Origin of the sequence: Muricoccus vinaceus (assembly GCF_042433125.1) — a bacterium.
GTDB lineage: Bacteria > Pseudomonadota > Alphaproteobacteria > Acetobacterales > Acetobacteraceae > Roseomonas > Roseomonas vinacea.
Map to the genome: position 1 here is coordinate 1 of NZ_JBHLVZ010000032.1, position 42,892 is coordinate 42,892.

Sequence of the window (42,892 nt, forward strand, 5' to 3'; positions counted from 1 at the left end):
CGGCCGACCGCCCTTCGGCTTCGGCCGCTCTCGCGGCAACAGCGGTTCCACCACCGCCCAGAGGTCATCAGGAACGAGGAGGGCCATCCTTCCTCAACGCCTCAACCCAGGTTCTGTCCCGATCTTTGAGCGCAGAGGGGCGGGTCGAGCGGAGTGCCCGCCGCTTGGGTTGTAAGCCTTAACTGCGCCTAGCTTTAGCCGCTTCTTTGGTGACATCGAAGCCGTTAGGCTTGGATGGCTTCTGCGAGATGCCCACAGAAATGTCCCCGGTAAATGTGGATAAGTTGTTCATGGCAAACAGGCGGCTCGATGCATGCTGTGCTAGTCTGTGACATGCTCAGGAGCCGCCGAGCGCCATGACAACGAGGCCGGTTGATGCAATTCCAGGTTAGAGGTGGAGGGGGCGGGGCGGCAGATCTTAAGGCAACCATCGAGGCAAGCTCGTGATCAACCGCCCCAGAAGCTGTGCGACTTCCTACCGCACCTGCGAGCGGCCAGCGATCAACCGATAGACCGCCAGGACGATGATGGCTCCAACGACGGCTCCGATAAAGCCTGCTCCCTCGTCAGCACGGTACCAGCCAAGGGCTTGACCGAGATAGGTGGCGACGAAGGCTCCGACGATCCCAAGGATGATGGTGATGATAAAGCCACCTGGATCCCGGCCGGGCATGAGGAACTTGGCAACGATACCCGCCAATAAACCGATGATGAGGGTTCCGATAATTCCCATTCGAATTCACTCCAGAAGGTTACCGCAGCCGAGCGCCTAGCCTCGCCATAGGTTTCGGCAGTCCGGGCCCCAATGCGTCGTGGCAGGCGTTTCCGCTTCCGCTGTGGCGATCCGGCTGAAGGTGGCCTGGACGCTCCGGACCCTTCTGAGCCTCGGCAGCCAGCGGAATGGCAGCTTTTGGACGAAGGTTGCCAGCAACCGACCTGCCTGCGTTCAGGCTCCGTTTCTATCTAACCAGCCGCAGTGTTCCGGCAGAGGGGACTTCGGAGGCAGATTTCTGCAGGTTCAACAACTGTGTCGTCAGCGCCAGCACCCGCAGCGTTAGATTCTCGCCGTCGTCATACTCGGCCACGCACCGTCGCTGTCCCTGGTACTCAGCCGAGAGGCGTGGTCGCGCTGGCTGCTTGGGCCAAAGGCGGAAGAGGCGAGGCGTGGCCCCGGCGTTCATATTGATGCGATAGGCAATCCTGGCCTCTTCGCGTCGCTGTACCTCACCGAGGTAGCGCAGCACCTCATCGACCGAACGCAGGTACCAGGACACTCCTGGTGTCGCTGCCTCGCTGGCGCCCGAGGGCCGGTCCGCCACTTCGTCCGCCGTGCAGGGCGACCCTATCCTGTGACATGGGTGAGGCCTGAGGGGCGTCGTTGTCGAGAGCCGGTGCGGTGTAGTGGCCTGCTGCCCCAGCGCGGCCATCTCCGAGCACGCAAACGACGAGTTGGGGCAGGGCGCGATAGAGCTGCCAACCTGCGCCATCCCGGCGCATCGTCATGCCGGGCTGCCGAGCCGTGGTGAGGTTCTCCGGCGAGATGGACCTCAGCACGTGTCAACCGTGGCCCCACAGGCACAAGGCGTGTGTAGCCATTGAACTGCAGGGGACCATGGCTGGTGATTTGGTCCACCATGGCCTGGAAAGGATCGCACGGTGGGCGCGCCGCCAGCCCCTCCCGGGCACAGGCCGCACGCGCCCCTGGGTCTCCATCCTGCCGTCGCCGCGGGTCGTTCACCGCGCTCTGTCCCCCCCGGCCCCTCATCGAAGCGTGAAACCAGCAAGTGAAGCAGCTGCGTTGGACTGCGTTGCATGAACCACCTTGCAGGCGCAGTAGTCCCCGCACTGGTCCGCATTCACATGATACGGACATACTCCGGCCGTCCGAGTTCGAGCATACGGTTGAGTGCGCGGACGGCGATGGCCAATTCTGTCACGCGGCGCCTGTCGGTACGCGGGCGCAGTCCACCGCCGATCACCCGCTTGAAGCGCGCGATATCCGCCTCGACCAGGGCACGCCACAGTCATAGCCTGATGCCTTTTGCCAGCTCATGCGCCCACTTTCCGCGATGGCCCGAAGGTGCTGGTCCCGCTTGGTCGGCGCCGTCTCGGCCGTGGCGCTCGGCACGGCACTGAACCGTGGTGGCACGATCACACCAGCATCGGGGTGCCGCGCCGCCACCTCACAGTAGACGCCGTCCTGGTCGTAGGCGCCGTCGGCGGTGAACGAGGCGATCGGGTCCGTGACCTGGTCGAGTAAGGGACCGACCTGCGAGGCGTCATCAACGTCGGACGATGTCAACTCGGCCGCGACGATCTGCCCGGTGTCGGCGTCCACACCGATGTGCAGCTTGCGCCACGACCGGCGTGCCCTGCTCCCGCGCTTCCCGACGAGCCACTCGCCCGGGCCACATAGCCGCAGCTCCGTGCTGTCCACCAGTAGGTGTATGGGACGCGTCTCAGGGCGAACTCGCGGTATCTCCAGTGTCTCAGCCCGGCGGCTGAGGGTTGAGTGGTCCGGCACGGCCAGATCCAGCCCGAGCAGGGCGATGATCGAACCGATCAGGCTTTCGGTCTGACGCAAGGCCAGGCGGAAGACGGCTCGAAGCGTCAAGGCCGTGGAGATGGCCAGCTCCGAATACCGCGGCTGTCCGCCCCATGCGGTCCGGGATGAGACCTTCCAAGCCGAGACCGCCGCCGCCGTGAACCACACCGTCAGACTGCCACGTCCGCGCAGGGCCGCATCGTACTCCGCCCAATTCGTGGCCCGGAACCGCTGCTTCGGAATGTGCTGGCGATGGTCGGCGCTGGCCTTGAACGGCAAGCTGCGCTCTCCTGGAGGATGACGGGCCGTCGACCCCTGGGCTTCTAACCTGCCCAGACCGCTAGACCGACCCATGCACCAGAGTAGCATCTGGTGAAGGTGGCTCACCTCGGCACCTGCCATCCTGAAGCGAAGTGTTCGCACTCAGGGTTCTGGAAGCGACCTGGCGTTCTGGGGAACACGGTTGCTGCCGCACCGTTCCTGTCTATCACCTCCACCGCTGATCTCACCGAGTGCCGTCGAGTGCCCGGCGGATCTGATGTTCCTCAAGGTCGAGCTCATCGCCCAGCGCACGATGGGCTTCGGCATCCATGGTTTCGGCCTGTTCGGCCAGCTTCTCGCGCGCCGCGCCAATCGCCACGAGCCGCAGACGCTGCTGGGCCTCCAGCTGAACGCTCTTGGTTTCGGGATCTTGTCCCTCGATGCTCGCCCGTTCAGCCCGGACCTCGTATTCCTGCACCAGCTCGGCTGCCGCCTCCGTGTGCTCGGTAATCTCGGTGCTGTCCAGGTGTTGGCGCACCGCCTCCAACGCGGCCGTCGCGATCTCCGCACGTGCCAGGGCCGTCTCGGGCTCGGGGAGGGCGCTCTCCTCCTCGACGACGCCGAGCCGCCTGACCACCCAGCCCAAGGTCGTTCCCTGGATCACCAGCGTGACAAAGATCGAGCAGAAGGCGAGGAACAGGATGATGTCTCGCCCTGGGAAAGGCTCCGGCAGGGCGAGAGCCGCGGCCAAGCTGACCACGCCTCGCATCCCTGTCCAGGAAACGACAACCGAGTGGCTCCAGGGCGGCATGGGATCGCGCTCCCGCAGTTCCGGTGACAGGGCGCGCGGCAGCCAGGCTGAGCCAAAGACCCAGATGAAGCGACTCACGATAAGGGTTACCGACATGGCCGCTGCCAGCCAGGCGAGTTGGCGAAGATCGTCATCGGCGAGGCGCGCGACGATGCCGCGCAGCTGCAGCCCAATCAGGATGAAGACAAGGCTCGTAAGGACGAACTCCACGAAGCCCCACACCGCTACAAGCTCGATGCGTGTCCGCGCGGTGAACTCGGCATGCTGCTGCCGCCCAAGTACAAGGCCGCAGACAACAGCCGCGAGCACGCCGGAGGCATGGATCGCTTCGGCGGCCATATAGGCGGCGAAGCCGGCCAGGATGGTGATTGTGAGGTCGAGCAGCGTGTCCTCGAGGTGGGTGAAGATCCACATCGCGGCGCGGCCGACGAGCCAGCCCACCATCGCGCCTCCGACGGCCACGCCGATGAACTGCAGCGCTCCTTCACCGTAGCTCACCGTGCCGACGCCGACCGCGGCGACCGCGAACTTGTACAACACGAGCGATGAAGCGTCATTGATCAGGCTCTCGCCTTCCAACACCGTCACGATCTGCTTGGGCAACTTGAACCGACCCAGAATCGAGGCAGCGGCAACGGCATCCGGCGGCGCCACGATGGCGCCGAGGGTGATCGCGGCCCACCAGGGCAGGGATGGCACGAACAGCTTGGCAGCAATGGCCACGAGCCCGGCCGTGAAAAACACAGCCCCGACCGCCAGCAACAAGATCGGGCGGAGATGGTTGCGGAAGGCGGGCCAGTCTGTCCGGTAGGCGCTGACCTGCAGGAGCGGCGGCAGGAAGAGAGCCAGCACGAGCTCAGGATCGAGCACCAGAGGCGGCAAACCCGGGGCGAAGGCCAGCCCCATGCCTCCGAGCACGAGAGTGACGGCAATGGGAAAATCCAGCCGTCTCGCGAGAACCGCAAGGGCCACGCATGCCGCAAGAAGGGCAAGGAGAAGCTCGAAAACATGCATAGGATCAGCGTCCGGTGGAATGTGACGGGCCCAGGTCGGCTTTCATGGGTCAGGTCAAGGCACCAGCCGCCGCAGAGGGCAGCTGGTACTGTCTGGCCAAAGCAAGCAACGCTTTATTGGGCCAGCCTCTTGAGCCATGGTCCTGGCCTGAACCCGTGTCGCGCTTGCAACGTACCGCACGCTGTTTCGGCTGCGACGTGCTCGTCAGCCAGAACCCTACCGACCACGTCCATACCGCTTCTTGCGTGACCATCTGCCCGGCTTCTGCCTGCAGCGATGACCTTCAATCTTGACTGGTTGTCATCTCGACCACATTGCACTCGCGGAAGCTGGCCAACGCCACCTCCATCAGATCGTCATCCACCTCTGCCCTCACCACGATCCGACCCTGGCGTAAACCGTCTGGTGTCTCCCCCGCTTCGGCATCGTCAGCGTCCGCGCCCGAGACCACGGTGCCCGACGAGTTTCCCTCTCCCTCGGCCATGGCTTGGACGCGGTTGCGGTTGAGATTATGATCCTGGACAAGGTGCTCGACGACCATCTCCGCGTCGCGGCGGGTGTCAAAGTAGCCTGTGATTGTTTGCGGCATGGCCGGTCCTCCTGCTCTCCCTCTCAAGCGCGTGAGAGTTGCTTTGGATGCCCAGGGCGGCATCTTTCGTATCAGGAGCTCGGTCAGGCTGTGGCTGACGAAGGGCTTACAGCGAGCACTGGCGCTCTACAGCTGGAGCCGCGGTCGTTCCAGTGTCAGGACTCATTGATCCAGAAGGGCACGGTGGCTGCGAGACAGGTGGCGGACATGAAGGTGTGGGCGCAGCGGTCGTAGCGCATGGCGATGCACCATTAGTCCTTGAGGCGGTCGAACATGTTCTCGATGCGGTGCCGCTCGCGGTAGAGGGCCTTGTCGTAGGGGAGCGGCACCTTGCGGCTCTCGCTTGACGGAATGCAGGGCTGGATGCCGCGCTCGACCAGGGCCTCGCGGAAGCGGTTGCTGTCATAGCCCTTGTCGACCAGCAGTTCCTTGGCGCGTGGCAGGCGGGGCAGCATCAAGGCCGCGCCCCTGTGGTCACTCATCTGACCTTCGGACAGCAGCAGGATCACAGGGCGCCCCTGTCCGTCACGGTGTGGCGTGGAGCTTGGAGTTCAGGCCGCCCTTGGTGCGCCCGATACGGCGGCGAACAGCCCCTTTTTGAGCAGGCTGGCCGCCGTCGTAGGGACGCAAGTGCTGCGGCGTCAGCCAACGGCAGAAGGCCTCCCAGCGCAGAGCCTGTGCCTCCTCCCGGCGCCCGAGCGCGTCCAGTGCCGCGATGCGCAGGTCAGCATGCCGGACCTCCTCGCTCTCGTGCCGGTCGGGTGCCCGATCCAGCCAGGCGAGCGCCTCGGCAGGGCGGTTGTGAGCGATCAGGCGCTCGGCAATGTCGCCGGCGAAGTTCTCGGCCCGGCCCCCCTCCTGGATAGCAGCAATGAAGGCGTCCACGTCACCTTCAAGGTCGGCCAAGTCGCGCAGGCGGAAGGCAACCTGGCCACGTCCTTGCCAACTCTCGAACGCGTCCGGCTTGCGGGAACGTGGCATTGCATGAAGGCGTGCCTGCAGCAGCCGGCGCAGTTCTGCCTGACCCTCGGTGCCGAGCGCCGGGCCGGCTGCCTTCAATAGCCGATCGGTCTCGCCATACCCGTCGGCGTCCCAGAGCGTCAGCACCTCGCCGGCAAGCAACACCGGATCTCGGTCTGGTAGCAACGCCCAGAGTCGTCCGAGTTCGGCGCCGGCATGCCGAAACACCTCGCCCAACGTACCGCTGCCGTCGTCGCTGCGCTCGAACACGTTGTCGGCGAGGCCGAGCAGCAGCCGCATCTGCGCTACCGCCGCGCGGGTCCGTTGCGGCGAGGGGCCCGGCGAGCGTGTCGCGGAGGCTGTCGAGCTCGCGGGCAAGGGGGCGCACCTTGTCCCACTCGATGAACCCCCGCGAGCGCACCAATGGTGCGCAGCCGCTTCTCCACCTCAGCGGCAAGCCGGCCGCTGCCGTCCGTCCCGGCGAGTGCGAGGCGCAGCGTGCGAGCCAGCGCAGCATCACCTTTGGCTGCGCCATCAGCAGCTCGGCCAGACGCGACGCGCCTAGCTGCGCCAGCGCCTCGGCACTGAGTGCGCGCGAGCGCAGCGTCGTCTTCTTGGGTTTGGAACGGGCAGGGGATGGCACCGCCGCGGGCCCATCGGCCGCTGATGCAAGGGGCAGGCGTGAGCGGGAGATCCCCGCCGCCGTGCCCCTACCGGTCGTGCTAGGCTTGGCGCGTCTCATCGCCGAGCTCCCCTTCGACAGCGGTCAACAGGACCGGCAACTCGTCAACCACCGTCGGCCTCAGCCGTGGCAGCTCCAAGCTGAAGTACTGGTGCGATACCAGGTCCCGCAGCCCGGCCCAGCCGCGCCAATCCACACTGGGATGACGGCCGAGTAGATCGGGTGGGAGCAGCTTCACCGCCTCGCCGATCTCTGCCAGTGTGTTCTTCAGAGCCCGGTAGGTGCGGCGATCCGTCTCGGCCAGCATGGCGAAGGCGGCTTCATCCAGCTCACCCGCGAAGGCGAGCGCATCCTTGGCGGCGGCGCGGACATTTTCCAACCGCTCGCGCGTGCCGCGCCGGCCCGAGCTTACCACGCCCGCACGGCCTCGCGTTCCGCGGCCTCGCGCACCCCCGGGCGCAACGCCCCGCGCTCCACCAGGTCGGCTGGGGCGCCCAGCATTTCCGAAAGCTCGGCGCGCAGCGACGACAGCCCGACCAGCGACAGCCGCGTCGCCGGGTCGAGGTCGGCAAGCAAGTCGATGTCACTGCCCGGACGGGCGTCACCCCGGGCAACGGAGCCGAAGACGGACAGCGAGGCGAGGCCGCGGACCCGCAGCTCGTCGGCACGACCACGGAGGATACGGAGCACGACGGCGAGGGGAGGGGGAGCGCCTTCCTGCTCCGCCAGGAAGCGCTCGACGAGAGAGCCGACCAGACCCTGCACTGTCTCGCCACGGGATGCGGCCGCGACTTTCAGCCGGTCGCGAGTGGCGGAGGGCAGACGGACAGACAGGAAGGCAGCGGGACTAATAGAGGCCGGGGTCGACATGGCGGCGCCTTCGCGCACATGTGCACAATATAGAGCTGATCAACGACCCTATCTAGAGCAGACCCTTTGAGGTTGAGCAGAAAGCGGGTTCGCCTCGCGCGCTACAATATGGGCCTTTTGAAAGCATCGCCCTTGCCCAGGACGCCGTTGCAAAAGGGTTGGGCGCTGCCATGGTCTTCCGCACCCTATACCAGATGTCCGTCAGAGGCGGGGGTGGCCCGCTCGAACTGTGCAGGATGATCGAGGGTTGCGCCGGGTGGGCCGACGCCTTGCCTCAGCACAGGAGACGGGCCGTGGGAGAGCATATCACCTTTGTCGGGCTGGACGTGCATAAGACGACGATCGCCGTCTGTGTGGCGGAGGCTGGTCGCGATGGCGAGGTCCGGTTTGTGGGGGAGATCCGCAGTTGCCATCGGGTCCACACGCGTAGATGAGGAGGCGTATGCTCCCCATCGATCGCCCCCTGCGACTGGCTACCCATAGCGGCACTTTCCACGCCGACGACTGCCTGGCCTACGTCGTCCTGACCGGGGCCCTCGGGCTCGGTGTGGATGACGGCACGCACGAGCTCGTCCGCACCCGCGACCGCGCTGCCCTGGACGCTGCCGACATCGTCTGGGACGTCGGTGGCACCGCCAACGAAGCCCGCTGGCGCTTCGACCACCACCAGCCTGGCGCCCCTAAAGCGCCAAATGGCGACCCGCTGAGCTCGGCAGGATTGATGTGGCGCGCCGACAATCTGGGCAGTGGCCTGAGCCTGGGGCAGCTCTACGTCCGCAACACCCTTGCGCGGTCGGGTTTCCATGAGGTCGCCAGCGACGTGGTGGCCCGCATCGCCGAGAATGTCCGGTACAAGTTCGTGCGCCACATCGACCTGGTGGACAACGGCGTCGAGCGCGCTGCTCCGACCGATCTCACCGCAATGGTGGATGCCTTCAACAGCGCCTGGGATGAGCCGAGCCAATCCGACCCCGCAGCCTTTGAGGCGCGGCAGCTCGCCGGGTTCCTGCGGGCCAGCCAGATGGTCGCCGTGGCATTGGAGCAGCACGTCGAGAAGGAACGCGGCGCCGCCTTTGCTTACCAGGCCGTGGCGAAGGCCTGGGAGGATTGCCGCTCCGGGAGCAGTGGCCTCCACCCCGATGTGCTGGAGTTGCCGCGCGGTATGCCCTGGCAGCGAACAGCCTTTGAGCTGGCCATGCCCATCCTCTACGTGATGAGCCCAGAGCCGGACGGCCGCTGGAAGCTGCAGGCGATGCCGGCCGAGAAGGGCAGCCTCAGGAACCGCCTCGACATGCCCGAGGCGTGGCGCGGTCTGCAGGATGCCGCCTTGGAAGAGGCATGCGGCATTCCCGGGGCGGTGTTCGCCCACCGCAGCGGCCACTTGGCCATCGCCACAACCCGGGAGGCAGCGCTGGCCATGGCCCGAGCCTGCCTGGCCAACAGACCGTCCCCTGCCGAGGCGCTGCGCAAAGCCTGGAAGCGGTAGGAGCCGCACCGCGTGGTGCGTCCTCTTTACCGCGTCGACGCCGAACGGGTGAGGGCCACACTCAGCAGGGCGGGGCAGGGTGTCAAGCCGGTAGGGCCGCCTGGCGGACAGAAAGCCCAGCAAATCCGGGCAAAATCGCCCCCCCCCCCCCACTGGACGCTCACACACGATAATCATCCATCGTTGTGCGTGAAGGGCAGGGAAGGGGGGGCTTGCCACAATCGCTGCATACATCGGCCCACAAGTTCTTCTCGGACGCTCAAGAATGGCCCGCCATAGTCAGCAGGGCCTTGTCCCCGGCCTTCGCTACGGTTCGTGACCTGCGCGGTCAGTCGAGCTTCGCGCCAGAGGCCTCCACCAGCTGTCGCCAAATCGGCGTCTCGTGCTTGATCTTATCAGCGAGCGCGCTCGGCGTAGTGGATGGTTCGGCGGTGAAGCCGACCTCACGCATCCGCTCGCCCAGCCTGGGGTCGTTGCCCGCCTGCAGAGCAGCGGCATGCAACTGCCTGATCAGCTCAGGGGCGGTGGCTGCGGGAGCCATCAGCGCCTCCCAGGCGCGGATGTCGAGCGCGCCAAGGCCGAGGTCCGCGAAATTCAACATGCCGGGAATGGCGGGAAGCAGGGCGACCGGACGGGCGCTTCCCACGGCTAGGGCCGTCACCTCGCCCTGGTTGATGAGCGGCATCAGCGCCGGCGTCAGCTCGAACATCATGTCGATGGTGCCGGCCTGCAGGTCCGCGACGGCCGGAGCGGCCCCGCGATAGGTGACGTGAAGCGCGCGGACGCCGCTGGCCTTCTGCACGGCCGCCATGGTGAGGTGCGCGGTGCTACCCACGCCGGCGGTGCCGAAACGCAGTCCTTCCGGATTGTCACGCGCCCAGGTTATCAGCGTGCGGAAGTCGGGCCAGCCATGCCGTGCCGCGGCCTGCTTGTTAACGGCGCAGACGACGGTGCCGGCGCTGAGCTGGCAGATGGGAGCGAAGTCGCTGTCGGGATCGAAGGGGAGGCGGCTATAGAGCGCCTTGTAGGCGCAAAGCGTGGTCATGCCGATCACACCCAGGGTCGTGCCATCCGGGCGGGCCTTGGCGACATAGTCGGCACCGACGATGCCCGCGCCACCGGAGCGGTTGTCCACCACGACCTGCTGGCCCAACAGGGGTTCCATCCGTTCCGAGAAAAGCCGCCCCACTAGGTCTACGGCACCACCGGCCGGGTAGGGAACGACAAGCCGAATGGACCGACCACTCGAGACCTGTTGAGCCCGCGCGAAGCGGAGATTGTGGACGCTCGCCCCCAGCGCCCCACCCAGGCCGGCCATGACTGCCCGTCGGCGCGCTATCGTGAAAGATGGGTCTGCGGGCATCGCGCCGTCCTAGTGGCCACTATGGCCCGGCAGTTGGAACGGCAATGGCCCCGGAGCGTTCCATTTTCCCACCTGGGCTGTCTGTCGACCCTGCGCATCTACTCGTAACCACGCAGGTTCATCGCTGGGCGTCCGCAGTATCTGGGATCACTCCGGGCCAACCCGACTCTCCAGCAGCCCTCTTACACGATAATCATCCAACGTCGTGCCTGGAGAATAGGGGAGAGTGTTTACCACAATTGCTCCCTGTGGCCAGGATCGATGAGGAGCGGACGTTGGGCTACCAATCGTCAGGATAGGCCGCTTAGCGCCCATCTCGGCCAGCTGAATCCCTTCTCAGCTTCTCCTGAGCGGACGTCACCTCTCAGTGATTAGTCAGTCCATATCGCGCAACGGAGTTGAGGAAGGTCCGGAACGCCGAGGATATCTGGCGCCCGCTGGGATAGTACAGGCACCAGCTCGGTAAGGCCGGGCACCAATCCTCCAGCACCGTAACCAAGCCGCCTAACGCGATGGCAGGCTGCACATGCTCCTTGGGCAGGCGCACCAGGCCTACACCGTCCAGCCCGGCGCGCAGCGCCACGCGAGGATCGTTCACCGTCAGCGACCCCTCCGGCGTGATGGTCACCTCATGGCCATTCCTCGCGAACTACCAGGGGAAGATGCTGCCGCCGGGAAAGCGATGTCGCACGCAGTCATGGCGCAACAAGTCCTCTGGCTCTCCGGGCGTCCCGCACCGAAGCAGGCACTCCGGCGCCTCGAGCACAGGGTAGCGCATCGGCCCACCGAGCGGAACCGCGACCATGTCCTGTACCAAGTCCTCGCCAAAGCGCACGCCGGCATCAAACCCGTGCTCCACGATGTCCACGCACGCGGCGTTACTGACCAGTTCTGGCGACACGTCGGGATTGGCCATGAGGAACGGGTGCGAGAGAGAGAGGCCAGCCGGAACTCCAACGCGGGGATCGGCGCATTGATGCGAACCGTTCCGGTGGGCTGGTCGCGGAAGTTTTTGACCACGTCCATCGCCTTCGCGATGTCGGCGAGAGCAGGCTGAAGACGTTCGAGTAGCCGTTGCCCGGCCTTAGTGGGAGAGACGCTACGAGTCGTGCGGTGCAGCAGCCGAATCCCCATGCGCTCCTCCGCCGCCTTCCGGAAGCTCCGCGCCCGGGCGATGGTCGCGAAAGCCTCCGATTTAACGAGGTTCCGCGGCCTCGTCGTTGAGCGCTCCTTCACGCACCACGAGGAGAAAGCCACCTTATCGAACAATCCGGCCCAGGACGAAACGCGGCCACTTCCGCCTTATCGAACCGGGGTCCCATCATGGATCGGAAAGCTGCCATGCTGCTGTCGGCCAGGCCACGCCATAGTGGAGGAGATCAGGCGTGCCGCGTTGACGTTCGCTCATGAGGGTAAAGCAGACCCACGGACATGAGCCGGGACAGCGGCGTCCCCCGCCCTGCGACGGGTATCCCGAGCCAACCCCCCCTTCTAGCACGCACATAGACACGACAACGATGTAGCATCCTACCTTATGGGCAGGGCAGGGCAGGGCAGGGCAGGGCAGGGCAGCGGTGCTTGCCATAATCACCTGCTACAGCCGGGTTGACCCTTTCGAAGAACCACCCTGTTACCGTAGATCAATAAGGCGGCGTCGGCAGTCACTTGGCCGACCACCGGGAGCAAGCACATGAACTTCCAGACCTGGATTGCCGAGATCGAAGCCGTGGTGACCTTCGACGTCGATGCGGAGTTGTGGCGGAAGTATTTCGACGCCGGCCTGACGCCTCTTCAGGCGATTGAGCAGAACCGCATTGATGAGGAAGTTTGACACCATCCCGGCGAAGGGCTGGCCAGGACAGCCCGGCGGAGGACCGGGGTAGACCCTTTCAGCGGAGCGGGTAGTCGGTGTTGATCCCGATAGTCGCTCAGAACCCTGTCGGCTTTGGGGCAACGTTCAAGTTCAGGTCCTGATACGGGTCAGAAACAGGGTTCCGGCACCTGCCGCACAGTTCAACAGCCGTAGTCGCCCGCCTCTCTGGCCTGGTCTCAATAGGACAGAAGGAAACTGAGCAAAATTTGGATGAACGGGCCTCCAGCGGAGATGAACAACAGCAAAAGAATTCCCAGGGTCAGGAACACCAGTAGGAGCGCCCGCCCGAGGCAACCTGCCCTAGCCACCGGAACTGGCATAGCTTCCATGTCATAGGGCGGTGCCTCCGGCTCTCCTCGATCTCGGGACGGCCGCGCGATCATGCCTCGCAAGCGCCTCGCCAACACGTCGCGCTCCCCGCTCGCGGGTAGCGAGGAAGTAGGGCCCCATGGGTTGAACCTTCGCTTCGTGACGGGTGCGGTCGGCAGCGGCGCGACCTCGACCGCTGGCGGCTGGACCGACGCCTGCACGCGCGGCCGGGGCCGTGGAGAGGGCGTGCTTCGGACAAGCTCACTGACGCCGAACTGAGCGCCGCATTGCGGGCATTTGGGGGATGTTAGCCACTGCCCGGGCCTGTGATTGGTGCAGAAGTAGCGGACCTGCGCCTCGTGACATGCATCGCACTCGCCCGGGCCTGCCTGTGTGGTCCCACAATTCGGGCATCGCAGGACAACAAGGGTCATCGCCGAGCCTCCAGACTTCCTGGCTCACCCGCGAGGCCATCCGCTGACGGCTCGGGATAGATCGCGTCGATCAGCGCCGTGGGGATGTGCATGCGGTGGACCTGCGGCGCGGAGTGCTCAACGAAGCGCGCGAGCGTCGGTACGCGCTCGCGCGGGCCGAAGGTCTCGCGGGGCAGCCGGCGCGACAGCGCCACGGTCGTCAGCACGGGATGCGCCCGGTAGGCGGAAGGGATAGCGTAGCGCTCTTCAACATGATCGTGCCCGCGCACCATGTGCGTGACCGGCCGCCCGAGCCGGGCGCTGAGCTCGCAGAAGGCGGCAAAGTCCTGGTAGCCGAACTGGCTTCCGCGCGAGAAGCGGTTTGGAAGCTTCCGGCGCGCCGTGGGGTGCGCCCGGGCCCAGGTGAAATCCGAGAGACAGGTTAGGTCGTTCCAGTTGCCGCTTTCGGCCAACCGCTCATGCAGGTCTGCCAGTGGGAAGCCTGCATGGGCGACCAGGAGGCCATCCGGGAAGAAAAGCGCGCGCGGTGCGGTCGCGAAGAACCGGACCGCAGCCTTCCCCGCACGCTCGATCCATTCGTGGCTGAGATGAGCGTTCAGCAGATCGGCGAAGTCGGCGGGCGAGACGCTCGAGGCAAAGCGGATGCCGTCATAGGACAGCGCCTCGTCATGGTTGCCGGCAATCACGCAGGTCCGCTCCGGCCCCTCGAGGATCAGCTCGAACACACGCAGGAGGACCTCCAGGCCGTAACCCTCGTCGTCGAACAGGTCGCCGAGGAAGACGATCCGCGGCCGCTCCGCGCCTGATCCGGGCGTCTCGCGCGCGATGGCCGCCAGAGCCGCTTCCAGCGCCAGGAGGTCGCCATGCAGGTCGCCAATGATCCAGAGCGGGACGGCGGCATCCACGGTCTTCACCTGAATGGCCCGGTCGCCCGGTCCAGCCCTGTCGTTGTCGAAGAGCAAGCCGGGCCCTCCGGCGCGGTCGAGCAGGCCCTCCATGGCTTCCACCGTCCCGCGCATCCGGGCGCGTAGCGCGGCGGGGTCTACTGCCTTCCGGATCGCGTCCCAGTCGAGATCATGCAAGTCTCGCGGCTCCGGGATCGGAACCTCGGCCGATGCAGCGGGGACGGGCTCCGGTGTGTGTGGCGGCCCCATCGCGGCATCGAGCGTAGCCAGTAGCGCCGTGCTCTCGACGGCTGCCGAGGGCTCGGACGGCGGGGGCGCTTCCGCGGCGGGCCCCGGTGCCACCGGCTCCAGTCCCAACTCGCCAGGAACCTGCTCGACGGGAACCGGCGTAGCAGAAGGCTCCGGCCGGTCGCTCATCCGCCAGCGCGCAGGGTCAACGGCAGCTTCGCCACTCCCTTCGCCTCACGGCCCACCGCGAGCACGTCACCCTGGTTCAGAGACCGGGGCGCGGTCAGCGCACGTCCGTTCACGAGGGTCTCGTTTGCGGTCGGGCCGACCGGCGCCAGCATCCACTGCCCGGCGGGCCCGCGCTCAATCACGCATTGGCGGTTGTCCCAGAACTCGGCATCCGGCCCGAACTGTCGCATCAGGACCTTTCCTAATTCTGTGCGAACCCTGATCCGGAGTGACCGGCCGTCGCCACCCTGGAGCTCGATTCCTTCGGAGATGAGCGGCTTACGGGCAGGAGAGGCGGCCGGTGCAGGAGATGCGGAAGCCAGAGCCGGCATCGGCGCTGCGGGCTTGCGGTTCCGGCCACTCAACACAGCACGCAGTTCCTCCGCGCTGGGCCGGACCGTCGGATCGGGGGACAGGCAGCGATGGAGGATCGCGCTGACCTCGGCGTTGCCGGCTGGCACCGGCATTGAGCCGACCAGGGCAGGCGGCTTGGCCTCATAGGCCTGGACGCGTCGCGCATACTCTCCAGGGTCGTCGGACCAGTAGGGGTGCTGCCCGGCCAGCAGCTCGTAAAGCATCAGCCCGCAGGTGAAGATGTCCGACGCCGGCACCGGGATGCCACCGCGCACGAGGTGCTCCGGCGAGCGATAGTTGTCCGTGCCGACATAGCCCTGGAAGCCGTGCCAGGGGGCCCGCCGGTCCGCGAGCAGGGAGAAATCCATGTCGATCAGCTTCAGCTGGTAGCCGGAGCCGATCGTCGGATCCTTGATAAGGTAGGCGTTGGCCGGCTTCAGATCGGCGTGGACGATGTTGGAACCGTGGAGCGCCGCAATTCCGGCCAGGAGGACCTTGGCCCAGGTGACGTGCTGCGCCCAGACAACAGCGTCGCTTGTTGGCGCCCTACCGGTCCGGCGGTGCCCTTCCCGCTCCTCGTCGAGGACCTGTTGCAGATCCGCACCATTCTCCACGAACTCATAAGCCTGGAAGTAGCAGCGGCCGCCCCACTGCTCCTCGAAGGCATCGAGCTGACGGACCGCGAAATGCGCGGCCTTGCCGCCCAGGACACGAGCGGAGAGCTCCCGCTGATACCCGACAAAGCCCTTGTACCAGACAACCGTGGGAGCCGGCGACTTGTACTGTTTGAAGAAGACCTTCTGACCCGTGGGAGCCTGTGCGGCATAGGAGATGGCCATCATCCCCGGCCCGAACACCTTGGTGATCCGGTAGCCGTGGATGACGTCGCCTGCTTTGAGCTTCTTCGCCATAATGGGCGCTCAGGCTCTGTTGGGGCTCAAAGCGCCACGGTCTCGGCCGACCGGGACACGCTGGCTGCGAGCTGCTTGAGCGTATTACGGAAGTTGACGGGATCGGCTGTGAACTTCTGCAAAGCCTCCTGCGGGCTCAGCGCCTCGTATTCCACGACTTCCCATTCGGACTTGTCGATCTGGCTCAGGCGGTCATAGCCCTCGAAATTCGGTGCGAAGAGGCTGAGGATGATGCGGTTGGCCATGACCACGTTTGCGACGTCTTGCAGCGATCCGCCCTTCGCCTCGGGAATGCCCATCGTCTCCTTGAACGAAGCGTCGGTGAACACGACGACGACCCGGGCGGCGTCGCTCCGATAGCGCCACTTGGCAGGGTCGATGGCCTGCGAGCCCTTCGGAAGCGCCTCCATGGTGGCAATTTTGTAGAGCGCGTCGAGGAGCGATTCCGGCTCGTCGCCACCGCCCACTGCCGCCAGCCCCCCAAGTTGCGCCTTCAGGGCCGACGCCTCGCGCACGAAGGGGTTGTCGACGATCCATGGCAGCCCCTCCTGCACCGAGCTTTCCAGGTCGCGGTAGCCAACGACCTTGGCGCGCCAATCCTTCACGGGTGCCGCGTTGTTGGCGTCCCCCCGGCTCAGAGAATCGACGAAGGCCTCGATATTGGCGCGCAGCGCATCGATACAGGGTGCCATGCTACCGCTGACATCGACGACGAAGACGATGTCGGCGACGCCCTTTGTCCTGGCACGAATCTGTGGGGCCTGGAGGTTCATTGCGGGCTCCGCGATGCCGGGGGCGGTCTCCGGGGCGGGCGCCGTTTCGGGGAGGGTGACGTCCACGGTCGTGGGTGCCTCAGGCATCCCTCCGCCTCCGGAGCCCGTCTCGGCCGCCGGCGCCGTTGCAGGTTCCAGCCCGGGTTCCATCCCGGTGGCGGACGGGGTGGGCGAGTGCTCAGTGCCGCTCATTCATCTACTCCGTGAACAAGGCCGAACGACAAGCGGCCGATCTGTATCGGCGGGTAACGGAATGGACAGGTGGAAGTTCACCCACCTGCCTGCTCGGCGTTCCGTGTTCAAGCTTAGGGCTTGAGGGGGGCGAAGAAGCCTTCTGAGCTGCCGCAGGCAAGTGCCTGTGATGTCCCGGCACAAGGAGCGTTTCCTGGGACCACCTATCGCTCTCAGGGCCGCCCGCGCACGATAACCATTGATTATCGTGCGTGAGGGGCGGGGAGCGGGCGGTTGCCATGAAACGGCGCTGGCTGGCACACTCGGGAGGGCTGGAACGGCGCCGCGGGGGCGTTCGCCGGATCGGCTGAAGCGGGATGGGGGAGTGGGGACTCTGACAGGGACAGCGGCGGTATCGCCAGCCAATGCGGGGTTTTCCTTGCCTCAGCGGGCGAGGAGCACGGCATGACCGAGCGCCCCGGGTCAAGCCCGCCGGCCGTTCCCTCGTCGGTGGTGCGGCTGGCCGCGGGCGCGCTGCCGGCGGAGGCGCTGGCGGTGCTGGCGGGTCCGGTGGGCGAGGCGGTGGCGCGAGCCGCGGGCTATGCCGGGCAGGCGCTGTCGGAGAACACCAGGCGGGCCTACGCGTCCGACTGGCGCGCCTTCTGTTCGTGGTGCGAGCTGGGTGGGGTGGTGGCCCTGCCGGCGGCGCCGGTGGTGATTGCCGGCCACTTGGCGAGCCTTGCCGCGACGCTGGGCCGGAGCGGCCTGCGTCGGCGGCTGGCGGCCATCGCCCACCACCACCGCCAGGCCGGTCACCTCTGGGAGACGCGCCAGCCGGCGATCAGCGCCACCATGCGCGGCATCCTGGCGACTCATGGCAAGCCCGCGCGCCCGGCCGCGGCGCTCACCTCGGCCGAGGTCAAGCGCTTGCTGGCGAGCTGCGGGACGGACGTGGCGGGGGTGCGGGACAAGGCGCTGCTGCTGGTCGGCTTCGCCGGCGCGCTCAGGCGCTCCGAGCTGGTCGCGATCGACCGCGAGCACCTGCGCTTCACCTCCGAAGGCATGACGGTGCTGATCCCGCGCTCCAAGCGCGACCAGGAGGGGGAGGGGGCCTCGATTGGCGTCCCGCGTGGGCTGAACCCGCTGTCCTGCCCGGTGCGGGCGGTGGAGGCTTGGCTGAAGCGCTCTCGCATCGAGTGGGGGCCGGTGTTCCGGCGCGTGAGCGCGGGCGGGGGGCTGGAGGACCGGCTGACCCCGCAGGGGGTGTGGCGGATCCTGCGGCGAAGGGCCGAGATGGCCAACTTGGTGGTGCATGAGAGCGAGCGGCTGTCCCCGCACGGGCTCCGGGCCGGGTTCATCACGGAGGCCTACCTGAAGGGCGCGCTGGACGAGCAGGTGATGCACCACACGCGGCAGCGGAGCATCGCCACCACCCAGGGCTACCGCAGGCGGGCCAAGATCACGCAGGACAGCCCGGCCAGGCTGCTAGACCTCTGAGCGGGGGCGGGGTGGGGCCTGAGCGCGGAAGGGGGAGGGGGACTGTCCTCGTGGAGGAGGCGGAACCCGACTCACAGGACCCCTCCTGGCGGCCAGAGCGGACGTACACGGACTGGCTGCGCAACACGCTGGCGGTGAGCGGGCCGGCGGAGGAGGTGGCGCGGTTCACCGCCGCGGCGGCAGGCGCGGGCGTGATCCCCTGGCAGCTGGACCTCGCCGCGCTGGAGGAGGAGTTCCTGCTGCTGATGGCAGCCCCGGAGGATGGAACCCCGGCCATCAGCCTCGCGGGCGCCAAGCTGCTGGTCAGGCGGCTCGGGGAGGCGGTGGCGCTGAACCACCAGCGTGCCCTCTCCCGCATCGACACCGACCGCAGCTGCCCGCTCGACCTGCACCGGCTGCTGCCGGTACCCGCGGCCATCTTGAGGCTCGGCCCGGAGGAGGCGGCGAGCCGGGACTGGCTTGCCGCCCACTGGGGCACCACCCGCCCGCTGCGGCATGTCGAGGCGCTGCCCGGCAAGCTGGACGGGCGCAGGAAGAAGATGGGCGAGTTCCGGGTAGGCTTCTGGTCGGCGGACTGGTCGCCCTGGCAGGCGGTGCTGCGCCTCCGCCGGAACTGGCCAGAGCTCTCCTTTGTGCTTGAGCCGGATTACGCGCTGGGCAGGGCGAGAGCCCCAGAGGGAAGCAGCAGTGAGGAGCGGGCCGCAGCCTCTGTGAGTCGCGGGCGGGCCCGCCGTGGGTGAGGCGCTCGACCTGGAGGAGACCGCTCGCGGGGAAGGGCAGGGGAGGGACGCCCACGAACCCGGCCGGAACCAGACCAGCCCGCACCTGCGGGTGGAGGGCTTTGAGGGGCCGCTCGACTTCCTGTTGGAGATGGTCCGCCGCCAGCGGGTGGACCTCGGCCCGCTCTCCATCCTGCGGCTGACCGACCAACTGGTGGAGGCCATCGAGAACAGCGGCGGCGGCATCCGGCTGGAGCGGCGGGCCGACTGGCTGGTCATGGCGAGCCAGCTCCTGCTGCTCAAGGCGCAACTCCTCGCCCCTGCCAGCCCGGAGGCGGCGGAGGAGGCGGGAGCTGAGGCCAGGCGGCGCCTGGAGCAGCTGGACGAGCTCGCCCGCATGCGGGCCGGCGTCGAGTGGCTTGCCGCGCGGCCAGAGCTTGGGAGGGAGGTGTTCGCGAGAGGGCAAGGTGCCCCAGCCCCACCAAGGCCGCAGGCGGAGCTGTACGTCGCCTTCCTGGAGGCGACCCTCGCCATGCTGGAGGACAGGGAAGGGCAGGGGGCTGAGGCACCCCCAACCTACCGCCCCGCACCGCCCGACCTCTGGCGTGTCTCGGACGCGATGCTGCGCATAGCCGAACTTCTCCAAGAACACCCTGGTGGTTTGCCACTGGAACGGTGCGTGCCTGTGGTCACTCCCATGGCTTCCGACCGGCCGCTACGCCTCCGGGCAGCCGTCGCAAGCACCCTTGTTGCGGGTCTGGAACTCGCCCGCGAACGGGCGCTCAACGTCCGCCAGGACGAGCCCTTCGGCTCCATCACGGTAGAAACGGCCCAACCTTGAGCAGGATGGATCGGGCAGTTTTGAACCACACTCGTATCGGTCAGGCCCAGGCCAAGCTAAGGTTTGCCCGGTGCAAGTGCTACTCGTGAACTCCGGCAGGAACATACCACCTCATGACCATTACCGGGTCGCATGACACCGTCCTGATCGTCCTGTCTGTGCTCATCGCAATCGCGGCTTCCTTTACCGCCCTGGACTTGGCGAGCCGTGTCCGCGCATCGGTGGGCTGGGCCCGCCACGTTTGGCTTGCAACAGCCGCCCTGGCCATGGGTGGTGGGATCTGGGCCATGCACTTCGTGGCCATGCTCGCCTTCAGCATGCCGGGCATGGAGCTGGGATATGACCTCAGCTTGACGCTCCTGTCGCTGGTCGTGCCGATTGGAGCCACTGGCCTGAGCTTCGCGGTCGTGAGCAGGCCTCGCCCAGCGCCTGTGTTGGTCCTCGCAAGCGGGCTCTTCATGGGGTTGGCTATTGTCGCGATGCACTATCTTGGTATGGCCGCCATGAAGATGCCGGCGGACCTCCGCTATGCCTGGCCATGGGTTGCAGCCTCGGTTCTGATCGCCATTGGCGCCGCCACGGTCGCGCTCTGGCTCGCGATGCGAACCAGCCGCCTCGTGACCAAGATGGGCGCCGCGGTTGCCATGGGGTTCGCGATCGCGGGTATGCACTACGCGAGCATGCAGGGAGCCGTGTTCACGGCCCACTCCCATGCCGAAATGGGTCACGGCTCCACCAGCCTGGGTCAGCTGACCCTGGCGCTCGCCGTGGCGGCATCGACCTTCCTTATTCTTTTTCTCACCTTGGCTGCGGCCATGGTCGACCGCCGCTTTGCCGTGCTGTCCGAGCGTGAGGCGGTGGCGCTGCGCCGGAGCGAGGAGCGCTTTCGCTCCCTCTATCAGCTCACGCCGCTCCCCTTGCACTCTCTCGACCGGGAGGGCCGGATCGAGAACGTCACAGAGGCATGGCTTGAACTGCTGGGATACGGGCGCGAGGAGGTTATCGGCCGTCCCTTGGTCAACTTCATAGCCGAGGCGTCCGCCCGCCAGTTCCTGCAAACCGACTGGCCCAGGCTCTTTCACAACGGCGAATTGAGGGACGTCGAGTACCAGGTCGTCAGCAAGGCTGGCGAGTTTCTGGATGTTGTCGCCTCCGCTCGCGTTGAATGGCACGAGCAGGGCACACCCGCTCGGGTGCTGGGCGGCCTGACCAACATCACCGAGCGTAAGCGGGCCGAAGAGGCCCTGCGGCAGTCGCAAAAGATCGAAGCAATGGGACAGCTCACCGGGGGCGTGGCCCACGACTTCAACAACCTGCTCGCCGTGGTCATGGGCAACCTGGAACTCCTCCGCAAACGTGTTCCCGAGGATCCCAGGTCGGCCGCTCTTATCGAAAACGCCCTCCAGGGTGTCCAGCGCGGCGCTGTCCTAACCCAGCGCCTCCTGTCATTCGCCCGAAAGCAGGAGCTCAAGCCAGAGCCTGTCGATGTGCCGGAGCTTGTGCGCGGCATGGCCGAGCTGCTCCAGCGCTCCATCGGGCCCATGGTGCAGATCGACACCCATTTTCCTCTTTCTTTGTCCCGCGCGCATGTGGACGCGAACCAGTTGGAGCTCGCTCTGCTCAACCTGGCGGTGAATGCCAGGGATGCCATGCCGGGAGGCGGACGGCTCACCATCTCCGCCGCGGAGCAGGTACTGCTGCCCGACGCCTCGGAGGGACTAAGGCCGGGCAAGTATGTGCTGCTGTCCGTGGCCGATACCGGCGTGGGCATGGATGCGGCCACCCTGGCCCGGGCCACGGAGCCGTTCTTCACCACCAAGGGGATTGGCAAGGGAACGGGGCTCGGTCTGCCCATGGCGCAGGGACTGGCCGCGCAGTCTGGGGGACGTCTCCTGCTCCGGAGCGAACCAGGGCAGGGCACCACGGTGGAGCTCTGGCTCCCGGCAGGGGAGGGGACGGTTGAGGCAGGCTCCGCCGCCTCAGCGACGAAGTTGGCAGCTGCACCAGGGAGCACGGTGCCGCTCACGATCCTGGCTGTTGACGACGATCCCCTGGTGCTCGCCAACACGAGCGCCATGCTGGAGGACCTCGGGCACATAGTGCTGCAGGCAGCCTCGGCGGACGAGGCGCTCACCATCTTGAGGGCAGGCCAACGGGTCGATCTTGTGGTTACCGATCAGGTTATGCCCGGCATAACAGGCACCCAGCTGGCTAGCACGCTCCGGTCCGAGCAGCCGCATATCCCGGTTCTTCTTGTCAGCGGCTACGCGGATCTCCCGTCCGAGAGCGACGATAGCCTGCTCAGACTCGGCAAGCCTTTCAACCAAGCTGCACTGGCGCAGGCGGTCAGTGCCACCTGTGGTCAGGCAGCGGGTGCAAAGATTATCCCTTTGCGGGAGCGAAGCACCTCAAGCTCAGGAGGGACGATACTCTCCTGAAGGCGCTCGGGCTGTGCCAGCACGATACGGCGCGCCAGAGCTGAGCCTGTTTACGGTGTTGTTGACGCGAGCAAGGCCGCCGTCAGTACGGCCTCATCTTGCTTTGTCCCGCTGGCTTGCAAACTGGAAGCAGCGCGTGGCTGCATCAGTTCGGCAACCTCCTGGTACACTTGCGAGAGGGGAAGGCTACGGCCCTGTCTCTCAAAGACACCCGGGTTTGGGCGAGCGGCCGCACCAACCACTGCGACGCTCGACGCCGTCGGATTGCGCCTGAGCTCCGTCAAGAAGCGGCGTGCCCCTTGCGGGCCCAGCATGTGAACGAGGTAGAGATCCGTTGGTGTGACCGGACGCTCGAGCTCGCGTTCCAGTGCAGCCCGCTGCTGCCCGATCCGCTCGGATGCCATAACGGCTGCGAGCTGAGGATCATCGCGCATCCGCAGGATTCTCGCGAGAACACGTGGGTCGCGTGCCGTGATGTTACCCTGCCGATCCGTCCTGAGCGCCGCGGCATAACCGCCAAGGTCGTGTCGCGCGCCAAAGTCACGCACCACCTCCAGCCATGTGCTTCGGGTGAATTGCATCAGGCCACGGGCGGACGAAAGCGGGTTCTTCGCAGTCGGGTTGAACTGGCTCTCTCGCCCCGCGATGGCGTGCAGGACAGCCGGGTCAACATCGCTGAGCCGCCCAGCATGTGCAAGCGCGACAACAGCGGCGTTGCGGTCGGCGCTGCGCGTGACAGCGCGTGGCACCGGGTACGGAGTGCGGGATGACGTGCGTGCGCGGCGCTCGTCCGGTAGCCGCCCAACCGCGCGCGCGCGGACTGCTGGCGTTGCAGGGCGCTGGCGAACATGAGCAACGTCCGCACGGGCTACTTCCTGGCGTTTCGCCGCGACAGGCGTGGAAACCGCCAGAACAACCAGGAGCGAGCTCAACCCCATCATACCTCGTTGGAGCCAAGTGAAGCACCGAGCAGGCGTCATCGCGCCGCCGCTTGTAGCAGCGGTGAGTTGAACTGCAGACAACTTGAGGTTCCCTTCCGTAAGGTCGGAGCTCGGCTGTGCAGAACGGAGCAGCAGAGCAGGGTCGCGGAAGAACGAACATCGTGTAACCGCAGTTTCACTCAACGGCACAGGGTTACGGCTGCTTTCACCTCGCGGAGAAGAACTCGAGTGTGGAACACGTCCCCCGACACGGAGCAGGGCATCTTGTCCGGGAATAAAGTACCGTCATCACCACCTTAGGACGCCACGCTTCTTCCTGCACAACTCATGGTGGGCGCCCCCGCGTCGCGTGTTGGCGCGCTGCGGCGTTGGTGCATGGATGCGGGTGAGCAGACAGGACTGGCCCCATCCGGTCCGAGGTGTCAGGTGGGGCGCGTCGAGACTGGCTTTGCAACCTGGATCATGCGGTTGAGCACCCGAGCGGCTATGGCGGCTTCGCCTTGCTGGGCAGGCAAGAGGCGGGCGCGCAGCTTCGGGCCGATGATCGTCTTGTATCGGCCGACCGCGGTCTCCGCGAGACTGCGGCGGCCGTAGCCGGTCTCTCTCTGCCAAGCCATGCGTCCCTTCTCGGCGATGAGCTGGATGTGGCGATCGCGTTGGCTTGGCGCATCGGTATTCTTCGTGCTCGGCACCGCCGAAGATCGCGGCGGGATGACGACGACCGGCCGCAGATCGGGCTGGTGACTGGCGATAGCCCGGTAAACCGGCTCGCCATCGTACGCACCGTCCGCTGTCACGGAGGCGATTTCGCTCTCGATCGGCTCAAGCATCGCTGGCAACTGACCGGCATCATCGGCGGCGTTGTCGGTTAGCAGGCAGGTGACGATTTCACCAGTGCCGGCGTCCACGGCAAGGTGCAGCTTGCGCCAGGATCGGTGCGTCCGCCCGTGCTTCTCTTCATCCCACTCGCCCTGGCCGTAAAGCTTCAAGCCGGTGCTGTCGATCAGCAGGTGCAGCGGGCCGTGTGGGACGGCCTTCGGCTGCCGCCCGACGAACATGCGGCTGCGTCGGCTCAAGGTCGTGTGGTCCGGGACGCGCAGCGCTTGCCCGAGCAGCCGCAGCACGCTCGTGGCGAAACCCTCGGCCTGGCGCAGGGCGAGATGGGAGACGAGCCGCAGCACAAGTACCAACTCAATCGCTGCGTCCGAGTACCGGGCCTGGCCGCCAGGGGTGGTCCGTCGCGGCGCCTGCCACTCCGCAATTGCGGCCTCATCAAGCCAGAGCGTCAGGTCGCCACGCCGCTTCAGGCCAGCCTCGTAGACCGGCCAGTTCTGGACCCGATAGCGAGCCTTGGGAATGCGATGGCGGCGGGCGGCACTATGCTTGAAGGGCATGTCCAGGAGCGTAATGGCCTAGCTTTCGCTGGACTACCCTGCTTGGCTCCGTGCACCAACGCCCATCGAAGCCCGCTCTGATGAGGATGCGCCGTAGCCCGCGACAGCCGTCGGTGAACGCCGTCAGCACCGTGCCCGCGGTGCGCCCGACCGCGTCGAGGCTGCGGCGGATCAGCGCCGCGGGATCCGTGTCGGTCTTGGCGACAGCACCGAAGACCTGTCGCCTTCCGTTCGTCGTCTCGACATTGCCGATCCGGACCTCCAGGTGCCGCTCGCCCTCCTCGCAGCTCCGGACGAAGGTCGAGTCCAAGGTCACCACGATCGCCTCGGCAGCAGCTGCCGGCTCGGCTGTCGCCGGCACCGGCAGGCTCCCGGCGACCTTGAGGGTATGCCGGCGCAAGGTCTCGGGATCAGTGCCTGCGTCCACCGGGAACAACTGCGCCGGCACCTCGGCGGCGGTCCGGTAGGTCATCAGGGCGGAAAACTGCGCCCGCAGCCGATCCAACTCCGGGGTCGAGCGGGCGTGCGATGGCCATCCCACGCCGGTTTCGGTTACGCCGCATCCGCCGCAGCGAAAGCGAGGCAGCCAGACCCTGACCTGGCCGAATAGCGTCGCAATCCCGTGCTGGCGGTAGTCCTTCACCCGGCACACGCCACCGCAGCCGCGGCACCCCGGACGGCGCGCGGCATGAACCCGGGCCTGCGCCGCGACGATCTCCCGCTGGACACCGGCAAGCAGCCGTTTGCCCTCGGCCAAGGTCAGGCCCAGGCTGGCCAGATCGGTGAGGTCGTCCGGCTTGGCGATCCGCATGACGTCGGTGCTGTATTCTTCGCCCTCGGCCCCGATGCTCACCAGCTTCACGATCCAGGCCACGCTGTCTCTACCTCGACGGGAAAACAGGCCTGAAACTAACCCTCTCGGCCTCGCACCCCCAATCTCGCGGCAGTCCCAATGGTACCGTCGATCTGACAGAACTTTGAGCTAAAACCCTTACTCAAGCGGCTTGACGCACCCGCAACATACCATTACGGCCAGGTCATAATTCCATAACAAGCGCAAATCGGGTGAGCAGCAAACCACTAAAATGGAGTCGGAAATTGTGGGTTGAACGACAGCTACGATTAAAAGCACGATCGAGTTTGCTACCGGCAATTATTTCGTTGTTGGCGAACAGATTCAATCCGATTGCAAACGGCCGCTATCAGCACGCAAGGAGGTGGGCGTGAAGAAAGGCAAGCTTCTTAAAGGATTGATGAGGGTTGGCACCCCTGGAATTCTTGTTACCGCGTATTTCTTTTTGAAATCTCGAGCTCAGGTCAGCACTCGTGCAGAAGTTGATATGAGCTCTAACATCACCTTGGGACGGAGCTGCGTCGTCGGCTCTTTTAGCAAAATTAAAGCGAGTGAGGGGCCTTTAGTAATAGGTGACAGAGGCGGCATTGCAAATGGCTGCTTCATTTCAGCTGGAGAAAAGGGCATTTTTATCGGTGACAACTTTATATGCGGCCCAAATGTTAACATTGTGGGGCAAGCCTATGTTTACAGAGAGAAAAATAAGCATCTTGAAGACCAGGGCATAGTGTCCCGGGGTATAAAAATTGGCAACAACGTTTGGATTGGTTCAGGATCTACGATTACAGACGGCGCAGTTATTGGCGACAACACGATTATTGTTGCCGGAAGTCTCGTAAATCGAAAGTACCCGAACGATGTTATTTTGCAGGGATCGCCCGCGAAGATAATCCTCCGTCGGTAAACACGGCGATCTGCTCGCATTTTGCAACCGGAATCCTAAAGGACAAAACAATGCGTGAACGGATTTTAAAGATCGTTACTCGTGTGATTGGAGAAGTGAATGATGAGATGCAGTACGAAAATCTGAACAATCCAAATGAAAATACGATTATTTTCGATGGTGATAATGGCATCGACTCATTGTCCCTAGTCCTTCTCGTGAGTACCGTTGAGGCTGAGATAAACAAGGAGTTCTCTTCGAATATCCTGGTTGCTAGTGAAAAAGCAATGTCAATGCGTAACAGCCCGTTCAGAACAGTCGATTCTCTTACGACCTTCATCGAAGCGGAACTGACTGCATCATGAAAAAAAGGGTTATGATTATAACTGGCACTCGAAAGGGTATCGGCCGGTACTTGGTTGACTATTACCTTGAGAGAGGGTGGCAAGTCGTTGGGTGCAGTCGCACTGACATGGAGCAGAGCGTCACCGGATACCGGCATTTTTGCTTGGATGTAGCAGATGAGCGGGCGGTTCAAGCGATGATGAAAACTGTGATGTCAGAATTCGGTCAGGTCGATGCGCTGATCAACAATGCCGGCATCGCCTCTATGAACCACATGCTGCTAACACCTTTGTCTACGGTGAAAAACGTTTTCAGCACAAATGTCTTTGGAACCTTTAATTTCTGCAGGGAAGCCGCAAAGGTGATGCTTCGTGCGAAGCGGGGGCGGATTGTCAACTTTGCCACCGTCGCTACGCCGCTACGCCTTGAAGGCGAAGCCGCCTATGCGGCCTCCAAGGCAGCAGTAGAGTCTTTTACACGCATTATGGCGAAGGAGGTGGCAGCTTACGGTATCACCGTCAATGCGGTCGGACCTACACCGGTAGCAACCGATCTCATCAAGGGAGTTTCCAAGGCAAAGATGCAGGCATTGCTCAACACGCAAGCCATAAAGCGCTTGGGAACCTTCGAGGATGTGGCCAATGGAGTAGACTTCTTTTTGAAGGAAGAAAGCGACTTCGTCACCGGTCAGGTCCTCTTTCTTGGTGGCGTATCATAGATGCTTAACGTGACACACCTTGATCGACTTTTTGATAAGTTCCGCATCTATGCGGATCGCCGCGCTGTCGTGGAAGGAGATTATCAGTACAGCTACTCAGCTCTTGCTCAAGCCGTCGAGGAAGCGACCGAGGCGCTTGACCACCATGCGGTTCAAGCAGGTGCGGTCGTTGGGTTGCAGGCTGAGTTCTCCTTTGCAGCAATCGCAATGGCCTTGGCTCTATTCCGCCGACGGGCCGTTGCGGTCTTCATTTCGCCTAATCTTCCAAACCCACTGCCGCTGCTGGAGGAGACTAGCGCAGAGGGCATTTTTTCGTGGGATGCCGACGGCGCGAGATTTTTTCGTCCTTTGAAGGAGCATGCTCCACACCTCCTTCTCAGAAAGCTTCGGCAGGAGGGGAGATCCGGCTTCGTTGTTTTTACCAGCGGCAGCGGGGGCAAGCCGAAGGCGGTCCTTCATGATCTTGAACGCTTCTTGGAGCGATACTCGGGCGCGTTAAAACCTTATACTACTATGGCGTTCCTTCTGTTCGACCATATCGCCGGCATTGATACCATGTTTTACACGCTACACGCTGGTGGTGACCTAGTTCTAGTTAAGAACCGACGCCCGGGAGAAATCATAAATCTGATTGAACGCTGGTCAGTCGCCGTGCTGCCAGTATCTCCCTCTTTTCTCAAGTTAATGTGCATGGGTGAAATCCCGCATGGCGTCGATCTGACCTCGCTGAAAATTATTACGTTTGGATCAGAGCCCATTGACTTGGCAACTTTAACCAGCGTTCAGCAAATTTTCCCTAATGTGAAGATCAGCCAAAAGTATGGTGCGTCCGAGTTCGGCGCTCCTCGCGCTCAAACTCGCGGCGATGACAGCCGCTGGATCAAGCTTCAGTCGCGGACGGTCCATACTCGTATCGTGGACAGCGTACTTTGGTTGAAGTCACCTACTACGATGCTCGGGTATCTTAACTCTGACAACTCAGTTCTTCACGACGGATGGTTTTGCACTGGCGATCTCGTTGAAATTGAGGGGGACTGGATCCGCGTTCTGGGGCGCCAGTCGGACATCATAAACGTCGGTGGCGAGAAAGTTTTTCCTGCCGAAGTGGAAGCCGTTGTTCAGGAACTTGAGGATGTCATCGAAGTCGCGGTGTCCGGGGAGCCTCACCCGATGCTCGGCGAGATCGTAACGGCCTCCGTCCGCATTGCTGCTGGTGGTGTTGATGACACCACGCTGCGCAAGCTTGTCCGCCAACACTGTTTGGGTAGGTTGGAAAGGTACAAGGTTCCCGTGAAGATCACCTCGACTACTAAGTCATTGGTAAATGATCGACAGAAGGTGGTTCGCTAGCAGCGTGCATGCGCTCAGACATATCCGTCCGCCGAGTGGCGCCTGTTCTGAGGGGGGATGTTCGCTGACCTTTGTGACGTTCGTAAGGGCGACGCTGATGGCGGTGGCGCGATTGAGATCATCACCGGGTTGAAGCGGCTGCGTCGCTGGCGCGCTGAGGACAAGCTGTTCGTGCCAGCTGAAGCAGCGGAGCCACTGGCACGGACACCCGATGCTGCTTTCTGCGCGAGCCCATTAAGCGCCAAACAGATCGGCACTCAGCTACGGCTCAAGCGGCTTGAACAAGTTGTTCAAGCCCAGCTAGCGAGTTTCTTACCTTGAGCGCGGGGCAACAAGCTTTCGTTCCTGATACCAGGCGATGGTGTTGCGCACCCCCTCGGGGTGCGCCCACTGCGACCTGTAGCCGAGCCGCTGCTTCGCCTTGGTGAGATCGAATGCGCGGTCGTGGGTGAAGAAGCCGACCCGGCGCCGTGACAGCGGCGGCCGGACCTTGAAGGGACGGCACAGCACCTCGGCCACCACGCCCGCCGCCCAGACGGGGGCAAGGGGAACACGCAGCCGTGGTGGCTGAACTCCGCCTTCGCGCGCGATCAGCTCCACAAGCTCCCGAAGGCGCATCGGCTCCGCGGAGGCGATGTTGAAGGCCTCCCCGTGCACCGCTCGTGCGGGCGCGACGGCCCCGAGGAGAAACGCATCCACGTTGTCCTCCACATGGCCCAGATGCGTCCAGGCCTGGCCGGAACCCACCATGACGAAGCGGCCATCCAGGATGGTCTTGAACAGCTTCAGCATGCGTCGGTCACCCGGGCCGTACACCATGGCGGGCCGGATAGCCGTGATCGCCATCTGCGAGGGGCTCGTGCGCCTCGCGAGATCGAGGATCGCGACCTCGCCGGCCAACTTGGTGCGATGGTACAGATCCATGGGATTGAGGGCGGTCGCCTCCGTCGCCGGCACCTCCTTCACGTGGCCATGAACCCCAACCGTGCTGCAATGAACGAAGCGCTCGGCCCCCATGCGCAGGGCGGTCTCGGCCAGGCGAAGCGCGCCCCGGTGGTCGACCTTGTCGTACATGTCCTCGCTCTGCTCAGTCTCCTGGAACATCGCGGCAATGTTGAACACCACCTGCGCACCGCGCAGCATCTCGTCCCAATTGTTATCCGCCGACAGATCGAGCACGGCCGCGCGCAGGCCCTCGCGGCGGAGTTCCTCCGCCTCCGACGGAAGGAGAACCGTTCCCGTCACGTCGATGCCATAGCTCACCAGTCGGCGAAACAAAGCACCGCCAATGAAGCCCGCCGCACCCGTCACGAGGCAGCGTTTTCCCCGGAGGGCCTCGTATTCAACCGGCAGAGGCATCACGTCGTGGCTCATCATAGGTTATCCTTCGTGGTGGGGACGAACGGGTTTTCTGCCGCAATAACGGCAAGACTCGTCTTAAGCTTCCCCTTCCAGAAAACACGGCGCAGACGTGCAGCGGTTTCGACCCGCGTGAACCCCGCGGCCTCAGCAAGCGTCCTGAGTTGCTGGGTCGTGTAGAAGCGCACTTCGTCACGAAGGATGTAGCGATGGACAAGGTCCCAGAGAACCGTTGCCGGCGAGCCGTCGGCCGCTCTGTCGAGAAGAAGGATCCGCCCTCCGGGTCGTAGCATCTCTCGCATACGGCGAAGCGCGGATTGCGGATCTGAGAAGTAGTGCAGGCAGTTGGCGCAGACCACGAGGTCGAAATGCCCGGTGGTGAGTTCCGCATGTGCCAATGACCCCGGGTCCTCCCAGTTCGCCTGATGGTAGCGCAGCTTCGTCAATCCCTCGTCTTGGGCAAGCTTGCGAGCCTCCCGGATCATCCCGCCAGAAAGATCAACGCCGACGCCATCGAGCGCCGCGTCGTTCCGTGCCAGTTGCCGAAGCAGGAATCCGGTCCCGCAGCCCGCGTCGAGAACGCGCTCGACCGGCTGCCCTCGGGCAGTAAGCTCAACGAGCAGCAACGAGTGGGCCTTGTACCAAGAGGCACTATAGTTTGTCTCGTATTCCTGTGCGACAGCGTCGAACAGACTTTCAACCGAACGGGCCGTTCGCAAAACCATCGACACTACTCCCTTGTGTGCCACACTGAATCGGTGCGGCTACGGCAAACTTCTGTCGCGATGCCATCCGGTTCACGTCTTTATTGAGGGAACCTCGTCTACGCTGACGCAGTTCACCTCTCGCGGTAGCGCCTACCAAAAACGGCTGACGATGAAGTCGTTTATCTCTTGCCGCACTCGGCTGATTGTCAGGCACTGTCGATGAGATGTGCTTTGGTAGGCCGTTTGCCGGCATCCTTGGTCAAAGGCTTACGAGGGGCGACGAGACAGCAGCTGTGCTCTCTCAGTCGCGCCACAGCTGCTGCTTGGAAGAAGGCGCACGTGCCGAAAGCGCTGTGATCCGTCACACCGGTCTCACCATCGAACCGTAGTGTTTGGTCACCTCGTTCAAGGGCTCCGTATCCCTAACCTCTAAGTGTCGGATTGGTATGTGCCGGTTTCACGGTCTGAGCACGGTCAAAACGAGCGGCAAAATCAGCCAGGAAGATGTCCTTGTGGTCGGCGACCGTCTTAGCGCCACGGTAGCCCCCATAGGCCAGAGCCGGGTCGTGACTATCAATCCAGTAGAGCGGGCTATCCGCAACATAGGATCCGCCCCAGCCACGCGCGGTTGGATCGTCGAAATTTCTGCCAGGGTCGATGAGGTAGAGAACCGAAAAGGTATCACCCATCTTCAAGCCGTTGGTTCGTCTCCAACCATCAAAGGCGCCGTAGAGATCTGTGCTGTTGGCCATGAAGAGCCGCCCAAGTGCGCCGTGGCCACGCGCGTTTGGCCGGGGCCAAGCTCTGTCAGGATTGTTGTGGCCACTTGGTGGAGCATAGATGCCTCGTCCGCTACCGGCTCCGTTGATCCACCACAATCTGCCCTTCCACATCGTCAGCAAATAGCGGTGCGCGTTGGGATCCTGACCGTCTCTGCCGCTCGAGATGAGTCGGATGTTCGGAACAATGCCGGGTTCATCGTGGACCGCTTGGGCCAGGTCGCCGTGGCTTCCCCAGGTGAGTACCCAGAGCGGCCTTGTTGGGCTGGCTGCCCTGGCGGCTGCGATGATGGCTCGTGATGAGTTGGTGGGCTTGGAAACACCCGCCTCCGGCTGCGGAGCAGGATGGCCTGCACGAACGATGCTGCGTAGGTAAGCGGGGGTGGGATAACTTGCCGAATGGGTAAGGAGTGTGGAGTAGTCCTTCTCATAAGCTGTGATCACCGAATGGATCGCGGATATCCTGCCAAAGCCCAATCGTGCGGCAGCGGAGCCCAAGCCGACGATGTTCAGGTCGTCGGCATAGAGGAGCAGATGGATCAGGCTCTGCATGTCGTCTTTGTCGGACCCACCGGCATCGGTCGTGACGAAGACGCGTGGCTTTGCAGCATTAATATGGGCTGGCCAACCAGCCTCGGCTGACATCGCAGGGCTGACCGCGCGCTCGGCTGCGAGAGCTACACTGCCGCCTAGAACAAAGCGGCGGGTATAAGCAGCATTGCTGCGGACCCACATTCTGCCGGCATTCACGGTTCAGATCCTTCCTCTTGAGCGCTCGACGCCGGCTCTGCTCATTCTGATCCTCCTGTGGTGCCTCAGCCTAGCCCGCCGGCTGTTCCATGTATTGTTTGAGGTTGTGTTGCAAACTTTGCGGCGGGCCGCAGATGGCCTGGATAGCGGATCTGTCAGAGCTCGCGCCAGGAGTGCGCGGATTGGCGAGCTGGGGCAGGCGTGGATAGGCTCCTGACGGTTGATGGGCCGGCTGGGAGCCTGGGATGGAGTGCGTGGACTGCGGATCGGCCGAGGTGACTGAGCGGCGGGACCGTACGGCCCAGGGTTACCGGCGCTTCCGGTGCCGCGCTTGCGGCCGAGGGTGCAACGAGCGCAGCTCGGGGGTGCTGAACCGGGCGCAGTACCCGAGCGACGTCATCGCCCTCGTGGTGCTCTGGCGCCTGCGCTACCGGCTGACCCTGCGCGATATCAGCGAGATGTTCCTCCAGCGCGGGATTGTAGTCAGCTACGAAGCTGTGCGGGAGTGGGAGGCCAAGCTCGCGCCGGTTCTCGCGGGTGAACTGCGCCAGTGTCGGCGAGCAAAGGGCGGCCCCGGGCGTCGCTCCTGGCACGTTGACGAAACATATTTGAAGGTCCGTGGACGCTGGTGCTACTTGTATCGGGCGATCGACAGGAACGGTGACCTCATGGACACCATGCTGAGTGAGCACCGCGACATGGCGGCGGCCCAAGCCTTCTTTCGCTCGGCGAAGTCGGTCACCGGCCAAGTCCCCGACCAAGTGACCACGGACGGACACGGCTCCTACCCACGAGCCATCCGATCAACGCTCGGCCGGCGGGTTGTCCATCGCACCAGCGCTTACAAGAACAACAGACTGGAACAAGATCATCGGGGCGTGAAAGGCCGCATTCGATGTATGCGCGGCTTCAAGAGCTTCGGTTCAGCGGAGCGGTTCTGTCGAAGCTATGACGAACTCCGCAACTTCCTTCGCCTCCAGACCCGCCACAGCCAGCACATCCCCGCCAACCGCCGACGCCTGCTTCATCTCCGTCGTGCCACTGCTGCGCTCGCAATCCTCGAGGCAGCGTAGGCCGAACGGGCTTGCATCTCACGTTGTCAGGCTTGGCGCGAGATCTGACAGAGCCCCCAAAGTTCACCGGGAGTTTTGGCGGAAGGGCTTGCTAACGATTTTACATCCTGTGGCGTGGCATCGTGAGCTGCTGAGCAGATGACCGGCGGCACCAAGGCACAGCGAGACGGCGGCGGGCACTCGGGTGAGGCTGAGCCGTTTGTAGAAAGGCCAGAGCAGGAGCCCTGGCGGCTGCACCGGCTCCTGGCCGGGCTCCATGGATTGCTGGGCTGCCCCTTACTTGCGATCGAGGCGGCACTGGCTTGGTTCGCCGCCTGCCCGCGCGGGTCACGTCGAGAATCATGGGCTTTGGCTACGGGGTACGCCTTTCGGCAGTGACCCGGCGGCGCCGACATCCGCAAGGCACGTCCCTCCGCGAGCCGCCGCGTCCGCACCGGGCGGTTGGGCCCAACGCATTCTTTGGAGGCTGCAGACATCGGGCGTTCGCCGTTGACCGAGGCACGAAGGTGCCATGGTTTCATACGTAGTATCCCTAGGTGGTGAATGGGAGCGCTAAGGATCACTTGCACAATGCAAACTAGGGAGAAGCGACATGCACGTGCTTTTCAGAACGCTCGCCCGGCTATTCGATCCTCTCTGGTCCATCACCAGGACAAGGCCGTGGCTTTCCGTCGCGATCCTGGGTGGTGCGGCAGCGATCTGCTATTTTCTTGAGATCCCGTATCTTCGTACCTTCCTGGCCCTGGCAGCTGCATCGGTCCTGATCGTCAAGGCCGAAGCGGATCGGCGCGAGCATATGGTCACCGCCAATTTAGCCTCTGATCCGGCGCGGTAGACCTAGTCAGCTCCCGCCAGCAGCCGCTTCTGTCGCTGAGCCCAGACAATTGGCGTTGTCCAGACACGCGCCGGGAATGCTCGCGTTGACACCGAAAAAGCCAGTGTCGCGTTCAGCGCTTTCTGCAATCAAACTGCCTGCATCGAGGAGCCTGCCTATGCAACGCTTTCACCTGCTAACTTCAGCAGCCCTCCTGGCTGCGTCATTCGCTACGGTTAAACCAACGCTCGCGGCAGATCCGACGCAGATCCAGATCTGCCCGTCGCGGGAAAAGATCGAGGAAATTATACAGAGTGGTGGCAGTTTAACGCCGGATGGTTGCCGTCTGGCGAGGATTACGCGAGTGAACTCGCCTGCGGGCGCAATCTGCCAACTTGATTTGGGGCAAGGTGGGCAGGGCATAATCGGCTCACTACGGGACGCAGTCTCTGACACACAATGGTGGACGTCTTGCGCCAATTTGGGATCTCCCTGAGGGAGCGCTGATTATGGCGTGCTGGTACGGCTTCTTCATCAACGCTCACAAGGACGTCTGCATCGCCATGCCAGGCCGGTGTACGGTGCGTCTTAGCCGACGGACAATGCTTTGGTGATCTGAGGTTAACTGCGTAGATGGTGCCACACGGACGGTACTCCTCCCATGTCTTCGCGTTCACGCCAGGCGGACTGGAAATGTTGCTCTGGATTGCAACGGTTCCCCACGGACTCTGATGCGGGCGCGAGTTGCGTTTGAGAATGCAGAAAGGGTTCGTGCGCTGCTTCAGCAGCGAGAGGTGGCACCGCTATGCATCTGCATCAAGGGATGTTGCTCCCAGCGGAAAACTCAACGCGCCTGAGCCCTTCGTGGCACGGCTTGTCAACTGGAGCTACCAGCTCGATGCGCGCTCCCGCTACCAGTCCTGATCCAGGCACATTCCCGCAGTGTCGCGCGGCAAGCGCTTGCGGAACTGTCCCACTCGGGGCCGCCATCGCATTCTTGCTCACCCTTCTGCCCGCCGTTTCAAGCCGCGGTGAGGAGGCGCACCGCCGAGTAGCGCCGGGCCAGGAGAGGGCGGTCGATCCTGGTGCGGCGAACGAGGTAGGCGCAGATCTCCTTCTTTACCAAGTCCAGATCGCTCCGACTGGCGATGCAGCGCTCGATGATGCGCTCTCAGCAGTCTCCCGGCTGATCCAGTTGCGGGAGGAGGCGCCCACGACTGCCTTCGGGCTTGTCGCCCGCGCAGCTGATGACCGAGAGCGCCTGGCCCGTGCCCTTCACTCCGAAGGCTACTGGGGCGGTTCTATCCAGATCCTTCTTGGGTCCTTGGCGCTCAGCACCTCGGAGCTGGTGGAGCGGCTGGAGAAAGGGCAGGAGCGCCCGGTGATGGTACGCATTAGGACCGAGCCTGGCCCCCGTTACACACTCTCAAGCATCGTGGTCTCCGCGAGCACGCAGGACGGCATGGCGCCCGTTGCTGCGGTGACTGAGGAGGACATCGGCCTTTCGCCCGGTGACCCGGCTGCTGCCGCGCCGGTTCTCGCGGCGGAGGAGAGACTGGTCCGGCGCCTGCTGGCCGCTGGCTACCCGCTGGCCAGTGTCGTGCGGCGCAACACGGTAGTTGATTACGACCGGCGCAGCATGGAGGTGGCGTGGACCCTGGCCCTAGGGCCGCAGGCTAGCTTCGGCGCGCCGCAGGTGGCCGGGACGGAGCGCGTGGATCCGGGCTTCCTAGTCAGCTTCGCCGCGAACCAGCTTGCCGGCGAAACCTACAGCCCGGAGCGGCTGGAGCAGGCTCGCAAGCGGATCATGGCGCTCGGCGCTTTTGCCTCGGTACGGTCGGAACCGGGCGAACGGCTGGATAGGGCTGGACAACTGCCCGTAACCTTCAACGTCACCGAGCGCCCGCGGCACGCCATCGGTATCACTGCCGCCTATGAGACGAACTATGGCCCCTCCGTCCAGGTCTATTGGGAGCATCGGAACCTATTCGGCAGCGCCGAGCGGCTGCGCCTCGAGGCCGAGGTGGCGCGCCTCGGCAGCGGCGCACTCGTCGACGGCTCCACCTATCGCGCCTTCGCCACGCTGGGCGTGCCCGGATTGTTCGGGCGTGACCTCACCTTGGTCACCACGGCTGGCGCGCTTCGCGAGCGCCTCCGGGCTTATGACCGAGACGCCGGCGTGGCTTCGGCCATCCTGGAACAACGGGTTTCCGACCATCTCACCTTCGGCATAGGTCCCACGCTGGATATCGGCGAGTCCGGCCTGCCCGGCGGTCCCCTGCGGCCATACCAGATCGCCGGCGTGGCGCTGACCGGTCGCTGGGACGGGACCGACAGCCTGCTAAATCCGACCAAGGGGTGGCGCGTGAATGGAAGGCTGACACCGGGCTGGAGCTTCCGCGAAACAGCGCCCTTCACGCCTCTCCGCGTTACCGTCAGCACATACCAGGACATGCTCGGAGATGGGCGCAGCATCCTGGCGCTGCGCGGCAGCTTCGGAACCCTGGTCGGCAGCGACCGGCTGGATGTGCCTCAGCACCAACGCTTCTTCGCCGGTGGCGGTGGATCGGTCAGGGGATACGATTACCAGTCCATCGGCCCACGCGACGCGCAGGGCCGGCCGCTGGGCGGCGCGAGCCTCCTGGAAGCAAGTGTGGAGTGGCGCCAGCGCATCGGCGAGAGCTGGGGGGGCGTCGCCTTTGTTGATGCGGGGACAGTCGGCACCGGCACGTTTCCCGACACCTCTTCCTTGCGCGCCGGCGCGGGGTTTGGGGTGCGCTACCACACGGTGATCGGGCCGATCCGGGCGGATGTCGCGCTACCCCTGGTGCGGCAGGTCGGCTCTTCCGGCTATGGCATCTATGTCGGCATCGGGCAGGCATTCTGACCGTGGCTCCGCGCCTCGTCCCTTTGGTCACCCTGGCCCTGTTCCTGATCGGCGCGGCGATGGCGCAGGACGATGCGGCGCGCAGCCCTTCCTTTCTCGAACGGCAGCTGGAGACCCTGGTACCGGGGCTCAGGGTGGAGGGGCTGAGCGGCGCCTGGCGAGCGGCCCCGGTGGCGGAGCGCATCACCCTGTCGGACGCGCAGGGCATCTGGCTGACCATGCAGGAGGTCCGGCTGGACCTCGCTCCCACCGCGCTGCTCCGCGGCGTGCTGCGGCTGGAGGCGTTGGATGCCGCGCTGGTGCGGGTGGAGCGGTTGCCGGTGGCCCCCACCCTTTCGCCTCCGGCGGGGAACCCGCCGCCCGGCCAGGGGGGCCTGCTGCCCGCCCTGCCAGACCTGCCCGTGGACCTCTCGCTCGACCACCTGGGCGTGCAGCGGCTGGAACTGGCCGAGGCGGTGCTAGGCCAGGCCGCCGTCTTCTCTCTCACCGGCAGTGCCGGGCTAGAGGCCGGGCGGCTTGCTGCCGATCTCTCGCTGCGCCGGCTCGATCGGGAGGGCAGCGTCGCCCTGAACCTCGCCCTGGCCCCCAAGGCCAACCGGCTGAATGCCCGCGTCGAACTGCGCGAACCCGAGGGCGGACTTGTTCCCACCCTGCTCGGGCTTCCGCAGCACCCGGTGACGTTGGAACTGAACCTCGATGGGCCTGCCGACGGCGCTGCCCTGTCAGTCCAGGCGCAACTCGGGCCGGAGATCGCGCTCGACGTGCAGGGCACGGTGCGCTCGCTTGCCGACGGAAGCTTTGGCGCGCGGCTGCAGGGCCAGGCCCGAGCGGCGCCGCTGGTCCCAGCGGAGTACGCCGGCCTTCTCTTCCCCGCGCAGCTGACGCTCGATGCCGACCGGTCAGCCAACGGACCGCTGGCCATCTCTGAACTGCGCCTGAAGATGCCCTCGGGACAGGGCAGCGTGAACGGCACATTTGACATCGCGCGCGAGGTTCCCGACCTGACAATACGTCTGGCGCTGGACCAGGCAGCCCGCTTTGCCCCGCTGCTGCCGCAAGGCGTGGCCTGGGAGGCGCTGCAGGCGGAGGCGCATGTCACCGGCACCCTGTCGGCCCCGGAGGTGAGGCTGGAGGCCACGCCCCGCGCCTTCACCACCGGCATCCGGCAGGCAGATGCCGTGCTGGGGGCCAGCCCTACCCTGTCGGGCACCGCTTCGCTGCCAGGCCCACGGATCGATATGACGTTTCAGGGCCAGGAGGGGCAGCTCGCCGTGGTGGGGTCGCTGGCAGAACCTGCAGACCTCACGGCTCGCCTTGTGCTGCCGCGGCTGGAGGTATTGGGCGCAGGATCGGAGGGCGCATTGGAAGCGACGGCCCAGGTCGCGGGACCGCTGAGCGATCCGACGGTCACCCTGGCGGCCCGTTCCGGACAGCTCACTTTGGCCGGTCGGACGTTGAGGGGGATCAGCCTCGATGCTCGCCTGGAGGCGCCGGCCACCGCTCCCTGGGCCGAGGCACAACTGGAGGCGACCCTTGATGGCCAGCCTGTCAGCTTGGTGCTGCGGGGCAGGCCGGACGCGAGGCGGTTGCGTCTGGAACAGGCGAGGCTGCAGGTTGGCCCTGGTGTGCTGACGGCGACGGGCATCCTCGACCCCGATGCGCTGCTGTTCGATGGTTCCGCGCAGCTGGACGCGCCCGCGCTGGCGCCGCTGGGGCGGCTCGCCGGCATTGAAGGGTTGGAAGGGCAGCTCCGCGCAAGCGGAGAGTTCGGCCCACGCGACGGCGTCCAGGGCTTTGATCTGGCCCTGGAGGCCCCCCGGCTTGCCTATGCCGGCAACTCTGGCCGGCTGCGCGCCACGGCGAAGGGAACGCCCGGCGCGTTTGCGTGGGGGCAGAGGCTTCGGCACAGCAGGGCTCGCTCACCGCGCGCGGCCGCTTGGCGGTGGCGGACCAGGGCTGGCAGGCAGAGCTTGCAGCGCTGCGGGTCGAGGCTGTGGGAGAGACGATCCGCCTCGCCGCCCCTACCCGGGCCTTGATTGGCCATGACGGAGGTGTCTCGCTCGGTGCTCCCCTCGTTCTGGCGGTGCCTCGAGGCGGACGAATCAACCTCTTCGGACGCTGGGGTCCGGACCGGGCCGACCTCACCGCGAACTTGTCCTCCATTTCCGTCGCTCTGGCCGGGCGGTTCCTGCCGGACCTCTCGCCTATCGGCACAGTTGCGGGCGAGGTCCGGGTCACCGGGCTCGCGTCCGGCCCGGAGCTGCGGGCGACCCTTCGTGGCAGCGGCCTCCGTCCTGGCGCGTCGTGGTCGAACGGCCTTCCCAGCCTGAACCTGCGCGCCGAGGCCAGTTGGGTATCGGGTGCGGCGCGGCTGAGGGCCGAACTGGAGGCCGGCCGTGCCGGTCGGCTGACGCTCACGGCCACGCTCCCACAGGGATTTGGTAACACCGCACAGCTCGAAGCGGGGCTGGAGGGCAGCCTGGCGCTGCAGCCGCTGGCCGCTCCCTTCCTAGCGGCCGGCGCGAACCGCGTGACCGGGCGCCTGCAACTTGCGCTCAGGGCCAGTGGCCCACTCAGCGCGCCGGAACTCGGCGGGCGCGCCACCCTCAGCGGGGGCGAGTACCGCAATCCGGTTTATGGCGTCCGGGTCAGGGACATTTCTGGGACCATTGTCGGTGAGGGGACGCGCCTCGTTGTTGAACGGCTTGGGGCGCGCACCGTGGGGGGCGGCACCATCGCGCTCCGGGGTGATGTGGACTTTGGCGTCGATGGGCTTCCCGCCGACCTCACGCTGACGGCGCGCAATGCCCGGCCGGCGGTGTCCGACCTCGTCACAGCAACCGTTGACGCTGGTCTGCGACTTGTCGGGCCACTGCTAGGGAATGGGTTGCTCTCCGGTCAGGTGCGGGTGCAGCGAGCCGAGGTTCGGATTCCACAGAGCATCCCGTCAAGCGTGCCGGTTTTGGAAAACGTGCGGGTGCGCGGAACGCCCCCGCCTGGCGCAATCCTGCCTCCCTCCGCGCAGCCGAATGCTTCAAATTCCGCGGCACCTGCTGACCTGCCTCCTATCCGGCTGGAGGTCGCCATCATGGTACCCGGGCAGATCTTTGTCCGGGGCCGCGGGGTGGATGCGGAACTTGGCGGCGGTCTGCGCATCGGCGGTACGCTGGCAGAGCCCGTTCCCCAAGGCGGGTTTGACTTGCGACGGGGAACGCTGTCGGTCCTGGCCCGGCGGCTGACCTTTGATCGTGGTCGGATCGATTTTGCCAATGGAACCCTGATGCCGCGGCTGGACCTGACGGCACGCAGCCAAGCCGGCAGCACGAGTATCATCGTCGCGGTGCAGGGCACGCCGACAAAGCCTGAGATCACCTTCAGCTCCTCCCCGGAGCTGCCGCAAGACGAGATCCTGGCGCGCTTGCTCTTCGACCGCTCGACGGACCGGCTCTCACCCTTCGAGATCGCCCAAATCGCAGCGGCCGTGGCGCAGTTGACGGGCATCGGGGGGGGGAGGGGAGCAGCCCCTTGATCAGCTACGCGGTGCACTGGGCCTTGACCGCCTCGGCATTGCGGGTGGAACAGAGGCGGGCAGCGGACCCGCGGCGGAGGCTGGTCGCTATGTGGCGCCAGGAGTTTACCTGGGGATCCGGCAAGGCGTGCAAGGAGGTCAGACCGGCGTTGGGGTGGAGGTGGAGCTGACGCCCCGTCTCAAGCTTGAAGGGCAGACGGCGACGGGCGCGGCAGGTGACCGCCTGGGACTTACCTACGAATTCGAGTACTGAAGCGGGCGCCGGACCAGGGATTTCCTTTCCGCTCAGGCCCCGCCGGCGCGATCCAGGCGCCGGGCAAGTGCTGCTATGGCGAGGAGCGGCAAGGCCAGTCCCAGCGCCGTCGAGGCGATTACCAGGTCGGGCAGCGCGGCGTAGTCACCTCGGCCGACCACGAAGGCCGCGTTGAGGACGCGGGAGGCAATTGCTCCGGCCTGGAGCGCGAGGTTCATCAGAGAAGCCATCAGCGCGAACCAGGTGGCGCGCCTTCCCTCCGGCGCGTGCATCGCGATCAGCGTCAGCATCGGGATCATGGCGAGCTGGGCTAATGGTGCGGAGAAGGCGGTGTCCACCAGGCCAATGGTCCGGGCACCGAAGCCCAGCACGCGCTCCGTCCACTCGTGCAGACCAAAGAGCATTCCGATGGTCGGCAGCATAAAAAGCGCGTTGAGCACTGCGAGCCAGAAGAACACGGCCGCAAGCGGCCAGCGCACCAATCGGCCCCCGAGCAGTAGTGCACCAGCTATGGCAAGGCCGCTTCCGAGCTGCGCGAGCGTCCCGAAGAAGCCCTGGTCATAGCCCAGCACTTCGATCTGCCACCACTGCAGCGCCGGCCCCGGCGGCGGCGTGGCACGATAAGCGAAGATCACGATTCCGGCTGCCAGCATCGCCCGGCGCGTCGCGAGCGGCACTCCCTCCACGGTCACCCGCAGCAGTGCCAGCAGAACACCGAGGGCAAGCAGAAATCCTATTTCCTCGGCGAAAGGCGGCTGTGCAAGCGCGAGGACGAGCATGGCTGTACCAAAGGCGAAGCCACCCCAGAGCACCCGTCGATCCGGTGGCGTGGGAACAGCGTCTTTCGAACTCCCCGATTCCTGAAGCAGGAACCCCGCGAACAAGGAGGGGAGCGGCAGCAGCGCGGCAAGCAGGAACATGGTTGCTGCCGGGAGTAACTGCGCCAACCAGCCCCCCGCGCCAGCAACGGCAAAGGTGCCGGCCATAACCGCAACACGGCCGAGCACCTGAACTTCCCCCAACTCTGCTTTGATGAGGTCTGGGTTACGGGGCGTACCGTTTGGGCCCACCCGTTCCACGACCTCCGTCGTCAGCGCATCGGCAACACTGTCTTGGATAACAAGGCCGATGACCACAAGCAGCGAGGCCGCGATGTATGCGGCCTCCGCAGGAAAGAGAGCTGTCGACCCTGCGGCGGCCGCAGCCAGCATCAGGTTTCCGGCCACCTGGAGGAGTGCGCCCAGCAGCACATAGGCACGGCGACGTGACCCAAGCAAAGGCACCGTGTCCACCAGATGACCCACAACCATTTTGATGGTCCAGGGCACCGTGAGCCACGCCGAGAGAGCGAGCAGGCTCTGCGGTGAAAGCCCAAGCCGGTCCCGAACCCAGAAGGTTTCCGCAATGGCTGAGAAGCCGCTCGCGCCTGCGGCGAGATAAATCAGCAGTGGAGGCGCAGTGCGGCGGTTTAGCATCGCCAAACGCGTCCGCAGCCCGCCCCTTGGTGCGGCGCTCATGCGGGTCTCATGGACGCAGGACGTGTGTTCTCGGACGGCACCGGGATAGCCTTCTTCATTTCTGCATCATCACCAGTTATCAGCCTGCGCCAGCACAGTTCGGGCTATCACAAAGAGCCGGGATAGATGCCTTCTTCGCTCCTCATAGCAGTGGAGCCACCACCCCTCCCCGAATGAGCAAAACACCAACCGACCGGAGTCCACTTTAAGCCTTCCTGGCCGGCGATCCGGTGCACCAAACGCCCGGGAACTTAGCCGATCCAGCATTGGGCCCCACGCGAATGCCGACTTCATCTAACACTGAACGCATCGAAAAGAACTGTCTTGCTCAACGACGCCGCGCCAGTGGTCTGCTTTGTGCTCACCACACGCGATGAGAGGTTGCATAGACGAGCCCTTCTGTTCAGGGTGCAGTCGTGCAATTAAGATTATCACTCCTTCTTGCCATGGTTGGTCTGGTTGCCCTCGTCGGCAGTCC

General features: G+C 64.9%; 36 protein-coding genes and 5 pseudogenes. 17 read left to right on the forward strand and 24 right to left on the reverse strand.

Annotated elements, in window-relative coordinates; all coding sequences use genetic code 11:
* The 11 genes and pseudogenes from ACFFIC_RS12585 to ACFFIC_RS12635 all read right to left on the reverse strand — a co-directional run.
* Nucleotides 1-87 (reverse strand): annotated as a pseudogene (locus ACFFIC_RS12585) (IS5/IS1182 family transposase); the annotation flags it as partial.
* Between the two features lie 388 nt (nucleotides 88-475).
* Complete coding sequence (locus tag ACFFIC_RS12590) at nucleotides 476-733, reverse strand: GlsB/YeaQ/YmgE family stress response membrane protein (protein ID WP_377050776.1); 258 nt, start codon at nucleotides 731-733, stop codon at nucleotides 476-478.
* A gap of 226 nt (nucleotides 734-959) precedes the next feature.
* Nucleotides 960-1,274, reverse strand: coding sequence for a hypothetical protein (locus ACFFIC_RS12595; protein WP_377050778.1), 315 nt, complete (start codon nucleotides 1,272-1,274; stop codon nucleotides 960-962).
* A 582-nt stretch (nucleotides 1,275-1,856) separates the two neighbouring features.
* Nucleotides 1,857-2,824, reverse strand: a pseudogene (locus ACFFIC_RS12600) (IS5 family transposase).
* 226 nt (nucleotides 2,825-3,050) lie between these two features.
* A complete protein-coding gene (locus tag ACFFIC_RS12605) occupies nucleotides 3,051-4,631 on the reverse strand; it encodes a Na+/H+ antiporter (RefSeq protein ID WP_377050780.1) in 1,581 nt (526 codons plus the stop codon).
* Between the two features lie 283 nt (nucleotides 4,632-4,914).
* Nucleotides 4,915-5,220 carry a hypothetical protein gene (locus ACFFIC_RS12610; protein ID WP_377050782.1) on the reverse strand — a complete coding sequence of 102 codons (306 nt, stop codon included), beginning with the start codon at nucleotides 5,218-5,220 and terminating at the stop codon, nucleotides 4,915-4,917.
* A gap of 155 nt (nucleotides 5,221-5,375) precedes the next feature.
* A pseudogene (locus ACFFIC_RS12615) lies at nucleotides 5,376-5,837 on the reverse strand (IS5 family transposase); the annotation flags it as partial.
* 55 nt (nucleotides 5,838-5,892) lie between these two features.
* Nucleotides 5,893-6,721, reverse strand: a pseudogene (locus ACFFIC_RS12620) (DUF6880 family protein); the annotation flags it as partial.
* A pseudogene (locus ACFFIC_RS12625) lies at nucleotides 6,609-6,848 on the reverse strand (hypothetical protein); the annotation flags it as partial. The pseudogenes ACFFIC_RS12625 and ACFFIC_RS12620, both read right to left, overlap by 113 nt.
* Before the next feature lie 54 nt (nucleotides 6,849-6,902).
* Nucleotides 6,903-7,277, reverse strand: coding sequence for a HepT-like ribonuclease domain-containing protein (locus tag ACFFIC_RS12630; RefSeq protein ID WP_377050784.1), 375 nt, complete (start codon nucleotides 7,275-7,277; stop codon nucleotides 6,903-6,905).
* The gene (locus ACFFIC_RS12635) at nucleotides 7,271-7,627 is read right to left on the reverse strand and encodes a nucleotidyltransferase family protein (RefSeq protein ID WP_377050786.1); all 357 of its coding nucleotides are present in this window, start codon (nucleotides 7,625-7,627) and stop codon (nucleotides 7,271-7,273) included. Before ACFFIC_RS12635 ends, ACFFIC_RS12630 begins: the two co-directional genes overlap by 7 nt.
* Before the next feature lie 547 nt (nucleotides 7,628-8,174).
* Here ACFFIC_RS12635 and ACFFIC_RS12640 point away from each other — a divergent pair.
* Complete coding sequence (locus tag ACFFIC_RS12640; RefSeq protein WP_377050788.1) at nucleotides 8,175-9,218, forward strand: MYG1 family protein; 1,044 nt, start codon at nucleotides 8,175-8,177, stop codon at nucleotides 9,216-9,218.
* A gap of 328 nt (nucleotides 9,219-9,546) precedes the next feature.
* Here the strand turns inward: ACFFIC_RS12640 and ACFFIC_RS12645 are convergent, their stop codons facing one another.
* The 3 genes from ACFFIC_RS12645 to ACFFIC_RS12655 form a co-directional block, all read right to left on the reverse strand.
* A complete protein-coding gene (locus ACFFIC_RS12645) occupies nucleotides 9,547-10,581 on the reverse strand; it encodes a Bug family tripartite tricarboxylate transporter substrate binding protein (RefSeq protein WP_377050790.1) in 1,035 nt (344 codons plus the stop codon).
* 364 nt (nucleotides 10,582-10,945) lie between these two features.
* Nucleotides 10,946-11,209 (reverse strand): LysR substrate-binding domain-containing protein, encoded by a 264-nt coding sequence (locus ACFFIC_RS12650; RefSeq protein WP_377050792.1) that lies wholly within the window; start codon nucleotides 11,207-11,209, stop codon nucleotides 10,946-10,948.
* A 21-nt stretch (nucleotides 11,210-11,230) separates the two neighbouring features.
* The gene (locus ACFFIC_RS12655) at nucleotides 11,231-11,497 is read right to left on the reverse strand and encodes a type 2 periplasmic-binding domain-containing protein (protein ID WP_377050794.1); all 267 of its coding nucleotides are present in this window, start codon (nucleotides 11,495-11,497) and stop codon (nucleotides 11,231-11,233) included.
* Between the two features lie 774 nt (nucleotides 11,498-12,271).
* Here ACFFIC_RS12655 and ACFFIC_RS12660 point away from each other — a divergent pair.
* Nucleotides 12,272-12,412, forward strand: coding sequence for a hypothetical protein (locus ACFFIC_RS12660; protein ID WP_377050796.1), 141 nt, complete (start codon nucleotides 12,272-12,274; stop codon nucleotides 12,410-12,412).
* Between the two features lie 781 nt (nucleotides 12,413-13,193).
* Here the strand turns inward: ACFFIC_RS12660 and ACFFIC_RS12665 are convergent.
* The 3 genes from ACFFIC_RS12665 to ACFFIC_RS12675 all read right to left on the reverse strand — a co-directional run bounded on the left by ACFFIC_RS12665 (nucleotide 13,194) and on the right by ACFFIC_RS12675 (nucleotide 16,788).
* Nucleotides 13,194-14,195, reverse strand: a complete 1,002-nt coding sequence (locus tag ACFFIC_RS12665) for a metallophosphoesterase (protein WP_377050798.1) — start codon at nucleotides 14,193-14,195, stop codon at nucleotides 13,194-13,196.
* A 320-nt stretch (nucleotides 14,196-14,515) separates the two neighbouring features.
* A complete protein-coding gene (locus ACFFIC_RS12670; RefSeq protein ID WP_377050800.1) occupies nucleotides 14,516-15,823 on the reverse strand; it encodes a serine/threonine protein kinase in 1,308 nt (435 codons plus the stop codon).
* Nucleotides 15,824-15,849: 26 nt separating this feature from the next.
* Complete coding sequence (locus ACFFIC_RS12675) at nucleotides 15,850-16,788, reverse strand: vWA domain-containing protein (protein ID WP_377050802.1); 939 nt, start codon at nucleotides 16,786-16,788, stop codon at nucleotides 15,850-15,852.
* A gap of 444 nt (nucleotides 16,789-17,232) precedes the next feature.
* Here ACFFIC_RS12675 and ACFFIC_RS12680 point away from each other — a divergent pair, with 444 nt between their 5' ends.
* The 4 genes from ACFFIC_RS12680 (at nucleotide 17,233) to ACFFIC_RS12695 (ending at nucleotide 22,262) form a co-directional block, all read left to right on the forward strand.
* Nucleotides 17,233-18,264, forward strand: a complete 1,032-nt coding sequence (locus ACFFIC_RS12680; RefSeq protein ID WP_377050804.1) for a tyrosine-type recombinase/integrase — start codon at nucleotides 17,233-17,235, stop codon at nucleotides 18,262-18,264.
* 50 nt (nucleotides 18,265-18,314) lie between these two features.
* On the forward strand, nucleotides 18,315-19,004 hold the full coding sequence (locus tag ACFFIC_RS12685) for a hypothetical protein (RefSeq protein WP_377050806.1): 690 nt from the start codon (nucleotides 18,315-18,317) through the stop codon (nucleotides 19,002-19,004).
* Nucleotides 18,997-19,824 carry a segregation and condensation protein A gene (locus ACFFIC_RS12690; RefSeq protein ID WP_377050808.1) on the forward strand — a complete coding sequence of 276 codons (828 nt, stop codon included), beginning with the start codon at nucleotides 18,997-18,999 and terminating at the stop codon, nucleotides 19,822-19,824. The genes ACFFIC_RS12685 and ACFFIC_RS12690 overlap by 8 nt, the downstream gene beginning before the upstream one ends.
* Before the next feature lie 113 nt (nucleotides 19,825-19,937).
* Nucleotides 19,938-22,262 carry an MHYT domain-containing protein gene (locus tag ACFFIC_RS12695; RefSeq protein WP_377050810.1) on the forward strand — a complete coding sequence of 775 codons (2,325 nt, stop codon included), beginning with the start codon at nucleotides 19,938-19,940 and terminating at the stop codon, nucleotides 22,260-22,262.
* Nucleotides 22,263-22,312: 50 nt separating this feature from the next.
* Here the strand turns inward: ACFFIC_RS12695 and ACFFIC_RS12700 are convergent, their stop codons facing one another.
* The 3 genes from ACFFIC_RS12700 to ACFFIC_RS12710 form a co-directional block, all read right to left on the reverse strand.
* Nucleotides 22,313-23,242, reverse strand: a complete 930-nt coding sequence (locus ACFFIC_RS12700; protein ID WP_377050842.1) for a transglycosylase SLT domain-containing protein — start codon at nucleotides 23,240-23,242, stop codon at nucleotides 22,313-22,315.
* Nucleotides 23,243-23,625: 383 nt separating this feature from the next.
* Nucleotides 23,626-24,597 carry an IS5 family transposase gene (locus ACFFIC_RS12705; RefSeq protein ID WP_377050812.1) on the reverse strand — a complete coding sequence of 324 codons (972 nt, stop codon included), beginning with the start codon at nucleotides 24,595-24,597 and terminating at the stop codon, nucleotides 23,626-23,628.
* Nucleotides 24,581-25,471: a hypothetical protein gene (locus ACFFIC_RS12710; RefSeq protein ID WP_377050814.1), complete on the reverse strand. Its 891-nt coding sequence runs from the start codon at nucleotides 25,469-25,471 to the stop codon at nucleotides 24,581-24,583. The genes ACFFIC_RS12705 and ACFFIC_RS12710 overlap by 17 nt, the downstream gene beginning before the upstream one ends.
* Before the next feature lie 349 nt (nucleotides 25,472-25,820).
* Here ACFFIC_RS12710 and ACFFIC_RS12715 point away from each other — a divergent pair, with 349 nt between their 5' ends.
* Genes ACFFIC_RS12715 through ACFFIC_RS12735 form a run of 5 tightly spaced genes read left to right on the forward strand, consistent with a single transcriptional unit; the run spans nucleotide 25,821 to nucleotide 29,067 of the window.
* On the forward strand, nucleotides 25,821-26,354 hold the full coding sequence (locus ACFFIC_RS12715; RefSeq protein ID WP_377050816.1) for an acyltransferase: 534 nt from the start codon (nucleotides 25,821-25,823) through the stop codon (nucleotides 26,352-26,354).
* A gap of 50 nt (nucleotides 26,355-26,404) precedes the next feature.
* On the forward strand, nucleotides 26,405-26,698 hold the full coding sequence (locus ACFFIC_RS12720) for a hypothetical protein (RefSeq protein WP_377050818.1): 294 nt from the start codon (nucleotides 26,405-26,407) through the stop codon (nucleotides 26,696-26,698).
* Between the two features lie 11 nt (nucleotides 26,699-26,709).
* On the forward strand, nucleotides 26,710-27,396 hold the full coding sequence (locus ACFFIC_RS12725; RefSeq protein WP_377050844.1) for an SDR family NAD(P)-dependent oxidoreductase: 687 nt from the start codon (nucleotides 26,710-26,712) through the stop codon (nucleotides 27,394-27,396).
* Complete coding sequence (locus ACFFIC_RS12730) at nucleotides 27,397-28,746, forward strand: class I adenylate-forming enzyme family protein (RefSeq protein ID WP_377050820.1); 1,350 nt, start codon at nucleotides 27,397-27,399, stop codon at nucleotides 28,744-28,746.
* A gap of 57 nt (nucleotides 28,747-28,803) precedes the next feature.
* Complete coding sequence (locus ACFFIC_RS12735) at nucleotides 28,804-29,067, forward strand: hypothetical protein (RefSeq protein ID WP_377050822.1); 264 nt, start codon at nucleotides 28,804-28,806, stop codon at nucleotides 29,065-29,067.
* On the opposite strand, the gene ACFFIC_RS12740 is transcribed toward ACFFIC_RS12735, so the two are convergent.
* The 3 genes from ACFFIC_RS12740 to ACFFIC_RS12750 all read right to left on the reverse strand — a co-directional run bounded on the left by ACFFIC_RS12740 (nucleotide 29,059) and on the right by ACFFIC_RS12750 (nucleotide 32,341).
* Nucleotides 29,059-30,123 carry an NAD-dependent epimerase/dehydratase family protein gene (locus ACFFIC_RS12740; RefSeq protein ID WP_377050824.1) on the reverse strand — a complete coding sequence of 355 codons (1,065 nt, stop codon included), beginning with the start codon at nucleotides 30,121-30,123 and terminating at the stop codon, nucleotides 29,059-29,061. The two genes, ACFFIC_RS12735 and ACFFIC_RS12740, sit on opposite strands and share 9 nt — an antisense overlap.
* A complete protein-coding gene (locus ACFFIC_RS12745) occupies nucleotides 30,120-30,830 on the reverse strand; it encodes a methyltransferase domain-containing protein (RefSeq protein ID WP_377050826.1) in 711 nt (236 codons plus the stop codon). The genes ACFFIC_RS12740 and ACFFIC_RS12745 overlap by 4 nt, the downstream gene beginning before the upstream one ends.
* A gap of 404 nt (nucleotides 30,831-31,234) precedes the next feature.
* Entirely contained in the window at nucleotides 31,235-32,341 is a 1,107-nt protein-coding gene (locus ACFFIC_RS12750) for a nucleoside hydrolase-like domain-containing protein (RefSeq protein WP_377050828.1), read from the reverse strand.
* A gap of 365 nt (nucleotides 32,342-32,706) precedes the next feature.
* Between ACFFIC_RS12750 and ACFFIC_RS12755 the strand changes: the two genes are divergently transcribed.
* The 6 genes from ACFFIC_RS12755 to ACFFIC_RS12780 all read left to right on the forward strand — a co-directional run bounded on the left by ACFFIC_RS12755 (nucleotide 32,707) and on the right by ACFFIC_RS12780 (nucleotide 40,897).
* A complete protein-coding gene (locus ACFFIC_RS12755) occupies nucleotides 32,707-33,414 on the forward strand; it encodes an IS6 family transposase (RefSeq protein ID WP_377050830.1) in 708 nt (235 codons plus the stop codon).
* Between the two features lie 592 nt (nucleotides 33,415-34,006).
* Complete coding sequence (locus tag ACFFIC_RS12760) at nucleotides 34,007-34,249, forward strand: hypothetical protein (RefSeq protein ID WP_377050832.1); 243 nt, start codon at nucleotides 34,007-34,009, stop codon at nucleotides 34,247-34,249.
* Between the two features lie 976 nt (nucleotides 34,250-35,225).
* Nucleotides 35,226-37,115: an autotransporter assembly complex protein TamA gene (locus tag ACFFIC_RS12765; RefSeq protein WP_377050834.1), complete on the forward strand. Its 1,890-nt coding sequence runs from the start codon at nucleotides 35,226-35,228 to the stop codon at nucleotides 37,113-37,115.
* 2 nt (nucleotides 37,116-37,117) lie between these two features.
* Nucleotides 37,118-39,151, forward strand: coding sequence for a translocation/assembly module TamB domain-containing protein (locus ACFFIC_RS12770; RefSeq protein WP_377050836.1), 2,034 nt, complete (start codon nucleotides 37,118-37,120; stop codon nucleotides 39,149-39,151).
* Between the two features lie 116 nt (nucleotides 39,152-39,267).
* The gene (locus ACFFIC_RS12775) at nucleotides 39,268-40,644 is read left to right on the forward strand and encodes a translocation/assembly module TamB domain-containing protein (protein WP_377050838.1); all 1,377 of its coding nucleotides are present in this window, start codon (nucleotides 39,268-39,270) and stop codon (nucleotides 40,642-40,644) included.
* A gap of 37 nt (nucleotides 40,645-40,681) precedes the next feature.
* Complete coding sequence (locus ACFFIC_RS12780; protein WP_377050846.1) at nucleotides 40,682-40,897, forward strand: translocation/assembly module TamB domain-containing protein; 216 nt, start codon at nucleotides 40,682-40,684, stop codon at nucleotides 40,895-40,897.
* 32 nt (nucleotides 40,898-40,929) lie between these two features.
* Here ACFFIC_RS12780 and ACFFIC_RS12785 read toward each other — a convergent pair whose 3' ends face one another.
* Nucleotides 40,930-42,414 (reverse strand): MFS transporter, encoded by a 1,485-nt coding sequence (locus tag ACFFIC_RS12785; RefSeq protein WP_377050840.1) that lies wholly within the window; start codon nucleotides 42,412-42,414, stop codon nucleotides 40,930-40,932.
* Nucleotides 42,415-42,892 lie beyond the last annotated feature (478 nt).

Coding starts and splice junctions, on each gene's coding strand:
- ACFFIC_RS12590 (WP_377050776.1), bottom strand. CDS start 733: ATGGGAATTATCGGAACCCTCATCATCGGTTTATTGGCGGGTATCGTT.
- ACFFIC_RS12605 (WP_377050780.1), bottom strand. CDS start 4,631: ATGCATGTTTTCGAGCTTCTCCTTGCCCTTCTTGCGGCATGCGTGGCC.
- ACFFIC_RS12610 (WP_377050782.1), bottom strand. CDS start 5,220: ATGCCGCAAACAATCACAGGCTACTTTGACACCCGCCGCGACGCGGAG.
- ACFFIC_RS12640 (WP_377050788.1), top strand. CDS start 8,175: ATGCTCCCCATCGATCGCCCCCTGCGACTGGCTACCCATAGCGGCACT.
- ACFFIC_RS12645 (WP_377050790.1), bottom strand. CDS start 10,581: ATGCCCGCAGACCCATCTTTCACGATAGCGCGCCGACGGGCAGTCATG.
- ACFFIC_RS12655 (WP_377050794.1), bottom strand. CDS start 11,497: ATGGCCAATCCCGACGTGTCGCCAGAACTGGTCAGTAACGCCGCGTGC.
- ACFFIC_RS12660 (WP_377050796.1), top strand. CDS start 12,272: ATGAACTTCCAGACCTGGATTGCCGAGATCGAAGCCGTGGTGACCTTC.
- ACFFIC_RS12665 (WP_377050798.1), bottom strand. CDS start 14,195: ATGGAGGGCCTGCTCGACCGCGCCGGAGGGCCCGGCTTGCTCTTCGAC.
- ACFFIC_RS12670 (WP_377050800.1), bottom strand. CDS start 15,823: ATGGCGAAGAAGCTCAAAGCAGGCGACGTCATCCACGGCTACCGGATC.
- ACFFIC_RS12675 (WP_377050802.1), bottom strand. CDS start 16,788: ATGAGCGGCACTGAGCACTCGCCCACCCCGTCCGCCACCGGGATGGAA.
- ACFFIC_RS12680 (WP_377050804.1), top strand. CDS start 17,233: ATGACCGAGCGCCCCGGGTCAAGCCCGCCGGCCGTTCCCTCGTCGGTG.
- ACFFIC_RS12695 (WP_377050810.1), top strand. CDS start 19,938: ATGACCATTACCGGGTCGCATGACACCGTCCTGATCGTCCTGTCTGTG.
- ACFFIC_RS12700 (WP_377050842.1), bottom strand. CDS start 23,242: ATGACGCCTGCTCGGTGCTTCACTTGGCTCCAACGAGGTATGATGGGG.
- ACFFIC_RS12705 (WP_377050812.1), bottom strand. CDS start 24,597: ATGCCCTTCAAGCATAGTGCCGCCCGCCGCCATCGCATTCCCAAGGCT.
- ACFFIC_RS12720 (WP_377050818.1), top strand. CDS start 26,405: ATGCGTGAACGGATTTTAAAGATCGTTACTCGTGTGATTGGAGAAGTG.
- ACFFIC_RS12725 (WP_377050844.1), top strand. CDS start 26,710: ATGATTATAACTGGCACTCGAAAGGGTATCGGCCGGTACTTGGTTGAC.
- ACFFIC_RS12730 (WP_377050820.1), top strand. CDS start 27,397: ATGCTTAACGTGACACACCTTGATCGACTTTTTGATAAGTTCCGCATC.
- ACFFIC_RS12735 (WP_377050822.1), top strand. CDS start 28,804: ATGTTCGCTGACCTTTGTGACGTTCGTAAGGGCGACGCTGATGGCGGT.
- ACFFIC_RS12740 (WP_377050824.1), bottom strand. CDS start 30,123: ATGATGAGCCACGACGTGATGCCTCTGCCGGTTGAATACGAGGCCCTC.
- ACFFIC_RS12745 (WP_377050826.1), bottom strand. CDS start 30,830: ATGGTTTTGCGAACGGCCCGTTCGGTTGAAAGTCTGTTCGACGCTGTC.
- ACFFIC_RS12760 (WP_377050832.1), top strand. CDS start 34,007: ATGCACGTGCTTTTCAGAACGCTCGCCCGGCTATTCGATCCTCTCTGG.
- ACFFIC_RS12785 (WP_377050840.1), bottom strand. CDS start 42,414: ATGAGCGCCGCACCAAGGGGCGGGCTGCGGACGCGTTTGGCGATGCTA.